Below are 57671 nucleotides of genomic sequence, written 5' to 3'. Positions count from 1 at the left end.
GTGCCACGGCGAAATCCTCGGCGAACTGCCGCCCGACCGCAGCCGTCTTGACGAGCTGGGGCTGCTCATGGCGGGCAATACGGAACAGGCGGCTGAGCAACCAGTGCTTGCCGGCTAGAGCAATTCCAGTAAAAGTTAATGGCGGTTTTCGCACAGGAGCGGCGCCGGCAACGTTTTAGGCAGACCCGGCATGTCCCAAGGAGGGCGGCTCGTCCATGAACATAACCCTGCGGCAACTCAGGGCTTTCATCGCGGTGGCCGAGCTCGGCCAATTCAATCTCGCCGCCAGAAATCTCCACATTACCCAGTCCGCGGTCAGCATCCTGATCCGCGATCTGGAATCGGAAATCGGCGTGCGCCTGTTCGATCGCCATACCCGCATGGTCTCGCTCACGCTGGTCGGCCAGGAATTCCTGCCGCAGGCCCGCAAGATCCTGAAGGACCTGGAGCTTGCGGTCGGCGATGTCAGGGACAACGCCTCCCTCAAGCGCGGACAGGTGACGATCGCGGCCGCGATCGTGCTCGCCGCGACGATCGTGCCGCCGATTATCGCCCGCTTCCTGCGCATGTATCCCGAGATCTCCGTCAGTATCCGCGACATGCCGGAAGAGCAGATCAGCCCGGCGCTGAAGCGCAACGAGGTCGATATCGCGGTCGGCACCCTTTCCGAAGACGATCCTGAGATCACCGCGACGCCGCTCCTGCGCGACAAGCTGATGTTCGTCTGCCGTGAGGACCATCGCTTCGCCAAGCGCAAATCCGTGCGCTGGGCCGAACTGAAGGACGAAACCCTCATCACGCTCGCCGCCGCCAATCCGCTGCGCAACATCGTCGAGCACAACCTCATCCGCGTCGTGCCGAGCTTCCGCCCGAAATACGATGTGCGCTTCTCGACGACGGCCATCAGCATGATCGCCGCCGGCATGGGCGTCGCCGTGCTGCCGGAAAATTCCAGCCAGCTGGCCTCCGCGGTCGGGGTGACCACCGTCGATCTCATCGAACCGCTCGTCATGCGCGACGTCTCGCTGCTGCAGCGGCGCCACCACAGCCTCTCGCCGGCGGCCGAGCACCTCAAGGCCGTCTTCATCGCCGCAGCCGCCGAACGGAACGGCTTCCCGGAGCGCGGCCCCCGGAAGTAGAAGCGACCGGCTTCCTCACCCTCTTGATGGAGCGGCACCCGCCGCTTTCGACGGGCGTATTTCCGCCGCGCATATGCTATTGGTTCAGCCGCATTCCCTGCATAAAATGGCCGTTGCATTCTTGCAGAAAAAATGTAGGAATTCCCCGCGAGACTTGCAGAAAAAATGCAAGTTATTGAACGAAGCCTCCAGATTCAGGATAGCGCCATGACCGCCACGCCTCTTACAGACCGCAAGAACGCCGCCATCTCGCGCGGCGTCGGCATGACCACGCAAATCTACGCCGACCGTGCGGAGAATGCGGAAATCTGGGACAAGGAAGGCAATCGCTATATCGATTTTGCCGCCGGCATCGCCGTCGTCAATACCGGCCACCGCCATCCGCGCGTCATCGAGGCCGTGAAGAACCAGCTCGACCGCTTCACCCACACCTGCCACCAGGTCGTGCCCTACGAGAACTATGTCGAGCTTGCCGAGCGCCTGAACACCATCACCCCCGGCAACTTCGCCAAGAAGACGATCTTCGTCACGACGGGCGCGGAAGCCGTCGAGAACGCGGTCAAGATCGCCCGCGCCGCCACCGGCCGCCAGGCCGTCATCGCCTTTTCGGGCGGCTTCCACGGCCGCACCTTCATGGGCATGGCGCTGACCGGCAAGGTCGTTCCCTATAAGGTCGGCTTCGGCGCCATGCCGGGCGACGTCTTCCACGCACCCTTCCCGGTCGAAATGCACGGCACGACGGTCGAGCAGTCGCTCGGCGTGCTGAAGAAGCTCTTTGCCGCCGACGTCGACCCGAACCGCGTTGCCGCGATCATCATCGAGCCTGTGCAGGGCGAAGGCGGCTTCTATCCGGTCCCGGTCAACTTCATGAAGGCGCTGCGCGAGATCTGCGACCAGCACGGCATCCTGCTCATCGCCGACGAGGTGCAGACTGGCTTTGCCCGCACCGGCAAGCTGTTCGCCATGGAGCACTACGGCATCGCCGCCGACCTGATGACCATGGCCAAGGGCCTTGGCGGCGGCTTCCCGATCGCAGCCGTCACCGGCCGCGCCGAGATCATGGACGCACCCGGCCCCGGCGGCCTCGGCGGCACCTATGCCGGCAGCCCGATCGGCGTTGCCGCAGCCCATGCCGTTCTCGACGTCATCAAGGACGAGGACCTGTGCAACCGTGCGGAAAGCCTCGGCGCGCGCCTCAAGCAGCGCCTCGCCTCGCTGCAGGACAAGATTCCCGAGATCGTCGACATCCGCGGCCCCGGCTTCATGAACGCCGTCGAGTTCAACGATGTCGCCACGAAGCAGCCGAGCGCCGACTTCGCCAACAGGGTGCGCCTGAAAGCCCTCGAAAAGGGCCTGATCCTGCTCACCTGCGGCGTGCACGGCAACGTCATCCGCTTCCTCGCGCCGATCACCATTCAGGACGAGGTTTTCGCCGAAGCGCTCGATATCCTCGAAGCCTCGATGATCGAAGCCCGCGCCGCCTGACCGGCGTCGCAAACGATTGAAACACATCCTCCCAAGGCAACACCCGGAGCAACGCTCCGGGTGAACGCCCTTCCATGTCCGAAGGAATGAAAGCATGGCCTTTTACGATGCTCATACGAGACACCTGACCTCGACCGAATTCCTGCGCGATGCAGGCTATGTGAACGGCAACTGGATCGGCGGCAACGGCGCCGAGACCTTCGACGTCTTCAACCCCGCGACCGGCGAAAAACTCGCGACGCTGCCGGAAATGGGCGCGAGCGAGACGGCGGCTGCCATCGACGCGGCCTACCAGGCGCAGCAGCTCTGGGCCGCCCGCCCGGCGAGAGACCGCAGCGTGCTCTTGCGCAAGTGGAACGACCTGATCGTCGCCAATGCCGACGAACTTGCCGCGATCCTCACCGCCGAAATGGGCAAGCCGCTGCCGGAAGCCCGCGGCGAAATCCTCTACGCCGCGTCCTATGTCGAGTGGTACGCGGAAGAGGCAAAGCGCATCAACGGCGAGACGATCCCTGCCCCCTCCGCCGACAAGCGCATGCTCGTCATCAAGCAGCCGGTCGGCGTCGTCGGCACGATCACGCCCTGGAACTTCCCGGCCGCGATGATCGCCCGCAAGGTCGCCCCGGCCCTCGCCGTCGGCTGCACGGTCGTCTCCAAGCCCGCCGAGCAGACCCCGCTTTCGGCCATTGCGCTCGCCGTGCTCGCCGAAAAGGCCGGCATCCCCGCCGGCGTCTTCAACGTCATCCTCGGCACCGACGGCCCGGCCATCGGCAAGGAGCTGTGCTTCAATCCGAAGGTGCGGAAGATCTCCTTCACCGGCTCGACGGAAGTCGGCCGCATCCTGATGCGCCAGTGCGCCGACCAGATCAAGAAGGTGAGCCTGGAGCTCGGCGGCAACGCGCCCTTCATCGTCTTCGACGACGCGAACCTCGATGCGGCCGTCGAAGGCGCCATGGCGTCCAAGTACCGCAATGCCGGCCAGACCTGCGTGTGCGCCAACCGGCTCTACGTGCAGTCGAACGTCTATGACGCCTTTGCCGAAAAGCTGGCGAAGAAGGTCGCGGAGCTTTCGGTCGGCAACGGCTTCGACAAGGGCACGACGATCGGCCCGTTGATCGAGGAAGCCGCCATCGAGAAGGTCGAGGCGCATATCGCCGATGCCGTCTCCAAGGGCGCGAGCGTCGTTGCCGGCGGCAATCGCGTCAAGGGCAAGGGCACCTTCTTCCAGCCGACGGTGCTGAAGAACGTTGCCCGCGGCATGACGGTCGCCAGGGAAGAAACCTTCGGGCCGGTCGCCCCGCTCTTCCGCTTCGACACGGTCGAGGACGTGATCGAGCAGGCGAACGACACCGAATTCGGCCTAGCCGCCTATTTCTTCGCCGGCGACCTGAAGAAGGTCTGGAAGGTGACGGAAGCGCTGGAATACGGCATGGTCGGCGTCAATACCGGGATCATCTCCTCCGAGGCCGCCCCCTTCGGCGGCATCAAGCAGTCCGGCCTCGGCCGCGAAGGCTCCGCCCACGGTGCGGACGACTATCTGGAGCTGAAATATGTCTGCATGGGCGACGTCGCCTGACGATCCAGGATCGCCCCGCCTCTTGCGGGGCGATGCCTATGCGGGCTCGATATCCGTCCTGGAGAAGCCATCGCCTTTGTAAAGCAGCGGCACGCCAAGCTGCCGGCATGGTATATCCTTCCCGTTCAGGAGGTATATACAGCATGTGCCAGCCCGACCTGAAAGATCAGGCCGGCTTCACCGCCTCCGGATGCGCCGCCTTGAAGGCCGGCAGCGCGAGGCAGGTTTGCGCGATGCGGCGCACACGCTCAAGACCGGCCATGTCGACGCCCCAGCGTTCGGCATTGTAGACCTGCGGCACGAGGCAGAAATCGGCCATGGTGGGCGTTTCGCCGTGGCAGAAGGTGCCGGTCGACGGGTTGTCGAGCAAGGCTTCGACGGCCGTAAGGCCCTCGCCGATGAACTTCTTCATCCAGCCGGAGCGAACCTCGTCCCCGCCTCCAGTGATTTCCAGGACATGGCCGATGACGCCGGTGTTGCAGACGGCGTGGATTTCCATGGCTATGGCGTAGGAGAGCGTGCGCACCCGCTGCCGCCCGAGAGGATCGGCGGGCAGGAAACGCGCCTCGGGACGCGTTTCCGAGAGATATTCGATGATCGCGAGGGACTGCGTCAGCATCTGCCCGTCGATCACCAGCGCCGGCACCAGCCCTTGCGGGTTGCGGGCGCGATGTTCCGGCGCGCGCTGCTCGCCCGCCAGAAGATCGACCGAAACGCGCCTATAAGTCAGGCCGAGACTTTCGAGCGCGATGCGCACGCGATAACTCGCCGAGGAGCGCCAGTAGTCGAAGAGCAGTATGTCGTCGCTCACCGCTCAATCCTTCTCGTAACGCGTCACGGTCTGCTCGATGGCGCCGAAGATCGAGTGGCCGGCCTTGTCCTTCATCTCGATGCGCACGATGTCGCCGAACTTCATGAAGGGCGTCTTCGGCGCGCCGGCGGCGATCGTCTCGATGGTGCGGACCTCGGCAATGCAGGAATAGCCGGCCCCGCCTTCCGAAACCGGCTTGCCGGGACCGCCGTCGAGCTTGTTAGAGACGGTACCCGAGCCGATGATCGAGCCGGCGACGAGCGGACGGGTTTTCGCGGCATGGGCGACGAGCTGGCCGAAATCGAAGGTCATGTCGACGCCCGCATTGGCCCTGCCGAAGGGCTTCCCGTTGAGCGAGACGAGCAGCGGAAGATGCAGCTTGCCACCCTCCCAGGCATCGCCCAGTTCATCGGGAGAAACGGCGACCGGCGAGAAGGCGGAAGACGGCTTCGACTGGAAGAAGCCGAAGCCCTTGGCAAGTTCCGCGGGGATGAGACCGCGCAGCGACACGTCGTTGACCAGCATGACGAGCTTGATGGCGGCGCGGGCCTCCTCCACGCTGGCGCCCATCGGCACGTCGTCGACGATGACGGCGATCTCGCCTTCCATGTCGATGCCCCAGGCCTCGTCGCCCGCGAGGATCGGATCGCGCGGGCCGAGGAAGCTGTCGGATCCGCCCTGGTACATCAGCGGATCGGTCCAGAAGCTCTCGGGCATCTCGGCATTGCGGGCCTTGCGCACCAGCTCGACATGGTTGACGTAGGCCGACCCGTCCGCCCACTGATAGGCGCGCGGCAACGGCGAGGCAGCGTCGTGCTCGTGGAAGCGCACGGTCGGCTGCGAGCCGGTCTCCAGCCCCTCGGCGACCCGCTCCAGCCGCGGCGCGACATGCTCCCAGTCGTCAAGCGCATCCTGGAGGGTGCGGGCGATATGGCCGACTTCCGAGCAGCGGGTCAGGTCGCGCGAGACGACCACCAGACGGCCATCGCGGGTGGAATTCTTCAGCGTCGCAAGCTTCATGCGTGTCTCTCCCGATCTTGTTTCCGGCCGCCCGATCGTGTCATCTTCCGGCCGTATCTCTCCACCCTCGTGCGCCGCTCCCACGGCGCATCGCATTTTCGAGGAAATCCCGCTTGAACCGTACGGTCCGAAATTCCCTGCTGATCGCTGCCGCCTTTACCGCGGCAACGGCCATCATCCTTTATACGATGGGTCAGCCACTCATCTGCAAGTGCGGATATGTCAAACTCTGGCATGGCGTCGTGTTTTCTTCGGAAAACTCGCAGCACCTGTCCGATTGGTACACGCCGAGCCACATCATCCACGGCATCCTGTTCTTCGGCTTCTTCACGCTGATCCTCAGGAAGGCGAGCATCAACGTCAGGCTCGCCCTTTCGCTCGTCGTGGAATGCGCGTGGGAAATCCTCGAAAACACCGACATGATCATCAACCGCTATCGCGAATCGACGATCTCGCTCGATTATTTCGGCGACAGCGTGATCAATTCCAGCGCGGATATCCTGGCGATGGTCGTCGGCTTCTTCCTCGCCGCGCGCCTGCCCGTCTGGGCAAGCGTCGCGATCATCATCGTCTTCGAGGCGACGACCATCTGGCTCATCCGGGACGGGCTGGCGCTGAACATCCTGATGCTGGTCTGGCCCATCGAAGCCGTAAAGGCCTGGCAAGGCGGCTAAAGTCACTTGATGCCCGGCGTGCCGTCGAACTTGCGCTCCAGCCCATCCCAGCATTCGAGATAGTTGTCCTGCAGGGTTTCCAGCTCGGCCGCGAATTTCGTGAGCTGCTGGGGAAAGCGGGTCTCGAACATGAAGGCCATGGTGTGGTCGAGTTTCACCGGCTTCAATTCGCTGTTCGAGGCCTTCTCGAAGCCGGTGGCATCGGGTCCGTGCGGCAGCATCATGTTGTGCAGGCTCATGCCGCCGGGCACGAAGCCCTCTTCCTTGGCATCGTACTGGCCGTGGATGAGGCCCATGAACTCGCTCATGATGTTGCGGTGATACCAGGGCGGGCGGAACGTGTGCTCGGCCACCAGCCAGCGCGGCGGGAAGATGACGAAGTCGATATTCGCCGTTCCGGCCTCCTCCGTCGGTGCCGTCAGCACCGTGAAAATCGACGGATCGGGATGGTCGAACAGGATCGCACCGACCGGCGAATAGGTGCGCAGGTCATATTTGAACGGCGTGTAGTTGCCGTGCCAGGCGACGACGTCGAGCGGCGAATGGCCGATCTCGGTGACGTAGAACTTGCCGCACCATTTGACATGGACCCGGCACGGCGTCTCCTTGTCCTCGTAGGCGGCGACCGGCGTCTTGAAATCGCGCGGATTGGCAAGGCAGTTCGCACCGATCGGCCCGCGGTCCGGCAGGGTGAATTTCGCGCCGTAGTTCTCGCAGACATAACCGCGCCAGACGTCGCCCTCGCCGATGCGCGAGACCTTGAACATCATGCCGCGCGGGATGAGGCAGATCTCCAGCGGCTCGACGTCCATGATGCCCATTTCTGTGAAGACGCGGATGGCGCCGAGCTGCGGCACGACGAGCAGTTCGCCGTCGGCATTGAAAAAGTAGTCGTCCACCATGTCGGCGTTGAACGTATAGGCGTGCGCGGCCATGCCGACCTGGGTCAGCACGTCGCCGGCCGTCGTCATGGTACGCAGGCCTTCGAGGAAGCTGAGCGTTTCCTTCGGCGCCGGCAGAGGGTTCCAGCGTAACTGGCCGAGCGGCAGGGAATGGTCGTCGAGGCAGGGCGCAGTCTTCCAGTGCGGATAGCTGGCGTTGGAGAAACGCCGGGTATGGCGCACGCTCGGGCGGATGCGGTAGAGCCAGGAGCGCTCGTTGGTGCCGCGCGGGGCGGTGAAGGGCGAGCCGGAAAGCTGCTCGGCATAGAGGCCGTATTCGCACTTCTGCGGGCTGTTCTGGCCTTGCGGCAGCGCGCCGGGAAGCGATTCCGTCTCGAAGTCGTTGCCGAAGCCCGGCATGTATTTCAGGCTGTTGGCGTTCTCCTCGTTACGATCCGGCATGGCTTGCCCTCCTCTGCAAGGCTGTCTATCAGATGGTTACAGGTGTAACTGTCCATTTTGTAACCATCAAGGCGGTCTGCCATGGACTTCAAGCTCGAAACCTTCCTGCCCTATCGCCTCAACCAGGCAGCCGAGCGGGTGAGCCAGCGTTTCGCCGCGCAGTATCGCACCCGCTACCGCATGACCCGGCCGGAATGGCGCGCGCTGGCCGCGCTCGGCTCCTACGGCCGCATGACGGCGACGGAGATCGGCGCCAATTCCAGCATGCACAAGACGAAAGTGTCCCGCGCCGTGCGGGCGCTGGAGGAAAAGCGCTGGCTGAAGCGCAGCGAGGATGCCAGCGACCGGCGGATCGAGCATCTGGAACTGACGCCGGCCGGCCGGCGCATCTATGGCGAGATGATCGCGCTGGCGCGGGCCTATGAGGAGGAAATAGCGCGGCTTCTGGCCGGCGGCCTCGCGCAGCTCGAAGCCGGCCTTGCGGCTATCGAGGCGAACTTGCCGGCAGGGACCGCAAGGCGCGGCCCCCGGGACTGACGGTCTCGGTCACATCAATCGGACTTCGACTTGTGCTCCGGCTTGCCCTTGCGCTTGGTGGAGGCCATTTCCTCCAGCTCCTTCTCCGACATGGATTTCTCCATGCCCTTCGAGGCGCCCTTGAGCTCGCTCTTCTTCATGTCGCCGCGTTTTGCGGCAAGCGCCGCACCCGCGGCCTTCTGCTGCGCTTTCGATTTTGCCGGCATGACAGCCTCCCTTGACGATATGGGCGCAAACGCATCCCTTCGCCCGATGTTCCGGAGGCCGTCATCCCCGCTCCTTGACGGTCTCCATCGCCACATTGGTCGAGGTGTTGGCGACATAGGGCAGGTTCGAGATGCGTTCGCCGAGCACCAGCCGGTATTTCTTGATGTCGCGGGTGCGGATTTTCAGGAGATAGTCGAAGCGGCCGGCGATCATGTGGCACTCCTCGACCTCCTTGATCTTCTTGACCGCCGCATTGAAACTCATCAGCGCCTCCTCCTGCGTATTGGTCAGCTTCACCTCGGCGAAGGCGATGTGATCGAGGTTCATTTTCGAAGGGTTGAGGATCGCCTTGAAGCCCTGGATGAACCCCTCCGCGATCAGCCGCTTGAAGCGGTTCTGGCACGGTGTCTTGGACAGGCCCACCTTTTCGGCGAGCTCGGCCACCGGGATGCGGCCGTTTTCCGTGAGTTCCTCGAGGATTTTGCGGTCGAACGCATCCAATGACCCATCAACTTGCGAAATATCGGGCAAATCACCCTCCAATGTTCAAAAAATAGATGCAACAAGCCTAATTGAACGCGATTTGAAGTCCATTTGTTTTTTAGCGCCGTGATATTGTCCGCGCCAGTTTCCCGGATATCATGCAAACCGCTTCTCATAGGTCCCGCCATGCAGAAACCCTTCGCCGACTTCGCCCCGCCGATCCGTCCGCAGACCGAACTGCGCCAGGCGATCACCGCCGCCTATCGCCGTCCCGAGACCGAGTGCCTGCCGCCGCTCGTCGCCGCCGCGCGCGTCACCGAGACGCAGCGCTACGACATCCGCAGCACCGCCCGCACGCTGATCGAGGCGCTGCGCGCCAAACACAAGGGTACGGGCGTCGAGGGCCTGGTGCAGGAATACTCGCTGTCGAGCCAGGAAGGCGTCGCGCTGATGTGCCTTGCCGAGGCGCTGCTGCGCATCCCGGATACCGACACGCGAGACGCGCTGATCCGCGACAAGATCGCCGAAGGCGACTGGACCTCCCATATCGGCGGCGGCAAGTCGCTCTTCGTCAACGCCGCCACCTGGGGCCTCGTCGTCACCGGCAAGCTCACTTCGACGGTCAACGACCGCGGCCTTTCCGCCGCCCTGACGCGCCTCATCGCGCGGGCCGGCGAGCCGGTCATCCGGCGCGGCGTCGACATGGCCATGCGCATGATGGGCGAGCAGTTCGTCACCGGCGAGACCATCGAGGAGGCGCTGAAGCGCTCCAAGCCGCTCGAAGCGCGCGGCTTCCGCTATTCCTACGACATGCTGGGCGAGGCCGCGACGACCGCCGCCGACGCCGAGCGCTACTACCGCGACTACGAGAAGGCGATCCACGCCATCGGCACCGCGTCCGCCGGCCGCGGCATCTATGAAGGCCCCGGCATCTCGATCAAGCTGTCCGCGCTCCACCCGCGCTACAGCCGTGCGCAGGCCGCCCGCGTCATGAGCGAGCTTCTGCCCAAGGTGACCGCGCTCGCGGCGCTCGCCAAGAAATACGACATCGGCCTCAACATCGACGCGGAGGAAGCCGACCGGCTGGAACTGTCGCTCGACCTGCTCGAAAGCCTCTGCTTCGATGCATCCTTGCAGGGCTGGAATGGCCTCGGCTTCGTGGTGCAGGCCTATGGCAAGCGCTGCCCCTTCGTGCTCGACTACATCATCGACCTCGCCCGCCGCTCCGGCCGCCGCATCATGGTGCGCCTCGTCAAAGGCGCCTATTGGGACGCCGAGATCAAGCGCGCGCAGCTCGACGGCCTGGAAGGCTTCCCGGTCTATACGCGCAAGATCTACACGGACGTCGCCTATGTCGCTTGCGCGCGAAAACTGCTCGCCGCGCCGGACGCCGTCTTCCCGCAGTTCGCCACCCACAACGCGCAGAGCCTCGCCACGATCTACCAGCTCGCCGGCCCCGATTTCGCCGTCGGCAAGTACGAGTTCCAGTGCCTGCACGGCATGGGCGAACCGCTCTATGACGAAGTGGTCGGCAAGGACAAGCTCGACCGGCCCTGCCGCATCTATGCGCCCGTAGGCACGCATGAGACGCTGCTCGCCTATCTCGTCCGGCGGCTACTTGAGAACGGCGCGAACTCCTCCTTCGTCAACCGTATTTCCGACCCCAAGGTTTCGGTGGAATCGCTGATCGCCGATCCGGTCGACATCGTCGCCGCCATGCCGGTCGTCGGCGCGCCGCACGACCAGATCGCCCTGCCGGACGCGCTCTTCGGCAAGTCGCGTGAGAACTCCAAGGGTCTCGACCTCTCCAACGAAGTCACGCTCGCCGAGCTGTCGGCTGCACTCGCTGACACCGCGGCAAGGCAGTGGCACGCCGCGCCGCTTCTCGCGGACGGCTCTGCCTCTGGCGAGACGAGCGACGTGCTCAACCCGGCCGACCACCGCGACGTCGTCGGCCGCGTCACCGAGATCAAGGCGGAAGATGCCGGGCGCATCGTCGGCCTCGCCGCCGACAGCGTCGCCGCCTGGGCCGCTGTGCCGCCGGCCGACCGCGCCGCCTGCCTCGACCGGGCGGCCGATCTCATGGAGACCCGCATCGAGCCGCTGATGGGCATCATCATGCGCGAGGCCGGCAAGTCGGCGGCGAACGCCATCGGCGAAGTGCGCGAGGCGGTCGACTTTCTGCGCTACTATGCCGACCAGGCCCGCCGCACGCTCGGCCCGGCCCACCTGCCGCTCGGCCCGATCGTCTGCATCAGCCCATGGAACTTCCCGCTCGCCATCTTCACCGGCCAGGTCGCCGCCGCCCTCGTCGCCGGCAATGCGGTGCTGGCAAAGCCCGCCGAGGAAACGCCCATCATCGCCCATGAGAGCGTGAAGATCCTGCACGAAGCCGGCGTGCCGGCCGGTGCGCTGCAGTTCGTTCCGGGTGCCGGCCGTGTCGGCGCGGCCCTCGTCGGCGCGGACAAGACGGCCGGCGTCATGTTCACCGGCTCGACGGAGGTCGCCCGCCTCATCCAGGCGCAGCTTGCCGAACGGCTTTCCGCCACCGGCAAGCCGATCCCGCTGATCGCCGAAACCGGCGGCCAGAACGGCATGATCGTCGATTCCTCCGCGCTTGCCGAGCAGGTCGTCGGCGACGTGATCGCCTCGGCTTTCGACAGCGCGGGCCAGCGCTGCTCGGCGTTGCGGGTCCTGTGCCTGCAGGACGACGTCGCGGACCGCACGCTCACCATGCTGAAGGGCGCGCTCAAGGAACTGACGCTCGGCCGCACCGACAGCCTCAACGTCGATATCGGCCCGGTCATCACGGCCGAGGCGCGCGACGGCATCACCAAGCATATCGAGCACATGCGCAGCCTCGGCAACAAGGTCGAGCAGGTGGCACTGCCGGGCAGCACGGAGAACGGCACCTTCGTTCCGCCGACGATCATCGAGCTGAAGTCGCTTTCCGACCTGAAGCGCGAGGTCTTCGGCCCGGTGCTGCACGTCATCCGCTTCCGCCGCGCCGATCTCGACAAGCTGATCGACGACATCAACGGCTCCGGCTACGGCCTCACCTTCGGCCTGCACACGCGCCTCGACGAGACGATCGCGCATGTCACCAGCCGCATCAAGGCGGGCAACCTCTACGTCAACCGCAACATCATCGGCGCGGTGGTGGGCGTGCAGCCGTTCGGCGGCCGCGGCCTTTCCGGCACCGGCCCGAAGGCCGGCGGCCCGCTCTATATCGGCCGCCTCGTGCAGAAGGCGCCGGTGCCGCCGCAGCAGGATTCGGTGCACACCGATCCGGTGCTTCGCGACTACATCACCTGGCTCGACCGCAAGGGCAAGGCGGCCGAGGGCGAGACGGCCCGCGGCTTTGCCAACCGCTCGGCGCTCGGCCTGCTGCGCGAGCTCGCCGGTCCCGTCGGCGAGCGCAACCTCTATGCCCTGCATGCGCGCGGCAAGGTGCTCCTCGTGCCGAAGACCGAAACCGGCCTGCTGCGCCAGGTCGCAGCGGCGCTCGCGACGGGCAACCAGCTCGTCGTCGACAACGTCGAGCCACTGAAATCCGTGTTGGCGGACCTGCCGTCTTCCGTCGCCGCCCGCCTCTCGTGGACGTCCGACTGGGACAAGAGCGGCCCGTTCGCCGGGGCACTGGTCGAAGGCGACGCGGAAGATGTGCGCAGCGTCAACCGGAAGATCGCAGCCCTTGCCGGCCCGCTCGTCCTGGTGCAGGCGGCGACGACCGAGGAGCTGGCCAGCGATCCGGAAGCCTATTGCCTCAACTGGCTGCTGGAGGAGGTCTCCACCTCCATCAACACCGCTGCCGCAGGCGGCAATGCCAGCCTGATGGCGATCGGCTGACGCTATTCGCGGCGCTCTGCGCCGCGACATTCTTCTGCCTGCCGGCACCAAGGCGGCGCCTGATAGACACCATTGCGCCTCCTCCGGCCTGCCGGCCACCTCCCCGCAAGCGGGGAGAAGGAGATATGCCTCACCGTTTCCTCACCCGATACCCATTCGTGTGGTACGTCCCCTTTCCGCCTCCGGGAAGGGATTAGGGTGAGGGCAGCGCCCCCTGGCCAGCCCCAGCGATTCGACAGCGAATCAGTCTGCCTACAGGCGCCTAAAAAGCACCTTCGTCACCCGCGTCGGGAGCGAAGAATACGGCACGTCTACCTTTGCGTTTCCTCAAGCTCCGATATCGCGGGCCTTCGGGCCGGCAGGACATGCTTCGCGCCAGCGTAGCCTGCCAATTAACCATTTGTTAACCATTTCACCGCTACACCGGGGCTACCGAAAATTAATCAAGATGACTGATGTGTTAACTCAACCCCGGCCGATCCGCCTCAAGGGGCGGTCCTTCCTTGCGCTAGCGCTGACACCGGAGCTTCCCTTCGAGGACTGGCTGGTGCGGCTCGACGACCTGGCCGCCCGTTCGGCCGGTTTCTTCCTTCGCCGGCCGGTAGTGCTGGACGTCGAGGGTCTGGACATCGACCGTTCGGAGCTGCGCAACCTCGTCGACCAGCTCAACGCACGCAATGTGCGGGTCATGGGCGTCGAGGGCGCGCGCTCGTCGCTGCTCGGTCCCGACATGCCGCCGGCAATGACCGACGGACGCCCGGCGGCCGATATCGAGGCGCCGGCGGCGGAAAAGACCGAAAAGACCGGAAAGGTTGATCCCGTCGAGACCGCCGAGCCCGCCGAACCCGTGGTGACGGCAGCCGTCCAGGTCACGCCGTCCCTGGTCGTCTCCCGGCCCGTTCGCTCGGGCCAGTCGATCTTTTTCCCGGAAGGCGACGTCACCATCATCGGTTCGGTCGCATCGGGCGCGGAAATCGTCGCCGGCGGGTCGATCCACGTCTACGGCCCCCTGCGCGGCCGGGCGCTGGCCGGCACGACGGGCAATGCCTCGGCGCGCATCTTCTGCCGCAAGCTCGAGGCGGAGCTCATCGCGATCGACGGCTTCTACAAGACGGCGGACGACATGGAGCCGGAACTGCGCGGCAAGCCGGTGCAGGTCTGGCTCGATGGCGAAACGATCAAGGCCGCGACACTCGGCTGACAGCAGGCGAATTCCAACTCACTGGAGAGGCATATGGGCAAGGTAATCGTTGTCACATCGGGCAAAGGCGGCGTCGGCAAGACGACGTCGTCGGCCGCACTGGGCGCCGCGCTGGCGCAGAACGGCGACAGGGTCGTGGTCGTGGATTTCGACGTCGGCCTGCGCAATCTCGACCTCGTCATGGGTGCGGAGCGGCGCGTGGTCTACGACCTCGTCAACGTCATCCAGGGCGAAGCCAAGCTGACGCAGGCGCTGATCCGCGACAAGCGCGTCGAGACGCTCTACCTGCTGCCCGCCTCGCAGACTCGCGACAAGGACAACCTGACGCCGGAAGGCGTGGAGAAGGTCATCGCGGCCCTGAAGAACGCCTTCGACTGGGTGATCTGCGACAGCCCCGCCGGCATCGAGCGCGGCGCGACGCTTGCCATGCGCCATGCCGACGTCGCCATCGTCGTGACGAACCCGGAAGTCTCCTCGGTGCGCGATTCGGACCGCATCATCGGCCTGCTCGATTCCAAGACGCTGAAGGCCGAGAACGGCGAGCGCATCGAAAAGCACCTGCTGCTGACCCGCTACGACGCGGCCCGCGCCGAGCGCGGCGACATGCTGAAGGTCGACGACGTCCTGGAAATCCTCTCGATCCCGCTGCTCGGCATCATCCCGGAAAGCATGGACGTCCTGCGCGCCTCGAATGTCGGCGCTCCGGTCACGCTGGCGGACGGCCGCTGCGCCCCGGCGCTCGCCTATTTCGAAGCGACGCGCCGCCTCAAGGGCGAAAGCCTGCCGGTCACCATCCCGGGCGACAAGCGCAGCTTCCTCGGCAAGATCTTCGGAAGGAAAGCGGCATGAACCTGTTCGGTTTCTTCTCCCGCGGCCAGTCGGCTCCGGCAGCGCGCGAGCGGCTGCAGGTGCTGCTCGCCCACGAGCGCGCCTCGACCGGCGACTCGGACCTCGTCAACAAGCTGCGCGACGAAATCCTGAAAGCGATTTCCAAGCACATGCAGATCGACGACGAAAAGGTCAGCATCAAGATGGAACGCGGCGCCCAGGTCTCGACGCTCGCCGTCGATATCGAGATCCCGTTCGACGCCGGCAAGAAAGCTGCCTGACGACGCCGCTTCGCACGCCGCGCATCCTCCCGGATGCCGGCGGTGAGACCCGACACTCTAAGGACCACATGATCACACGACCCGGCCCCTGGGGCCGAATGACGCAGCAATAACAATCGAAGGAGAATGTCATGTCCCGTTTTGCACTTCTGGAGAGGCTGAAGGCGGTCCAGCAGATGCCCAAATACCAGGGCCGTGACATCACCACGATCAGCGCGGTGCTGTCGAACCAGGCGCTTGCGCGGCATGTGGAACATTGCGAGCAGACCGCAGGCGTCACACCCTCGGCCGGCGTGCCCCAGGACGCCTGAAGGCGGGCCATTTTCGGGCCTATCCACAGCCTCGAATCTATAAAGTTGACTCTAGAACTCATGTATAATATCGCCAATCACATCCGCCCCGCGGATTGCTGAACTGGAGATATTTTATGAACATTGTTATAGGGTTAGCCGGGCCGCTCGCAGCGGTGGCCGTGGGCGTCGCGCATGCGCATGCCGCCGATATCAGAGGTTTTACGGAATTCGAGGGCCGCTGGCACAGCGAGGAATCGCTGGGCGGCCTCGGCATCATGCTGCCGTTCCAAGCCGACGCCACCCAGACGTTCTTCATCGACCTCAACGGATCGCTCGTCGAAGGCGGCGTCCGCCAGGGTTCGTTCGGCGGCGGCTACCGCCTCGCGACGCCGGGCCAATGGACCCTCGGCCTCTACGGCTATTACGACTATCTCAACTCCCCGCTCGGCAACGACTTCCATCAGCTTTCGCTCGGCGCCGAAGCGCTCGGTCCCGTCTTCGAAACCCGGGCCAACATCTATCTGCCGCTCGGCAACGGCTTTTCCGTCGAGGGCGCGGGACGCGGAGTGATCAGCGACGGCGTTCTGAAGTTCCGCGAGGGCCGCGAGCGGGCGCGGCCGGGCATCGATGCGGAGGCCGGCTTCAAGGTTCCCGGCATTTCGGAGGACGGCAAAGCCGAACTGAAGCTCTTTGCCGGCAGCTATTGGTATGGCGGCAGAAATGTCAGCGACATGTTCGGCGGAAAACTGCGCGCCGAACTCGCCTTCGCGAATGTCGGCGGGCTTCCAACGGGTTCAACCGTCTCCATCGGGGCGAGCGCCACCTACGACAATCAGGACAAGCTCGGCGGCGCCGCCATGGCCCGCCTGCGCATTCCCTTCGGCATTTCCGGCGGCGAAGCGGTCAATCCCTTCGATCCGGCGACGCAAGGCGTCCGGCGGGCCGCGACCATCAAGACCCATGTCGGCACGACGGGCGAACTTGAAAATGCCGTCTTCGACCTCACCGGACAGACGGCCGGCAATGTGGTGACGATCTCGGCGGGCAGTGGCGATGCGACCGCCATCAATGCCCTGCTGGCGTCGGCCGGAAACGGCGCGCTGGTGCTGGCCGAAGGCAATATCGGCTTCAATGGCTCGCTGGCGCTCGCGGACGGCCAGGCGCTGCTCGGCGGCGGCGGAACGCTTGCCCTGAGGGGCGCGTCGAGCGGCGGCCGCGGCACGTTCACCAATATTGGCGCCGCAACGACGCTGACGGGTTACGACCCCGCCCGGGATGTCGTCACCATGGCGTCGAACAGCCTGGTGTCCTCCCTCGCGATCACCGGCGGCTTTGCCGGCATCGGCAGCACCGGCACTTCAGGCCTTTTCATCGACAATGTCGAGGTTTCGCACACCGCGCATGACGGCATCCGCCTGACGCAGGTCGACGGCGCCGTCATCCAGGACAGCAGCATCCACGATCTCTACATCTGCGAAAGCAGCACCCTGTGCGAATTCGCCGTTGGCAACCCGAACCGCGCGCCGTATGCGGCGATCAGCGCGCACGGCACGAAGAACCTCGCCATCCGTGACACGACGATCGACAACGTCACCTACGGCGTCTTTGCCGGCAGCGCGATCGACGACAGCGGCTGGCCTCCCGTCATCACCGAGCTCGCCAGCAACATCACGCTCGACAACGTGACCATTTCCCGCTCGCGGCGCGAAGGCATTCTGCTCGTCGGCGCCGACGGGGTGAAGATGAACAAGGTGACGGTCGACAATTCCGCGCAGGACAGGGACATGGACCTCGTCGTGCTGCAGGGCACGTCGAACGTTGCGATCACCGACATGGTGTTGAAGGGCGGCATCAACGGCCTCATGCTGGTGACCGCACCCTCCCTGCCCGACGAGGCGGTGACGACGGACGTCAAGGTGGACGGCCTGACGATCGACGGCACGAGGAATGCGGGCATCTTCCTCAATCCGGTCGCCGGCATCGACTTCAAGAACGTGACGATCAGCAATGCCGGCACCTACGGCATGTTCATCTATGGCGACGAATGGGGCTTCCTCGGCGGTCCCGTGGCCGACATAAGCTTCGAGAACGTCGTCATCGACAAGGCCAGGGAAGCGGGCCTCTACTTCATGGGACCGTCGGAAGACCTTTCCGGCGACATCACGGTGCGCAATACACCGCGCGATTGCAAATCCGATCCCTCGTGGATGGGCGGCCTCAGCGGCTCGATCACCCAGTCGCCCGGCTCGGTCTTCATCGTCAACGGCCAGGAACTCGGCGCTTCGACCTTCGACGCGCGCTGCGGCTGAGCGGTAGCGATAATGGCGAGGGGCGCCGAAACGCCCCTCACCTGTTCCAATCGCCTCAGGCGACCACCCAGCATTTCGTCAGGGCGTGCCCGCCCATCAGCTCGCCGTTCGGGTCGTCCACCCAGCCGCCAGCCTTGGCGCTCGTCGCGTCGATATAGTTGTTGAACATCGGCACGATCGCACCGCCCTCGTCGCGCAGGATCATCGCGGCCTGCCGGTACATGGCCTTGCGTTTGGCCTGGTCGAGCTCGGAGCGCGCGCCGATGATCAGCTTGTCGAAATCCTCGCGGAAGAAGCGGGTATCGTTCCATTCCGCCTTGGAAAGATAGGCGATGGAATAGACCTGGTCCTGCGTCGGGCGGCCGGTCCAGTAGGACATGGAGAAGGGTTGCTTGTTCCAGACGTCCGACCAGTAGCCGTCGCCGGGCTCGCGTTTGATCTCGACGGTGATGCCGCATTTGGCGGCGCTCTGCTGGAAAAGCTGGGCGGCATCGACCGCGCCCGGGAAGGCGACGTCCGAGGTGCGCAGCAGCACCGGGCCGCTATGACCCGACTTCTTGTAGTGCTCGGCCGCCTTTTCCGGATCGAACTTGCGCTGCTCGATATCGTCGTCGAACAGCGGATAGCCCTTGATCATCGGCGTGTCGTTGCCGACCGTGCCGTAGCCGCTGAGGATCTTCAGCACCATCTCCTCGCGGTCGACCGCATATTTCAGCGCCAGCCGCAGGTCGTTATTGTCGAAGGGCGCCGTGTTGCAATGGGCGATCATCACATAATGGCCCTTGCCGGGCACGTTGCGCAGCGTCACGCCCGGCAGGCGCTTGACCAGCTCGACTATCTTCGGCTCAACCCGGTTGATCATGTCGATCCGCCCGCCCTGGAGCGCGGCCGTGCGGGCCGTTGAATCGTTGATGACGATGATCTCGACCGAATCGGCATGGCCGCGCTGGTCGCTGCCCCAGTATCCCTCGTGCTTTTCCCCGACATGGCGCACGCCGGGTTCGTTGACCGCCATCCTGTAGGGACCCGTGCCGATGCCCTCGGTCGGGTTGCCCTTGCCGCCGTTCGGCTGGATCATCAGGTGGTAGTCACTGACGACGTAGGGCAGGTCGGCGTTCGGCTCTTTCAGCGTGATCACCACATTGCCGCCGTCCGCCTTGACCGTGTCGAACTCGGCCACGAAAGCGAGGGCGGCGGATTTCGAATCTGCATCGGCGTGGCGCTCGAAGGTGGCGACGACATCCTCCGGTGTCAGCGGCTTGCCGTTGTGGAAGGTGACGTCCTTGCGGATCTTGAAGGTCCACGTCTTGGCGTCGGAGGACGCCTCGTAGGATTCGGCGAGGCGATACTCGATCTCGCCGGCGGGTGAGATCTCGAGCAGCTGCTCGCCCCAGCAGCGGCCGATCGTATAGGGCACCTGGCTGGCCCAGGTCGCGGGGTCGAGGCTGTCGGTGGCCGCGCCGCCGACAAGCCCCGCGCGCAGCACGCCACCCTTGACGGGTCCTTCCGCGCGCGCCGCGCTGGTCAGCAAGGCATTGGCCGCCGTGATCGAGAGGCCGAGCATGGCGGCCCGGCCGAGAAAGTCGCGTCGGGAAAGCCGTCCGCCGGCGACAAGCCGGCTCAGATGATCGAGTTCAGTGGTCACGCTCGCACTCCTCCTTACGGTTGACGCGTCATCCTGCATCCCGGCAAGCCCGGTTGCCAAGTGGCATTTATCGCGACGGAGGCCAGGACCGATCGACATTCGGTTCAGGCCGAGCCGAAAATGGTGCTTTTGCGTGATCCGGAGCGCAGCGTACTTTTGGTACGTGAGCACCGGAAGCGCGCAAAAGTGCCGTTTGCAGGCCGGCATGGGCTGAATGTCGATCGGTCCTAACGGGCGAACTTGCGCGCGCCGGCAACGCAAAGCACGATGGCAAGCGTCGTGACGATCATGAGCGGGCTGACCTTTTCGTGCAGCAGCCAGGCGGCCAGCAGAAGGCCGAAGAAGGGCTGGAGAAGCTGCAACTGTCCCACCGCGGCGATGCCGCCGAGCGCCAGCCCGCGATACCAGAAGACGAAGCCGATCAGCATGCTGAAGATGGAGACATAGGCAAGTCCCGCCCAGGCGCGGCCTTCGACGCCTTCCAGCGTTCCCGGCAGCGAGAACAGCATGACGACCCCCATCGCCGGCAGCGAAAGCACCAGCGCCCAGGAGATCACCTGCCAGCCGCCGAGCGTGCGCGAAAGCTTCGCGCCTTCCGCATAGCCGAGGCCGCAGACGATGACGGCGGCGACCATCAGCAAGTCTCCCACGAGCGAGATCTCGGCGCCGGAATTCAGCGCGAAGCCGACCACCGTCGCGCTGCCGATGCCGGAGAAGAGCCAGAACAGCGGTTTCGGCCGCTCCCCGCCGCGCAGGACGCCGAAGACGGCGGTCGCCAGCGGCAGCAGGCCGATGAAGACGATGGAATGGGCCGAGGTGATGTATTGCAGCGCCAGCGCCGTCAGCAGCGGAAAGCCGACGACGACCCCGAGCGCGATGATGACCAGCGAGGCAAGATCGCCGCGCGACGGCCTTGGCTGGCGCAGCGCGAACAACAGCGCCGCCCCCAGAAGCGCCGCGATGACCGCCCGCGCGGAGGTCAGGAACATCGGCGAGAAATCCGCCACCGCGATGCGGGTCGCCGGCAGCGAACCGCTGAAAATGATGACCCCGAGCAGCCCGCTGCCCCAACCGTCCATGGATGTTCTCATCGTCCCTCGCATTCCCCTTCTCGATACAGGCAAGGGCTTGGCAAAGGCAGGAACAAAGCAATACAATTACGGCAAACTGTACTGGCCCATGGACCCATACAATAGGAGCGGAGATGGCAGGCGACCTTGCGGGAAGCAGAACGTCCGACGTCATGACGGCGATCCGCGGCCGCATCGCCGGCCGCGCGCTTGCGCCCGGCGACAGGCTTCCCTCGATCCGCCGCTTCGCGGCGACGATGAACGTTTCCCCCTCGACGGTGGTGGAGGCCTATGACCGCCTCGCGGCGGAAGGGTTGATCCGGGCGCAGCGGGGCTCGGGCTTCTACGTCTCGAATGCCGCCCTGCCGCCGCTTAAACTTGCGGCGGAGACACCGAAGGCACGGGCGGTCGATCCGTTCTGGATATCGCGGCAGGCGCTCGACGCCGACGACGCGGTGCTCAAACCCGGCTGCGGCTGGCTGCCGGCGGACTGGATGCCGAACGAGGCGCTGCGCCGCGCCATCCGCAGCCTCGCGCGCAGCGAAAGCGACCTCCTCGCCTATTACGGCAGCACGCACGGTTCGCCGGCGCTGCGGCGCCTGCTGCTGGGGCGGCTTGCCGAGGAGGGCATCGGGGCCGGCCCTGATCACCTGATGCTGACCAATACGGGCACGCAGGCCCTCGACCTCGTCTGCCGCTTCCTGTTGCGGCCGGGCGACACCGTGATCGTCGACGATCCCGGCTATTTCAACTTCCAGGCGCTGCTGAAGGCGCACCAGGTGAAGATCATCGGCGTGCCCTATGGGCCGTCGGGACCCGATATCGGCGCCTTCGAGGCGATCCTCGCCGCCGGGCGGCCCAAGCTCTACATCACCAATTCGGCGATCCACAACCCGACCGGGGCGACGGTCTCGCCGCAGGTCGCGCACCGGCTGCTGAACGCGGCGGCCGGCAGTGACATGACGATCGTCGAGGACGACATCTTCGCCGATTTCGAGCCGGAGCCCTCCACGCGGCTTGCCGCGCTCGACGGCCTTTCCCGCGTCATCCGCATCGGCAGCTTCTCGAAAACCCTCTCGGCCTCCGCGCGCTGCGGCTATATCGCGGCGCGGCCGGACTGGATCGAGGGGCTGGTGGACCTGCAGATCGCCACCAATTTCGGCGGACCGAACCCGATTTCCAGCGAGATCATCGCCCATATGCTCGCCGGCGGCGGCTACCGCAAGCATATGGAGGAACTGCGGCGCAAACTCGTGCGCGTGCGGCGCGAGACGGCCGATCGCCTGCGCCGTCTCGGCATCGAGCCCGTCATCCTGCCGCGCGGCGGCTTCAACCTCTGGTGCCGCCTGCCGGACGGGCTCGATTCCGCGCTGGTGGCACAGGCCGCCGTCGCCGGTGGCGTCGTCCTCGCTCCCGGCAACGTCTTCAGCGTGTCGCAGGGCGCCGCCGGCTTCATGCGCTTCAACGTCGCCCACATGCTGGAGCCCCGCGTCTACGAGGTTCTCGCGGCAGCGATGAAAACTGCGTCCTAGGACCGAACGACATTCAGTTCAGGGCGAGCCGAAAATGGTGCTTTTCCGCGACCCGGAGCGCAGCGTACTTCGGTACGTGAGCACCGGAAGCGCGGGAAAGCGCCATTTGCAGGCCGGCATGGGCTGAATGGCGTTCGATCCTAAAGCTGGTGCAGCACGAAAGGCTTGCCCTCGATGCGCTCGACCCGCATGCGGAATCCGAAGACGGCTTCGAGCGTGTCGGGCGTCAGGATGTCGGCCGGCGCGCCGTCCGCCACGATGCGGCCATCCTTCATCGCGACGATCCGGTCCGCATGGGCGCTCGCCTGGTTGATGTCGTGCAGCACGATGACGACCGTCGTGCCGTTTTCGTCGGCGACGGTGCGCAGCGAGCGCATGAGCGCGCGGGCATAGTACATGTCGAGATTGTTCAGCGGCTCGTCGAGCAGCAGATAGTCCGTGCCCTGCGCGAAGGCCATGGCGACGAGCGCGCGCTGGCGTTGACCGCCGGAAAGCGTCTCGATGAACCGGTCGGCAAGGTCGGTGAGGTCGAACTGGGCGAGCGCCGCGTCGATGATCGCGTGGTCATCCCCGGCAAGGCGTCCGCGGCCGTGCGGGAACCGGCCGAAGCCGACGAGTTCGCGCACGCGCAGGCGGCTGGCCACAGTGGTATCCTGCCGCAGGATGGCGATCACCCTGGCGAGGTCCCGGCCGGGCGTCGTGTTCACCGGCAGGCCGTCGATCTCGATGACGCCGGCCTGGAGCGGCTGCAGGCGCGCGACGAGCGAGAGCAGCGAGGATTTTCCCGCGCCGTTCGGGCCGATCAGCGCCACGACGCCGCCCTTCGGGATATCGAGGCTGACATCGGTGAGGATCGGCGTCACCCGGTGCTTGAAGGAGACGTTTTCTATCCGGATCATTTGCGGCTCCCAAGGACCAGCAGCAGGAGGAACACGAGCCCGCCGACGAATTCGATGACGACGCCGAGCGCCGTGACGCTACCCAGCGCATGCTGGAAGAGCGTCTGTCCGCCGACGAGCACGACGATGCCGGCAAGGGCGGCGGCCGGCAGCAGAACGCCATGACGGCGGGTCGCGACGATGCGCTCGGCAAGGGCCGCCACCAAGAGGCCGAAGAAGGCGACCGGGCCGACCAGCGCGGTGGAGACCGCAACGAGCGCCGAGACGAGGAGAAGCAGGCCGGTCACCGTGCCGGCCCAGCCGATACCCAGCCCCGTCGCCGTATCCGGCCCCAGCGAGATGACATCCAGCACGTGGCGCGCGCGCCAGGCGACGATTACGGCGATCGCCGTCACGATGGCGGCGAACACGAGGAGATCGGTGCGCACCGCATTGAAGTTGGCAAAGCTCGCCGTCTGCGCCACGGCGAATTCGTTGGGATCGATCAGGCGCGCGAGCAGCGAATAGAGGCTGCGGAACAGCACGCCGAAAACGACGCCGGCAAGCAGCATCAAGCCCATGTCGAGCCGGCTCTTCAGCATGGGCAGCAGCAGCCCGCAGGCAAGCAGCATCAGCAGCAGGACTTCTAGCCCGAACTTCAGTTGCGGATCGAAGGTCACATAACCGACGCCGCCGAGCAGGAAGACCATCAGCATCTGGCCGAAGAGATAGAGCGCATCGAGGCCCATGACCGACGGCGTCAGGATGCGGTTGCCGGTGACGGTCTGGAAGATCACGGTGGAAATGGCGATCGCGACGCCGACCTGCACAAGGGCCGCCAGTTTCAGGAGGCGCAGTTCCAGCACGAAGGCGATGTTGCCCTTGAGGCCGATCGCCAGGAACGCCACGGCGGAAACGAGCGCGGCCGCGGCAAGGGCGAGAAGACGGCGGTCAGCCATGGGCGCCGCGCCGGAAGAGCAGCCAGAGGAAAACCGCGCCGCCGACAACGCCCATCACGGTGCCGACGGGGATTTCATAGGGGTAGCGGATCAGGCGTCCGGCGATGTCGCAGGCAAGCACCAGCCCTGCCCCGCCGGCCGCCACCCAGCCGAGCGTGCCGCGCACATTGTCGCCCATCAGCCGCGAGACGATGTTCGGCACGGCAAGGCCGACGAAGGGGATCATGCCGACGACGACGACGCAAAGCGCGGTGATGACGGAGACGATGACCAGGCCGATCTGCATTATGCGGGCATAATCGATGCCAAGCCCGATGCTCGCCTCGCGCCCGAGCGCCATGATGGTCAGCCGGTCGGCGACGAACCAGGCGAAAGCGACCATCAGCGCGGCGATCCAGAGCATTTCGTAGCGCCCGCGCAGCACGCCGGAAAAGTCACCGTTGGTCCAGACGGCGAGATATTGCAGCAGGTCCGCCTGCCAGGCCGCATAGGTCGCCGCCGCGCCGATGACGCCGCCATAGACGATGCCGAAGAGCGGCACGAGGAAAGGCTGGGCCGGCGGCAGGCGCTGCGCCGTCGCAAGGAAGATCGACGTGCCGAGAAGGGCCGCGCCGCCGGCAATGAGGGTCTTCAGCGGCAGCGCGGCGGCCGGGAAGAGCAGCGTGACGAGGAGGATACCGAGTTCGGCACTCTGCGCCGTGCCGGCCGTCGCGGGCTCGACGAAGCGGTTGCGCGAGAGCGTCTGCATGATCAGGCCGGCAATCGCGAGGCCCGCGCCGCAGAGAATGGCGGCAAGCGTGCGCGGCAGGCGGCTGATGACGAGAAGCTGCAGGGCGTCGGGGTCGCTCAGGACCCTGCCGAGCGGCAGCGGGCTGACGCCGACGACAAGGCTCAGCACGAAGAGGAACGCGAGCCCGAGGCCCGCAATCCAGGTCATGCGCAGGGAAGGTCTTGAAACGGCGGCGGTCATGTCACGGCGTTCGGGCTGCCTCGTCCTGCCGCCAGTCGAGTGCCTGGAGGTTTTCCCGGAAGGCGAAGCGTACGAGATGGGATTCTATGACCGATTGGGTTTCGGCAAGGCCCTGCGCATCGTCCGACGTCGCGACCATGCGCAGGCCCTTGTCATCCGCTTCCAGAATGGCCGTGCCGCAGACGAAGCGGCATTCGCCCTGGGTCTCGGTATAGGAGACCTCGATCTTGTGGGCGAAATGCTTGCAGAGCTGCGCCAGATATTTCCGGCCGTTCTCCGTCTCCAGATAGGCTGCCGCTTCGAGCATGACGTTCCCCTTCCCACCGGACGGCATCGGCCACCCGTCAAAACATACCGTCCATACTCATGTTTTCACGGCAAGGAAAGCCGGCCCGGGCATGGCGTCTTTATCTTTTCCTTACATCGGCCGCGCGCCTTCCCAATCGAAACCTGACCTGCGGCGGGCCTAGTCTCACCCATGCACAACAGGAGAACGGACATGTCCGATTTCATCTTTCTTGCGCTCGGCTGCGGCACGTTCATCGTCTTTGCCGCTTATGCCCGCGCACTCGACCGGCTCTGAGGAGGCGACCATGCTCGAACCCCTTTTCGGCCTTTTCGTCGCGCTCGCCCTTGGCGCCTATCTCGTGGTCACGCTGCTGCGACCCGAACGCTTCTGAACCTCCAGGAGAAACTCCATGACCATGATCGGGTGGCTACAGATCGCCTTCTTCTTCCTCGCGGTTCTCGTCACCATCAAGCCGCTCGGCCTCTATATGGCCCGCGTCTTTGCCGGCGAGCGCACCGCGCTGTCGCCGGTTCTCGGGCGTCTTGAGGCAGATCTCTACCGCATTTCCGGGGTGTCGCCGACCAAGGAACAGGGCTGGCTTGCCTATACGGTCGCGATGCTCGTCTTCTCGCTTGCCGGTTTTGCCGCGCTCTACGCGATCCTCCGGCTCCAGGCCATTCTGCCGCTCAATCCGCAGGGATTTGCCGGCATGGCGCCGGACCTTGCCTTCAACACGGCCGTCTCCTTCGTCACCAACACCAACTGGCAGAACTACGGCGGCGAAACGACGCTCAGCCATTTCAGCCAGATGGCCGGCCTGACGGTGCAGAACTTCCTTTCGGCCGCGACCGGCACGGCGCTCGCCGTGGCTTTGACGCGGGCGCTCGTGCGCTCCAAGGTCTCGACGCTCGGCAACTTCTGGGTCGACATGACGCGGGCGACGCTCTACGTGCTGCTGCCGATGGCCTTCGTCGTCGCCCTCGTCTTCGTCGCCATGGGCCTGCCGCAGACACTGGACGCCGCCGTCACCGCGACCACGCTCGAAGGCGCAAGCCAGACGCTCTCGCTCGGCCCGGTCGCCTCGCAGGAAGCGATCAAGCAGCTCGGCACGAACGGCGGCGGCTTCTTCAACGTCAATGCCGCCCATCCCTTCGAGAACCCGACGACGTTCTCCAATTATCTCAACATCTTCGCCATGCTGTCGATCTCGGCGGCGCTGGTCTACGCGTTCGGTGAACTCGTCGGCAATCGCCGCCAGGGCTGGGCGATCATCAGCGCCATGGCGATCCTGCTGATCTCGGGCGTCGCCGTCGTCTACTGGGCCGAGGCCCAGGGCAACCCGATCCTGACGGCGCTCGGCGTCGATGCCGCCGCCGGCAACATGGAAGGCAAGGAGGTCCGTTTCGGACAGGCGATGACTGCGCTCTACGCCGCCGTCACTACCGGCCTTTCGGACGGTGGCGTCAACGGCATGCACGGCTCGTTCACCGGGCTCGGCGGCCTCGTGCCGATGTTCCTGATGCAGCTCGGCGAAGTCTTGCCGGGCGGCGTCGGCTCCGGCCTCTACGGCATGCTCGTATTCGCGCTGCTCTCCGTCTTCGTATCCGGCCTCATGGTCGGGCGCACGCCGGAATTCCTCGGCAAGAAGATCGAAGGCCGCGAGATGAAGTATGCCATGCTCGCCGTGCTCGTCCTGCCGCTCGCCATCCTCGGCTTCACCGCGGTCTCCGCCATGCTGCCCTTCGCCGTCGCAAGCATCGGCACGCCCGGCCCGCACGGGCTTTCGGAAATCCTCTATGCCTATACTTCGGCGGCCGGCAACAACGGCTCGGCCTTCGGCGGCCTGACGGGCAACACCGTCTGGTACAATACGACGCTCGGCATCGCGATGCTGCTCGGCCGCTTCGCCTATGTCGTGCCGGTCATGGCGATCGCCGGCTCGCTCGCCGCCAAGGTCAAGGTCCCGCCGTCCGCCGGCACCTTCCCGACGGACGGGCCGCTCTTCGTCGGCCTACTTATCGGCATCATCCTCATCCTCGGCGGCCTGCAATTCTTCCCCGCGCTCGCCCTCGGCCCCATCGTCGAACATCTCGCGATGCTCGCCGGCCAGACTTTCTAAGGAAAGAGCCATGTCCAAGGACCATCACGCTCAAAGCCTTCTCGATCCCGCAATCCTGCTGCCGGCCGCGCGCGACGCCTTCGTCAAGCTCGACCCGCGCCAGCTCGTCCGCAATCCCGTGATCTTCGTCACCGAAGCCGTCGCGGCCGTCGTCACCGTGCTCTTCCTACGCGATCTCTTCACCGGCAGCACGCAGGCAGGCTTCTCCGGCCAGATCGCCGCCTGGCTCTGGTTCACCGTGCTCTTCGCTACCTTCGCGGAAGCCGTCGCCGAAGGGCGCGGCCGGGCGCAGGCCGATAGCCTCAAGCGCACGAAATCCGAACTCGTCGCCCGGCGGCTCACGGCCGCCGGCACGACCGAAACGGTCCCGGCCACCGGCCTTGCGGTCGGCGATGTCGTGCTCGTTGCGGCCGGCGAGCTGATCCCGGGTGACGGCGAGGTGATCGAAGGCGTCGCCTCGGTCAACGAGAGCGCCATCACCGGCGAATCCGCGCCCGTCATCCGCGAATCCGGCGGCGACCGCTCGGCCGTCACCGGCGGCACGCAGGTCCTTTCGGACGAGATCCGGGTGAGGATCACCGTCGCGCCCGGGTCCTCCTTCGTCGACCGCATGATCGCGCTCATCGAGGGTGCGCAGCGGCAGAAGACGCCGAACGAGATCGCCCTGTCGATCCTGCTCTCCGGCCTCACGCTCATCTTCCTCTTCGTCTGCGTCGCCATATGGGGGCTTGCCGGCTATTCCGGCACGGTGCTGACCGTCACGGTGCTCGCCGCCCTCCTCGTCACGCTGATCCCGACGACGATCGGCGGCCTGCTCTCGGCCATCGGCATTGCCGGCATGGACCGCCTCGTACGCTTCAACGTCATCGCCACCTCCGGCCGCGCGGTGGAGGCTGCCGGCGACGTGGATACGCTGCTGCTCGACAAGACCGGCACCGTCACCTTCGGCAACCGCATGGCGAGCGACTTCCTGCCGGCGCCGGGCGTCTCGTCCTCCGAGCTTGCGCAAGCGGCGCTGATCGCCAGTCTTTCCGACGAAACGCCCGAGGGACGCTCGGTGGTGGCGCTCGCCACCGGCGAATTCGGCATAGCCATGCCGGAAGCGCGCTTCGACGCCGTCATCGGCTTCACCGCCGAAACCCGCCTGTCCGGCGTGGATACCGGCTCGCGCCGACTGCGCAAGGGTGCGGTCGACGCTGTGCTCCGCTTCGCCGGCCTTGCGGAAAACGAAGCGCCCGACGACTTCCGTCGCGCCGTCGAGACGATCGCCCGTAGCGGCGGCACGCCGCTTGCCGTTGCCGACGGTTCCCGCCTCCTTGGCGTCATCCACCTCAAGGACGTGGTCAAGCCCGGCATCAAGGAACGTTTCGCGGCGCTGCGCGCCATGGGTATCCGCACGGTCATGGTGACCGGCGACAACCCGGTCACCGCTGCCGCCATCGCCTCGGAGGCCGGCGTCGACGACTTCCTCGCCGAGGCCACGCCGGAGGACAAGCTCGCCTATATCCGCCGCGAGCAGCAGGGCGGCCGCCTCATCGCCATGTGCGGCGACGGCACCAACGACGCCCCGGCGCTCGCCCAGGCGGATGTGGGCGTCGCCATGCAGACCGGCACGCAGGCGGCCCGGGAGGCAGCCAACATGGTGGACCTCGATTCCAGCCCCACCAAACTCATCGAGATCGTCGAGATCGGCAAGCAGCTCCTCATGACCCGAGGCTCGCTCACGACCTTCTCCATCGCCAACGACGTCGCGAAATACTTCGCGATCATTCCGGCGCTGTTCGTCGCGACCTATCCGGCGCTCGACGCGCTCAACATCATGAACCTCGCCTCGCCGCAATCGGCCATCCTCTCGGCCGTCATCTTCAACGCGCTGATCATCGTGGCCCTCATTCCGCTGGCGCTGCGCGGCGTCGCCTATCGCCCGGCGGGCGCGGCCGCCCTGCTGCGCCGCAACCTCCTCGTCTACGGCCTCGGCGGCCTCGTCCTGCCCTTTGCCGGCATCAAGGCTATCGACCTTGCCGTCAGCGCCCTACATCTGGTGTAATCATGCTGAACCATCTTCGCCCGGCCATCACCCTCGTCCTCGCCCTGACCGCCCTTCTCGGCCTTGCTTATCCGCTTGCTGTGACGGGTGTCGCGCAGGTCGTCATGCCCTCGGCCGCCAACGGCTCGCTCATCGAAAGGAACGGAGCCGTCGTCGGCTCCGCCCTGATCGGCCAGGCCTTCGCCACGGACCGGTATTTCTGGCCGCGTCCCTCCGCGACGGGCCCCGACGCCTATAACGCGGCCGCCTCCTCCGGCTCGAACCTCGGCACGACGTCGGCCAAGCTCAAGGAGCGCGTCGAGGCCGATATCGCCCGACTGGAGACGGCAGGCATCGCGACCCCCGTCCCGGCGGACGCGGTGACGACTTCCGGCTCCGGGCTCGACCCGCACATTTCCCCCGCCTTCGCCCGAGCGCAGGTCGCGCGGGTGGCAAAGGCCCGGGGACTTTCGGAAACGGACGTGGCGAACCTCGTCGAAAACCGTATAGAAGGTCGGCTTTTCGGGAGCATCGGCGAACCCCGGGTGAACGTGCTACAGCTCAACCTGGCGCTCGACGCGCACGGAACATGAGAGTGAGAATGACGGACAACGACCGCGACGACAGTCGCAGACCGGATCCCGATGCATTGCTTGCCCTGGCGGAGAAAGACCGCCGGGGCAAGTTGACCGTTTTCCTGGGCGCAGCGCCGGGCGTCGGCAAGACCTACGCCATGCTGGCGCGCGCCGGGCGCCTCAAGGCCGAAGGCGTGGATATCGTCGTCGGCCTCGTGGAAACCCACGGGCGCGGCGAGACGGCCGCCCTCATCGACGGCCTTGACGTGTTGCCGCGCCTGCGCGCCGCCCATCGCGGCAAGGAGCTCGAGGAGTTCGACCTCGACGGCGCGCTCGCCCGCCGCCCGCGCATCGTGCTCGTCGATGAGCTTGCCCATTCCAACCCGGAAGGAAGCCGGCATCCGAAGCGCTACCAGGATATCGAGGAACTGATTGCCGCCGGCATCGATGTGTGGACCGCCCTCAACATCCAGCATCTCGAAAGCCTCGCCGACCTCGTGGCGCAGATCACCGGCGTGACGGTGCGCGAGCGCGTGCCCGACACCGTCCTGAAGAAGGCCGACGAGGTCGTGCTGGTCGACCTGCCGCCGACGGAGCTGATCGAGCGGCTGAAGGAGGGCAAGGTCTACCTGCCGGAAAGCGCAAGCCGCGCCGTCGACCGCTTCTTCCGCCTCGGCAACCTGACGGCGCTGCGCGAACTTGCCCTTCGCCGCACGGCCGACCGGGTGGACGACCAGATGGTCGACTACCTCAAGCAGAACGCCATCGAAGGCCCCTGGGCGGCCGGCGAACGGCTGCTCGTCTGCGTCGGACCGGACGAGCTTTCGGAAAAGGTCGTGCGCGTGGCAAGCCGCCTCGCCTCCGGCCTCAACGCGCCGTGGATCGTCGTCTCCATCGACCGGGCCGACCGCGAGGTGGAAACGACCGAGCGGCTGCAGCGCATGGAAGCGCTCTTCCGGCTCGCCGAACAGCTCGGCGCCGAGACGCGCCGGGTGGTGGGAAACGACTTCGTCGAGGAGATCCTGAAGCTCGCCCGCCGCGAGCACGCGACGCAGATCGTGATCGGTGCGAAACGCCATCGCGGCTGGACGCGTTGGCTCTCGCCGTCGCTGCCCGACGCGCTTTCGCGCCGCGCCGCCGGGCTGGGTGTCTATTTCGTGACGCCGGAGAAGACCGAAAAGCCTGCGCCGCCGCCAGTGCGCCTTCCGCTCCTCAACATCGCGTCCCTGCGCCAGTCCGCCCTGATCGCCGCCGGCCTCACGGCCGCCACCGCCGTCGTGGGCAAGCTGGTCTATATCTTTGCGGAACTGCCGAACATCTCGCTGCTTTTCCTGCTCGCCGTTCTCGGCGCCGCGGTGCTGGGCGGCTATGCATCCGCCTTCATCGCCGCGCTCCTGTCGGCGCTCGCCTATAATTTTCTGTTCATCGATCCGCTGCACACCTTCACGATCACCGCGCCGCACGAAGTCTTCGCGCTGATCGTCTTCCTGTGCGTCGCGATCATCGCCGGCGGGTTCGCCTCACGCATCAAGGAGCAGGCGGAGGTCGCCCGCGTGCGCGCCACCGCGCTGCAGTCGCTCTACGATTTCTCGCGCAAGCTCTCGACCACCGCCAAGGCGGACGACGCGATCTGGGTGGCGGTCTCGCATCTCCAGGCAAGCCTCAAGCGCAACATCGTTCTCCTCTTGCCCGACAAGGGCGACCTCAAGGTCGCCGCCATCTGGCCGCCGGATACCGAACTCGACGTCACGGATTTCACCGCCGCGCGCTGGACGCGCGACAAGCAGGAGACCGCCGGATTCGGCACCGGCACCCTGCCGAACAGCCGCTTCGAATTCCGCCCCCTGATGGGGCCGCACGGGCTGGTCGGCGTTTGCGGCATCCAGCAGGTGGTCGATGAACAGCTCGATCTCAACGCCGAACGCGCCCTCTCCGCCATCCTCGACCAGACGGCCATCGCGCTCGATCGCGCGCGGCTTTCGGAAGAAAGCGTCGAGCAAGCAGCGAAACTCGAGGGCGAGCGATACCGCGAGGCGCTGCTGTCCTCGATCTCGCACGACCTGCGCACGCCGCTCGCCACCATCATGGGCGCCGTCACGAGCCTGCGCCAGCTTGGCGACAAGATGAGCGCCGAGAGCCGCACGGACCTGCTCCAGTCCATCGAGGAGGAGGGCAGCCGCATGAGCCGGTTCGTCTCCAACCTGCTCGACATGACGCGCATCGAATCCGGCACGCTGAAGCCGAAAACGGATTGGGTGGACGTCGCCGACGTCGTGCAGTCCGCCATCGAGCGGGCGCGAAAATACTTCCCCGGCAAGCCGATCGAGACCGGCATCGCGCCGGACCTGCCACTTGTCGAGGGCGACAGCGTGCTGCTCGGCCAGGTCCTGTTCAACCTGCTCGACAATGCCGTGAAATATGGCGGCGACGAACCGGTCAACGTCTATGCCCGCCGCGACGGGCAGGATGTGCTGATCTCCGTGACCGATCTGGGCAAGGGCATCCCGCCCTCTGAGATCGACCGCGTCTTCGAGAAATTCTATCGTCGCGGCAAACCGGACGGCCGCGCGCCCGGTACGGGCCTCGGCCTTTCCATCGCCCGCGGCTTCGTCGAGGCGATGGGCGGCAAGATCCATGCGGAAAGCCCGGCGGTGAAGAAGAAGGGCACGCGCATCGTCATCCGCTTCCCGGTGAGCGACAAGACGAAGGCTGACAAGGCGAAATGACGAACGAGCGCATCCTCGTGGTGGACGACGAGCCGCAGATCCAGCGGTTCCTCAAGCCTGCCCTCAAGGCGGCGGGCTATGACGTGGTCGAGGCCGCGACGGGCGGCGAGGCGCTGAAGGCTGTGGCGACCGCCGCGCCGGACCTCGTCATCCTCGATCTCGGCCTTCCCGACATGGACGGCAAGGATGTCGTCACGAACCTGCGCGGCTGGACGACCATTCCGATCATTATCCTTTCCGCGCGCGAACGGGAAAGCGAGAAGATCGCCGCCCTCGATCTCGGCGCCGACGACTATATCGAAAAGCCCTTCGGCATAGGCGAGCTCACCGCCCGCATCCGCACGGCCCTGCGCCACCGCGAGCGCGCCGCGGCCCCGCCGGCCACCCTGTCCACCGACGGCCTCGTCATCGACACGGTGCGGCGGATCGTCTCCCGCAGCGACGAGGCGATCCGGCTGACGCCGAAGGAATACGACCTCCTGACCCTGCTTGCCCGTCATGCGGGCCGGGTCGTCACGCACAAGACGCTGCTCACCTCTGTCTGGGGACCGGCGCACGGCGAGGATCTCCATTACCTGCGCGTCTTCATCGGCCAGCTTCGCCAGAAGATCGAGCGCGACCCGACGAGCCCCACCATCGTGCGCACGGAACCCGGCGTCGGATATCGGCTGGTGGTGGACCAGGAATCCTGACACCGCGATCGTCGGCGGGCTTATAACAGCAGCACCTTAAACTTGACTATGCAAATCATGTTAAGCTATTCCTGTCCGGAATTCTGCGCGGGGTGATTGCCGCGCCTATTGAAGGAAGAGGGATGGCGGCCGCATTCGGCAATGCCGGAAGGACGATCGGCGACGGCTGCGGGAACGGTTCCCCGCGCCGGGAAGGCATGGCGCCGTGAAGGAGGTAGATGCAACCTCGCTGCTCTACGCCGCCCATCGCCCTGCCCTCGTGCGCTATGCCGCGCGCATCGTCGGCTCGCGCGAGGCGGCGGAGGATATCGTCCAGGACGCCTTCATCCGCTTCTCGCCGGCACGGACCCACGGCACGTCCGCCAGCCAGACGCTCGCCTATCTCTACCGGATCGTGCGCAATCTCTGCTTCGACCTCATCAAGCGGCAGAAGATCGAAATGAGGGAGCGCGACACCGAGCCGCCCTTCTGGTCCGTGCCGCAGCCCGTCGATACGCCGGAGGAAACCGTTCTTGCCTCGGACGAGGTCCGCATCGTGCAGGAGGTTCTGGACAGCCTGCCGCAGGACGTGCGCATCGCGGTCGAAATGCACCGGTTCGGCGGCCACACGCTGGAGGAGGTCGCCGCCCATCTCGGCATCTCGGTTGCCACCGCATACCGGCATGTGCGGGCCGCGCTGGTGCAGATCGCGCTGCGGCTCGACAGTTCCGCATCATAATCGGCCGGTCCCGTGAAAAATTCCTGCCCGCAAATCGTCCCTACGCTCGGAATGGATATTCGGCTAGAACCCGGTGCGCGGCACGGGAAGCCGGGACACGGATAGCATCTTGGCTGAGGACGACAACGACAAGCGCCACGCACTGGAGGAGGCCATGGACTGGCTGCTGCGGCTCAAGGACGAGCCGCGGTGTCGGCAGACGGCCAAGGACCTGGAGGCGTGGCTGGACCGCTCGGAGCGTAACCGGGCCGCCTGGCAGAGTGCGCTCAAAACCTGGGCGCTGCTCGGCGAGGCCGAACCGCGCCATGCGCATCTGTGGCGGGGCGAGAGCGCCGGGATCGTGCCCTTGCCGCGCCGCCGGCGCTGGGTCGCCGCTACGGCGCTCGCCCTTGCGGCAAGCCTCATGCTTTTCCTCGCCGCCCCGGCCTTCATGATCTGGCTGCAGGCCGATTTCAGCACCGGAACCGGCGAAAGCCGGATCGTGACGCTGGCCGACGGCAGCGCGGTCAACCTTTCCGCCGGTAGCGCGATCGATGTCGAACTGACGCCGGAAGGACGCCATGTGCGCCTGCTGGCGGGCGAAGCGTTCTTCGACGTCGCGCATGATGCCGCGCGGCCCTTCACCGTCGATGCCGGCAAGGCGAAGGTGGTCGTGCTCGGCACGGCCTTCGACGTGGCGCTCGACGACGCGACGGCCACCGTGCAGCTCGCGCGTGGCGTGGTCGGCATTTCCGGCGACGGCGCGGGCCGCCCGGTCGCCGAGATGGCGCCCGGCGACATGGCGACCGTGGACGGGAAGACGGGTGCCATCACGCACGCCACCGTGCCGCTTGAAGAGATCGGCGCCTGGCGCAGCGGCTTGCTCTTCGTCAACGACGTGACGATCGACAGCGTGATCGCCCGCCTGCAGCGCTATCATCCGGCGTGGATCAGCGTGCCGGACCGCACGCTCGGCCGCCAGCGCGTCACCGGCCTCTACGACCTGCGCGATCCTGACCGGGCCCTGAGAGCGCTGGTAACGCCGCATGGCGGCAAGGTGCGTTCCGTCTCTGCCTATGCCCGCGTCGTCTCGCGCTATTGAGTCTTCGGAAAAGTTTTCGGAAAAAATCAGGAAATTTGTATCGACCGTGAAAAATCCTGCCGAGGTGGTCGTCTCTGCACCGGGAATGCGCGCCGGGGGCAGCGCATGCCAGGGTATGACACCGGGGGTAAAATGCGTTCGCATAACGATCGACCGAACATCACGCGCGCCGCGACGCGCGTGCGCACCGTCTTCATCACCAGGCTGATGGTTTCGACCGCGGCGGCACTCGTCCTGAGCCTGCCGCAGGCCGCCCTCCAGCCGGCGGCCGCGCAACAGAAGACCGCACGCGTCGGCGCCATGCCGTTCGACATTCCGGCACAGTCGCTGGCAAGCGCGCTCAACGCCTTCGGCCGCCAGTCCGGCCTGCAGGTATCGCTCGCCGCCGCCACCTCGCGCGGCGCGACCTCGAAGGCGCTGAAGGGCCGTTTCACGCCGCAGGAGGCGCTCGCCCGGCTTCTCGAAGGCACCGACACCCAGCACTCCATCACCCTGGACGGCACCGCGATCGTCACGGCAAGACACCTTTCGCCGCTCGTCACCGGTTCCGTGGAGGATGGCGCGACGGCGCTCGAACGCATCACCGTGGATGGCGAACAGACGGGCGACGGGGATGTCGCCGAAGTCAACATTTCCGCCAAGGACCTGGAGCGCAAGAACCCGGCGACCATCCAGGACGTCTTCCGCAACGAGCCGAGCATCAAGGTGGGCAGTTCCCTGCCCATGTCGCAGAAGGTCTATGTCCACGGCATCGAGGAGACGAACCTCGCCGTCTCGATCGACGGCAGCCGCCAGAACAACAAGGTCTTCCACCACAATGCGACGACCCTCATCGACCCATCGCTGCTGAAGGCCGTCAGCGTCGACGAGGGCGTGGCACCGGCCGATGCGGGCCCCGGCGCGCTCGCCGGCTCCATCGAATACGAGACGAAGGACGTTTCCGACTTCCTCGACGGCAACGGCTACGGCGGCTTCTTCAATTCCAGCTACAACAGCAACGGCAACGTCTTCACCAACGGCTTTGCCGGCTATGGCAAGCAGGACGGCCTTGAATTCCTCGGCTACTTCAACCTCGGCCGCGGCAACGAATTCTCCGCAGGCAACGGCGACAAGGTTCCGGGAACCAGCACGCATTTCGTGAGCGGCATCGGCAAGGCCGCCTATGAGTTCGAAAGCGGCGACCGGATCGAGATCAGCCATGAATCGATCAACGACGAGGCGCCGCGCCCCTTCCGCGCCAACATGACCGGCACGACGAATGCAAAGCCGTGGGAACCGTTGATCCGCGACTATAACCTGACGCGGCGCAACACGGTGTTCACCTATACGGACACCACACCCGAGGGATGGTGGGATCCCAAGCTGGTGCTCGCCTATGGCGATACCGAGGTCGGCACGACGGTCTGGCAGAATCCCCGTTTCACGCCGCTGACCTATCCCGTCTTCGGAAACACGACCACCTTCAACGGCAAGTTCGAGAACCGCTTCAACTTCGATATCGGCACGGTGACGGCCGGTATCGACTTCTACAACGACAAGGCGGAACTCATAGACCTCTACGACTCCGGCAGCGAAAAGGCGCGCAATGTCGGCGCCTACGTCCAGGCACGCCTGCAGCCGTTCGAACATGCCCGCCTGTCCTTCGGCGGCCGCGCGGACCGGCAGTGGTTCACCGGCACCGGCGAGCAGGAATGGGATAATACGGGCCTCAGCGGCAACATCTCGGCCGAATACGACCTCATTCCGGAATTCCTGACGGCAAAGGCCGGCTATTCTCATGTCTGGGCCGGCATTCCGCTGGCCGAGAACTTCATCCTGAACCCCGGCTGGACCTACCTGCCGGAACCGATCCCGACGACCTCGGACAACTACACGGTGGGTCTCGTCGCGAAATACGAGGGCTTTTCCGTGGAAGGATCGGTCTTCCGCACGGACATGGATAATGCCCGCGAAGCGCGCTACGGCTATGCCTACAAGACGCGGCAGGTGGATTCGGAAGGCTATTCGATCGGCGCCGGCTACGACTGGGCCGACGGCTATGTCCGTTTGAAATATGTCGATATCGACACGCGGATCGACGGTACGCCGGCCGATTCCGACACCGGCAACTATCTGGTGACGCCCGTCGGCAAGATCATCACCGTTTCGGCGGCCCATACCTTCGCCGACTGGGGCCTGACGGTCGGCGGCGACGTGGAGATCGCGCCGAAATACGAGAGCTTCAAGGCCTATGAGGTCGTCAACACCTTCCTCGAATACAAGCCGCCGAACCACCAGAACCTGACGCTGCGCGCCGACGTGAAGAACATCTTCGACGAGACCTATTCCGACCGCGCAACCTATGGCCAGGACCAGGGCGTCGTGACACCGCTCTACCAGCCCGGGCGCTCCTTCGTCCTGAGCCTGCGCGCCACGTTCTGATGAAACGGATCCCGGCGGGCTTGAGGCTCGCCGGGATCGACCCACCTGGAGATGACGATGAAACGCGCCGTAAAATCCCTCGTCCTGCTGGCCGCTCTCCTTGCAGGCAGCGCCTTTGCCGAAGAGCTCAGGATCGACACGGCGGCTGGGGCGAAGACGGTGACGACGCCGGTCGAAACCGTCGCGGTCTTCGACATCGCAGCCGTCGATACGCTCGACAAGCTCGGCGTCAGGCCGGCGGGCCTGCCGGCCAATCTTTACCTGAAGGAACTCTCGCACCTGACGGACGGGGCGAGCGTGGTCGGCGATATCTTCGAGCCAGACCTCGAGGCGCTAAGCGCGCTGGCGCCCGATCTCATCATCCTCGGCGGCCGCTCCTCGGCCAAGGTGGACGCGACCACGCAGGTCGCCCCCACCATCGACATGACCATGGACGGCGACGACCTCCTCGAACAGGCCCGCGAGCGCCTCGCCACCTATGGCCGCCTCTTCGACAAGCAGGCCGAGGCCGAGGCGGCCCGCAAGGAGCTGGACGCCGCCGTTGAGAAGGCCCGCGCCGCCGTCGCCGGCAAGGGCAAGGCGCTGATCGTCATGACCAATGGTCCGAAGGTGACCGCCTACGGTCCCGGCTCCCGCTTCGGCTGGCTGCACCGCTCGCTCTACCTGCCGGCAGCCATCGAAAACGTCGAGGCGGCAACCCACGGCGAAGCGGTTTCGTTCGAATTCATCCGCGAGGCAAACCCCGATTGGCTGATCGTGCTCGACCGCGCCGCCGCCATCGGCTCCAACGAGCAGAACGCCAGGATCACCCTCGACAACGAACTCGTCGCGCAGACGACGGCGTGGAAGAAGGAGCAGGTCGTCTATCTTCCCTCCGGCGACTTCTACATCGCGGCCGGCGGCGTGCAGGCGATGACCCGCGTCTATGCGGCCATCGGCGCGGCGTTCGGGGCGGCCCGCTGACGTTCAGGCGATCAAAATGGCCGGATGTGCAGTTTATTTACCCAACCGTACCGGAATCGCCGAATCAGACCTTCCCTGCGGGCGGGCGAAACCCTAGTTGGAAAGCACTCGCGCAACCCGCGAGCTTCCCCGCGTCATTGGGAGCCAAACCGTGGCGCTCGCTGCCCCGCTTCGTGCGGGGCTTCTTTTTTTCAGCGTTCAGAATGTATTCGGGAAGGCCTGGCGCAGCAGGGCCATGGCGGTCTTGTGCAGGGCGTCGGAGCGCGCCATGTCCGGGTTGAACGTATCCCAGTACCAGGCGCCCTGAACGAGATAGTTCAGCCCTTCCGCCAGCGTATCCGTGTCCACGCCCGCATAGCCGCCATCGCGGGCCACTTCGGCAAGAAGGGCGCGCGACTGGGCGAGATAGGCCTGGTCGCTCGGCAGGCTGATCATGCGGTCGAGCTGCATGGTCTGCCGGTCGCTGCCGAACAATACCCAGACCGAGACCCAATCGGGATGCTGGTTGCGGAAATGCCGGGCGCAATCGATGGAGGCGACGACCCGCTCGGCGGCTGAGAGGCCCGGCTTATTGACCGTTTCCTCCCAGAGGCGGGCGAACTGGTCGTTGAGATGTTCCAGCACGGCGCGGAAGAGCTTTTCCTTCGAGCCGAAATGAAAGACGACCAGCGCATTGGACGAGCCGATCTCGCCGGCGATGCGCTGCATGGTGACGCCCGCGATCCCCTCCTCGGCGATGAGGCGGATGGTGGTGTCGATGATCCGCTGCGCGCTCGCCTGCCCGCGCAGATGCCGGCGGTCCTGCCGGCCGGTCTTGGTCATCGGGGTCGAAGCGTCCGGCTCCCGGTCTGGCGGCATCGTGGCTTTCGGTGTCTTCAACGCATCGTTTCCGGATCGGGGTGGCCCGCCGCCCTTATCGGACGGCGGGCCGGACTGGTCAACGGCACTTAGAGGGCCGGACGATGCGCCGCATCGCCGTACCAGGCACCGGTCGCCTCCTCGAAGGCAAGGCCGGCGCGGAAAACATCGGCGTCGCGATAGGTGCGGCCGACGATCTGCAGCCCGGTCGGCACACCGTTGCCGGCGCGGCCGGTGGGTACGGAGAGAACGGGGCAGCGGCTCATCATGTTGAACGGCGTCGTCATGACCCAGCCGAGCGACGGATTGACCACCTTGCCGTTGATCTCGACCGTGCCGGTCGTATGGTCGAAATCGGCGGGCACGGCAGGCAGCGCGTTGGTCGGGCAGACGAGCACGTCGTAGCGGTCGAGGATCGGGCCGAGCGTGCGGTACATCTCACCGATGACTTCGAGGCTTCCGACGAAATCCGTCGATTTCGAGGCCCGGCCCTTCTGCGCGAAATCGCGGGCATAGGTCGTCATCTCATCGCCGTGCTCGTCGAGCAGCGTGGAGAGATAGCCGCCGAAGAGGTGTTCGAGGTAGCCCATGCCGGCATCGAGGATATGCGGCGGCCAGCCGAGATCGACCTCCTCCACCGTCGCACCCAGCGAGCGGAAGACCTCCAGCGCCGCAAGCGTGTTCCTCTGCACCTCCGGATCCACCTCGAATACGCCGAGATCCATGGAAAAGGCGATCTTCCAGCCCTTGATCGGCTTGTATTCCAGCGGCAGGCGCAGTTTCGGCCGGAGCGAGGCGATGTCCTCGGCGCTCGGGCCACACATCACGTTCTGCAGGAGGATCGCATCCTTCACCGTTCGGGCCATCGGGCCGGTATGGCAGAAGAAATCGAGGTTGAAGGGCGTGTCGTCAGGGTTGCGGCCATAGGGCGGCTTGTAGCCGACGACACCGCAGGCCGAGGCCGGAATGCGGATCGAGCCGCCGATGTCCGAGCCCGTCGCCAGCGTCGAGGTGCCGGAGGCGAGCGAGGCGCCCGCGCCGCCCGAGGAGCCGCCGCAGGTGAAGTCCGGGTTCCACGGATTGCGGGTGACGCCCCACAGCCGCGACCAGGTGGTGCCGGCGCAGCAGAATTCCGGCGTCGCCGTTCGGGCATGCACGATGCCGCCCGCCGCCATGACGCGGGCGTTCATCGTCGAGGTGCGGTCGGCAATGTAGTCTTTCTGGATCAGCGAACCGATGGAGGTCGGCTTACCGGCGATGTCGCTCTCGTCCTTGATGCCGACCGGCAGGCCCTCCAGCACACCGGTCCGCGCGCCCCTGGCATATTTCGCTTCCGCCTTGCGGGCACGATCCATGGCCTCGTCGAAATGGGTATAGGTCAGCGCGTTGACCGGACCCTTCAGGGCCTCCGCCCGGCGGATCGTCGCCTCCATCAGTTCGACGGGGGAGAGCTTCCGGCTTTTAAAGAGGCTCAGCGCCTCATGGGCGGAAAGATAACAAAGGTCGAGGTCGCTCATGGCGGGCTCCGCGGGAGAGGTCTTGTCGGCCGGACGCATCACTTCAGCACCTCGGTCCAGATCTTGGTGTAGAGGTCGTTCACAGCCTGCGGGCAGGCCGGCGAGAACCGGCCGTGAGCGAGATGCTCCTCCGGCACCATGATCTCGGGCGCGGTGCGCATGTCCTCCGGCAGGTATTTTTCCGAACCCTTGATGCCGTTGGCATAGCGGGCGTGGGCGGAAATCAGCGCGGCATTCTCCGGGTCCATGATGAAGTTCATGAACAGCTTCGCGGTCTCGACATGGGGCGCGGTCTTCAGGATCGCGACATTGTCCATCCAGATCGGGTAGCCTTCCTTCGGGTAGCCATAGACGAAACGGTCGCTCTTGAGGCGCACACGCATCGCCGCCCCGCCCCAGGTGACGCCCGCCGCATAGTCGCCGGCGGTGTATTTCTCGATGTTCGGGTAGTCGAGCGCGATCCATTTGTCGCGCGCGGCGGCCAGCCGGTCGCGCACCTTGCGCAGGATATCCTTGTCGTCCGTGCAGACCTCACCGCCCTCATAGGAGACGGCGAGCGACAGCACGTCGCCCATTTCCGGCAGCACGTTCACCTTGCCGACGAGCTCCGGCGGCGGATCGAGAAAGATCGAGGATGTATTGGGATCGCCGGAATAGACGGACTTATCGACGATGACGCCGGTCGTTCCCCATTGCCAGGGCACGGTGTAGCGGCGGCCCGGATCGAAATCGACATCGACCCAGCGCGGGTCCATGTGCTTGAAATTCTCCATCTGGTCGGGGCGGGCTTCGAGCAGCAGCCCCTCGTCCACCCAGATCTTCACGAAGGTCGAAGACGGCACGACGATATCGAAATCGTTGCCGCCCTGCCGGGCCTTGGCGATCGCCGTATCGTTGGAATCGAAGTCCGTCACCGTCACCTTGACGTCATAGGCGGCCTCGAATTTCTTGATCAGTTCGGGGCTCGTATATTCCCCCCAATTGTAGATGTTCAGCACGCCTTCCGCCTGCGCCTGCCCTGAGGGCAGAAGCGCGGCGATCGACATGGCGGCAGTCACAAGCATGCGCATGAAGAACTCCCTTGATTGGCCAGGCTGGCGAGGCGCTTCGATGCGCGAACGCATGATTGCAGCGGATTGGCCGAGCCCCCTCCCCGGGCCTCGTTCCCGTCCTCTCCGGGTGCCTCGCAACCAGAAGAAAACAAACTGAACGTTTAGTCAAATAGATTTTAAGTCCGCCGAAAGCCACGCCCGGTTATGAATATCAAGCCAAGCGGCTGCGACGGACGAAATAGGCCGCGGCGGCGCTCATGGCCGCCAGCGCATACCAGGTGAGGGCATAGACGAGGTGGGTGTTGCGGAAGGCGACGACCGTCAGGCCGCCGATCGGCAATCCGCCCGGATTGGGCGTCGCATCGGCGTCGATGAAATAGGGAGCGACATCCGCAATTCCTTTCGCCGCGGCGATCGCAGCGACGTCGCGGGAGAACCAGCGATCGCCGGCCGGGTCATTGGAACGCAGGAACGCACCGCCCGGCTCGCTGATCCTGAGCAGGCCGGTGACCGCGACGGGACCGGCGGCGAGTTCGCTCGCCACCCGCGCCGCAGGATCGCGCCTGTCGGCGGGCACGAAACCACGGTTGACGATAACCGCCGTATCGTCGGCAAGGATGAGCGGGGTCAGCACCCAGAAGCCCGCCCCGCGCTCCGTCACGGCCTGCACCAGCACCGTCTTGTCGTGCAGGAAGAGCCCGGTCACGCCGACACGGCGATACTCGTCCTTTTCCGCGCTCACGGTATTCCACTCGGCGCGGGATGGCGCGGGCACGGGGTCGGCGTGGATCCGTGCCTCCACCCGCTCGATGAGGTCGAGCTTCCAGAACAGCCGCTGCACCTGCCAGGTACCGAGGGTAAGGAAGACGGCGGCAAGGAACAGCAGGAAGCCGGGAAAGATGTATCGGGCGCGAGAAGATGGCTCGGGCATGGTGCGCTATTGCACCCCCCTCTGCCCTGCCGTGCCGCCCCCGTTGCTCCCACCCGCCGACCGACCGGCACCCATCAAGGCATGTTCTTCATCATCTCGTGGGTCATCGGCATCATGTTCGTGTTGAGATGATGCATGACCCAGAGGGAACCGGCAATCGCGATGCCGACGATGATCAGCGTGAAGATCAGCGCCATCATCGTCCAGCCGCCTTCCGAGCGCGTGTTCATGTGCAGGAAGTAGACCATGTGCACGACGATCTGCACGACGCCGATGCCCATGACGAGCACGGCCGTGAAGAGCTTGCTGTCCAGCACGCCCCCCATGACCAGCCAGAAGGGAATGGCCGTCAGGATGACCGACAGGACGAAGCCGATCATGTAGCCCTTGAAGGAACCATGGCCGGCCCCATGACCGTGGCTGTGCGCATGATGAGCGTCAGACGCGCTTTCGTGGGTGGGGTGCGCGCTCATCCGAGAACTCCCAGCAAATAGACGAAGGAGAAGACGCCGATCCAGATGACGTCGAGGAAATGCCAGAACATCGACAGGCACATCAACCGGCGGCGGTTTTCAGGGGTGAGACCGCGCTTCTTGACCTGCACCATCAGCGTGATCAGCCAGATGGTGCCGAAGGTGACGTGCAGGCCGTGCGTGCCGACCAGCGTGAAGAAGGACGACAGGAACGCCGAGCGCGTCGGGCCGGCGCCTTCGTGGATCAGGTGGTAGAATTCGTAAAGTTCCAGCCCGAGGAAGGCCGCGCCGAAGACGCCGGTGATGCCGAGCCAGACGAGCGTCTCCATCTTGGCGTTGCGCTCCATCTGGAGCATGGCAAAGCCGTAGGTGATGGAGGAGAGGAGCAGCATCGCCGTGTTGATGGCGACGAGGTTGAGGTCGAAAAGGTCGGCCGGCGACGGGCCGGCGGCATAGTTGCGGCCAAGCACGCCGTGCGTCGCGAAGAGCACGGCGAAGATCAGGCAGTCGCTCATCAGGTAGAGCCAGAAACCCAGCATGGTGCTGTTTTCCGGATGATGCTCTTCCGTCAGGTAGAAGGTCGGTTTTTCGTCGGTCTGGACTTGGGTCGCGCTCATGGGCTCAGGTCCGTTCTGCGAGCAGTTGCGTGCGCGCCTCTTCCGTCGCCGTCACGGTCTCGACGGGGATGAAGAAGTCGCGGTCGTAGTTGAAGGTATGGGCGATCGACACCGCGACGATGGCGATGAAGGAGACCGCCGCCAGCCACCAGATGTACCAGATCAGCGCGAAGGCGAGCACGACGCTGATGCCGGCGAGGATGACGCCCGTACCGGTGTTCTTCGGCATGTGGATCGGCTTGAAGCCGCCGAGCGGGCGCTCGTAGCCGCGGTTCTTCATGTCGTACCAGCCGTCATGGTCGTGCACGACGGGCGTGAAGGCGAAGTTGTAGTCCGGCGGCGGCGAGGAGGTCGACCATTCGAGCGTTCGGCCGTCCCAGGCGTCGCCCGACGTCTCGCGCAACTGGTCGCGCCGCAGGAAGCTGACGACGAGCTGGATGATGAACGAGGCGATGCCGAGCGCGATCAGGCCGGCGCCAAAGGCCGCGATGATGAACCAGATCTGCAGCGACGGGTCCTCGAACTGGCTGACACGCCGGGTGACGCCCATCAGGCCGAGCACGTAGAGCGGCATGAAGGCGAAGAAGAAGCCGATCTGCCAGAACCAGAAACTCATCTTGCCCCAGAAGGGATCGAGCTTGTAGCCGAAGGCCTTCGGCCACCAGTAGACGAGGCCCGCCATCAGCCCGAACAACACGCCGCCGATGATGACGTTGTGGAAGTGGGCGATGAGGAACAGCGAGTTGTGCAGCACGAAGTCGGCCGGCGGGATTGCCAGCATCACGCCCGTCATGCCGCCGATGACGAAGGTAATCATGAAGCCGATGGTCCACAGCATCGGCAGCTCGTAGCGGATGCGGCCGCGATACATGGTGAAGAGCCAGTTGAACATCTTCGCACCCGTCGGGATCGAGATGATCATCGTGGTGATGCCGAAGAAGGCGTTGACCGAGGCGCCCGAGCCCATCGTGAAGAAGTGGTGCAGCCACACGAGGTAGGACAGGATCATGATGACGCAGGTCGCATAGACCATCGAGGCATAGCCGAACAGGCGCTTGCCGCAGAAGGTCGCGACAACCTCGGAGAAGATGCCGAAGGCCGGCAGGACGAGGATGTAGACCTCCGGATGGCCCCAGATCCAGATGAGGTTGATATACATCATCGGGTTGCCGCCGAGGTCGTTCGTGAAGAAGTTCGTGCCGACATAGCGGTCGAGCGACAAGAGCGCGAGCGTGGCGGTCAGGATCGGGAAGGTCGCGACGATCAGGATGTTGGTGCAGAGCGACGTCCAGGTGAAGATCGGCATCTTCATGAAGGTCATGCCCGGCGCGCGCATCTTCACGATGGTGGTGATCAGGTTGATGCCCGACAGCGTCGTGCCGACGCCCGCCACCTGCAGGCCCCAGATGTAATAGTCAACGCCGACGCCGGGACTGTAATCCGCGCCAGAAAGCGGCGGATAGGCCAGCCAGCCGGTGCGCGCGAATTCGCCGACGAAGAGCGACATCATGATGATGATCGCGCCGGCCGTCGTCATCCAGAAGGAGAAATTGTTGAGGAACGGGAAGGAAACGTCACGCGCGCCGATCTGCAGCGGCACCACATAGTTCATGAAGCCGGTGACGAAGGGCATGGCCACGAAGAAGATCATGATCACGCCATGGGCGGTGAAAATCTGGTCGTAGTGATGCGGGTTGAGGTAGCCCTCGCTGCCGTTGAAGGCGATCGCCTGCTGGATGCGCATCATGATCGCATCGGCAAAGCCGCGCAGCAGCATGATGATCGCCAGGATGATGTACATGATGCCGATCTTCTTGTGATCGACGCTGGTGAACCATTCGTTCCAGAGATAGCCCCAGAGCTTGAACTTCGTGACGAGCGCAAGGAGCGCGATGCCGCCGAGCGCGACGACGACGAAGGTCACGACGAGGATCGGCTCGTGATAGGGGATCGCTTCGAGGGTAAGCCGTCCGAAGAGGAATTTTGTGAGGCTGATGTCACCGAACATGGGGCTGTCCAATATCGTTTCGAATGCGGCCGGAAGGGTTCCAAGGCCTTGCGCATCCGCCACGAGCGGCGGATGCGATGAAGCTAATGCGCCTGATGCGCGTCGTGGTTCATCGTGGCGGGCTCGTCGATGCCTTCGGCCGGCTCCTCGCTGCGCGCAGGATTGCCGGTTTCCGGGAAGGTGGCGCCGGGCGCCTCTTCTTCCGCGTGGCGGTTGTCGTGTTGGAGCCTGGCCTTGTTTTCATGGCTTTCCGTGCCGGCGCCGCCCATCATGTCGATGTGCATCATCTCCTTCATGCACATCTGGCCTTCGCGCACGCACATGTTGAGCACGGCCTCGTAGAGCCCGTCGTCGACGGTTGCGTAATAGCGGACCGGCTCCTTCGCACTCGGCTTTTCGAGTTTCAGGTAGGCGTCGCGGTTGAGCGCCGTGCCGTTCTGCTTCACGCGGGCGACCCACTGGTCGAAGCCGGCCTGGTCCACGCCGTGGAACTTGAAGCGCATGTGGGAGAATCCGTCGCCGCTGTAGTTCGACGAAAGGCCCTCGTATTCGCCGGGTTTGTTGATCACGGCGTGCAGCTTCGTCTCCATGCCCGGCATCGTGTAGATCATGCCGGCAAGGGCGGGAATGTAGAAGGAGTTCATCACCGAGGAGGCGGTGAGCTTGAAATTGATCGGCACGTCGACCGGGGCGGCCATCTCGTTGACCGTCGCGATCCCGTAGTCCGGGTAGAAGAACAGCCACTTCCAGTCGAGCGCCACGACCTCGACGGTAATCGGCTTCGTCTCCTGCGAAACGGGCCGCGCCGCATCGATCCGGTCGAGCGGGCGGTAGGGGTCGAGCTTGTGGGTACTGACCCAGGTGATCGCACCGAGCGCGATGATGATGGCGAGCGGCGCCGACCAGATGATGACTTCGAGGCCCGTGGAATGGTGCCATTCCGGATCATACTTGGCCGCCGTGTTCGATTGGCGATAGCGCCAGGCGAAAAACAGCGTCAGGAAAATCACCGGCACGATGATGATCAGCATCAGGATCGTCGAGATGACGATCAGGTCTCTTTGCTGCGCTGCAATATCGCCGGATGGCGACATGACGACCATATTGCAGCCCGAAAGGGTGGCGAGCATCAGGGCTAACGGTATGGTGCGTCGGGCTAAACTGAATTGCTTCGGCATTTCGGCCTCAACTTGCGTTCTGTCTAGTCGGCAATAATCCGGCACGCTCGCGCTTGAAAATGAGGTCCATCGTCGCAGCGCAGCATTCTGTCGCACCACGGTAGCCAATGAGGGGCTATCTGTCGATGCGGGTTTGTACTAGCCCAATGGAAATGCATGTTGTCAATTTCGGTGGCATTATCGGCAGGCGTCACTTGTCCTTGATATCCGGCGCGGATTGATCAACATTCCAGTGACATGACGCAAATCCGCGTGGAGGAGTTCATGAGTTCGGCCATCAATCCCACATCGTCCGGTCTGGAGCGGGATGCCCGCCGCATGCACGAGGACGACAAGCCGCTCTCCCCGGGCAGCGTCGCCATCGGCGTGGTGATCGGCCGCACCTCGGAATTCTTCGACTTCTTCGTCTACGGCCTCGGCTCCATCCTCGTCTTCCCCAAGCTGATCTTCCCCTTCGCGGGAAGCGCGGTGGCGGCGACGCTGATGTCCTTCGCGCTGTTTCCCCTTGCCTTCCTCGCCCGTCCGGTCGGCTCCTTCGTCTTCATGTGGATCGACCGCAACTACGGCCGCGGCACGAAGCTGACGGTCGCGCTGGTGATCCTCGGCGGCTCGACCGCGTCGATCGCCTTCCTGCCGGGCTATGACACGATCGGCTACTGGGCGGTGGCGCTGCTCGCGCTCTTCCGGCTCGGCCAGGGCTTTGCGCTCGGCGGAGCCTGGGACGGGCTCGCCTCGCTGCTGAACCTCAGCGCACCGGCGAACCATCGCGGCTGGTACGCAATGATCCCGCAGCTCGGCGCGCCGATCGGCTTTGCGCTGGCGAGCATCCTCTTCGGCTATTTCGTCAGCAGCCTTTCGGAGGCCGACTTCCTCGCCTGGGGCTGGCGCTATCCGTTCTTCGTCGCTTTCGCGATCAACGTCGTGGCGCTCTTCGCGCGCCTGCGCATCGTCGCCAGCAAGGAGTTCGGCGCTGCCATGGAAGCACAGGAGCTGCAGCCCCGCCCCGTCTTCGAGATGCTGAGCAAGCACGCCATGGACGTCGTGCTCGGCGCCTTCGTGCCGCTGGCGAGCTTTGCCATGTTCCACCTCGTCACCATCTTCCCCTTGAGCTGGATCACCCTCTACGGCGGCCAGTCCGCGGCGGAATTCCTCTGGGTGCAGGTGGCCGGCGCGGCGGTCGGCGCAGTCGGCATCGTGCTGTCAGGCGTCATTGCCGACCGGATCGGCCGGCGCAACCAGCTTATGGCGGGCGCGATACTTATCGCCATCTTCTCCTTCTCCGCGCCGTTCCTGCTGGATTCCGGCGGCAAAGGGCAGGATGCCTATATCCTGATCGGCTTCTTCATCCTCGGCCTCACCTTCGGCCAGTCCTCCGGTGCCGTCTCCTCGCGCTTCACGCAGTATTACCGCTATACAGGCGCGGCGCTGACCTCGGACCTCGCCTGGCTGGTGGGGGCGGGCTTCGCGCCGCTCGTCGCGCTCGGCCTTGCCTCGAGCTTCGGCATCATCTTCATCGGCGGCTACCTGATCTCCGGCGCGATCTGCACCATTGCGGCCCTGACGCTGACACGCGCGCTCGACCAGCATTAGGCCGGGGGGCGCCCTCCCCGCCAAACGGCCTTGACCCGCATGAAGCAATCGGGCGAAACCATGCGGGCGTCCGGCGCCGAACAGGAGGGCTTCCTTGGATTATCTCGTCAACCTCTCGCTCCTCCATCCGGATCCTGCCCTCGACGCGCGCATCGCCAAGGCCGGCGTGACGATCCGCCGGGCGCTCGCGCCCGAGGCGCGGCTGGTCGCCGATTGGGTGGAGAAAACCTTCGAGAGGGGCTGGGCGAGCGAGGCGGCCGTCGCGATGACGCGCCAGCCGCCGACCTGCTTCATCGCCACGCGCGAAGGCCGGCTCGTCGGCTTTTCCTGCCATGAGACGATCGCCCGCGGCTTCTTCGGCCCGACCGGCGTGGAGAAAGCCTCGCGCGGGCTCGGCATCGGCCATGCGCTGCTGCTCGCCAGCCTCTTCGACCTGAAGACGATGGGCTATGCCTATGCCATCATCGGCGATGTCGGCCCCTCGGCCTTCTACGAGAAGACGGTCGGCGCCATGCCGATCCCCAATTCCGCGCCCGGCATCTATGCCGGCATGCTCGCCGTCTGACGCCGCCATGCACGCGCTTTCCCTCGAACTCGAAACCACCTGGATTCCGGCGAACGGCGACACGGCGATGGCCTACAGCCTCAGCCTGAAGAACCGGTCGGCGGCCACCCTTCGCGATTTCCGGCTCTGCATCAGCGGTCCCTGCCAGATCGACCTGGCTGCCACCGCCGAAGGCGGCAGCGTCGGCAAACGGCTCTCCACCTTCACGGAACTTCTGCCGCCGGATGGATATGCGCTCGATCCCGGCGCGACCTGGACCATCACCATTCATGGCCTGAGCTGGGCCTTCCAGCACTGGACGGACGGCGCACGCGGCGCCTATCTGGCCTTCGTCGACGGCAGTACGGTATCCGTCGCCACCTCCCCGACCAGGCGGGTCGGCGGCAATGCATCCCCGAAACGCGGCGTCGAGTCCTATCCCGTACCCGAAACGCCGCCCGCGCCGATCTCGGTTATTCCTTGGCCCAATGCCGTCTCCGTGGCGAACCTCAAGACCGCGCCAGCCGGGCTGGCCCTGGCCGCCGAGGGCGATGAGGCCAAAGCGGCCGCAATAGCCTTTACCGCCCTGACCGAGGCTCTCTTTTCCGTTGAGGGCATCGTGCGGCCCGCCGAGGAGGGCGGCCTGCCGGTATATCTTCGCCTGAAGGACGGGCCGGCCGCGGAAGCCTATGAGCTCGCGTTCTCGCCCGCCTCGGTCACCGTCGCGGCCTCGGGGCGCACCGGCTTTCTCTACGGTCTCGTCACGCTCGGCCAGATCTGGCGCGGCGCGCACCATTTTCCGGGTGCTTACGGTTTTCCCACCGAAGGCACCATCGCGGACGAACCGTCCATGGGATGGCGCGGGCTGCATCTCGACGTGGCGCGCCAGTTCTACGGCACCGCCGAGATCGGGAAGCTGCTCGCCGTGCTCGCCTGGAACAAGCTCAACCGCTTCCACTGGCACCTTTCCGACGACGAGGCCTGGCGGGTGGAGATCGACGCCTATCCGGCCCTCACCGAAATCGGCGCCTGGCGCGGCCACGGCCTTGCCATCCCGCCGCTGCTCGGCAGCCCGCCGGAAAGAAGCGGCGGCTACTACAGCAAGGCTGCCATTCGCGAGATCGTCGCCCATGCAAAAACCCTCGGCATCGAGATCGTGCCGGAGATCGACGTGCCGGGTCACAGCCACGCGCTGCAGCAGGCCATTCCGGACCTGCGCGACCCGGCAGAGAAGGGCAGCTATCATTCCGTCCAGGGCTTTCCGGACAATTGCCTCAACCCGGCGCGCGAAAAGACCTACGAGGTGCTGGAGACGATCTTCCGCGAACTCATCGAACTCTTCCCGTTTCGGACCATCCATGTCGGCGCCGACGAAGTGCCGCTCGGCGCCTGGTCGGGCTCGCCGGAAGCGCTCGCCAAACTGCGTGCCATCGGCGGTGAGGCGATGGCCGAGGCGCATGCCCACCGGCTGAACGTGAGCAGCCATTCACCCCTTGCCGAGGCCATCGACGGCTCCAGCGCGGCCGTGTTGCAGGCGCTCTTCCTGGAGCGGCTGCAAAAATTCCTCGCGTCGCAAGGCTGCGTGATGGGCGGCTGGGAAGAAGCGGCCCACGGCAACGTCATCGACCGGCAAAGGACCTATCTCTGCGGCTGGCGCGATATGAAAATCTCCGCCGCCCTTGCCGGCGAAGGTTACAGGATGGTCGTCTGCCCCGGCCAGGCCTATTATCTCGACATGGCGGCAAGCCCCGACTGGGACGAACCCGGCGCAAGCTGGGCGGGCGCCTCGACGCCGGAGGCGACCTACGCCTTCGATCCCGTCGCCGGCTGGAGCGCGGCGCAGAGGGAACGGCTCCTCGGCGTGCAGGCCTGCATCTGGTCCGAGCCGATGCAGGACCGCGCGGTCTTCGACCGCCTCGTCTTCCCGCGCCTTTCGGCCGTCGCCGAAACCGGCTGGACGAGGCCGGAACGAAAGTCCTGGGACCGCTTCAGGGCGTCCGCCGGTCTCATGCCGGTGCTCTACGGCTACCCCTGATACGCAAAGGGCGCCCGTTCCGGGCGCCCTTCGTTTCAGTTTCCGGGCCCTTACTTCGCGGTGGCCTCTATCGCGCCGTTGACCGGCAAGTCCTTCTTCGCGTTCATCTTCCTGTACAGGAAGAAGTAGAGCTTGATGTACTGGCCGACGAGGATCGCATTGAGGATCGTCCCCTCGCGGATGAACTTGATCTCCGCCAGGAAAGCGAGGCCGATCAACGCGGAGACGACAAGCAGCGTGCAGTCGAAGCCGGTCTTGATGTTGCCCCACTTCCAGCCGGTGCGCTTGAAGATCGTGTTGACGAACATGTCGATCGGCATGAGCACGAGATTGGCGCGGATCATCAGGAAAAGGCCGAAGGCAAGCGCCGCATCGGCGAAGACCAGCAGCGCGACGCGATAATAATAGTCCTCCAGCACCACGAACTCGGTGAGCTTGAGGTTGAGATCGAGGAACACGGCCAGGACGAACGCCGGGATCAGCGAGGCGAAGTTCTTGAGCTTGAAGTCCTTCGGCAGGACCAGATAGGTCAGGAAGAGCATGATCAGCTCAAGGATGAAGTTGTACGTGCCCTGGCTGAGCGGCGTATAGACGAGCGTCATGGTGCGCGTCAGGCTGCTCTGCGGCGAGATGCCGACACCCGCCCGGATGGCGAGGCTGACGCCGAAGGTCAGGATGTAGATCCCGAGAATATAGATGATCCAGCGCCGGGTCAGGCTGCCGGTATCGACGATTTCGGCTTCCGCCGCATTGTGCGCCATGGTTCCCTCCCAGAAGGCTCAAGGTAGGCCTCGTCGTGCTCTCTCCCAACCGGCCGCGCCCCGAAAAATTCGTTTCGTGGATGTCCGGGAACTCCGTCTTCCCGTCAATCCGCAATTTTCCGGTCCGGCGCGCTCGACCATGCATGCGCCTGCACAGGCGTCCACTTCCTGATCCACAAGCAGTGTCTTTCCCGCGCCCAGTACGCTTTTCGAGATGGGCAAAGGGAAACCGGAGAGAAAAAAGCGCTTCAAGCAATTTCACGGTTGCTAATCCGCGCGCCACTTAATATGTTGTTAAGTGAGGAGTGACCCATGGACGACTTCGTGGCTGCGATAGCGAAAGAAGGGGCCGTCGGCGAGAAGGTGAAGACCTTCCGCACAGCGCGCCGCATGTCGCTTCGCGCCCTCGGCGATGCCACCGGCACGACGGCGAGTTTCCTCAGCCAGCTCGAGCGCGGCCTTACCGGCGTCAACATCAGCACGCTGATGCGCATTGCCGAAGCGCTCGGCATCAGCCTCACCGATCTTTTCGACGATGCCTCGCCGCCGGTCGGCCGCGTCCTGCGCAAGGCCGAACGCCCGGCCCTGCCGCCGGCCGAGGGTTATCGCAAGATGCTCCTGTCGCGCCGTCCGATCCGCGACATGGAAGTCTATATCGGCGAGTTCGATCCGGGCGGCTCGACGGGCGAAAAGCCCTACAGCCATGGCGATTCGCACGAACTGTTCTTCGTCATCCGGGGCAAGGTGGAACTCACCCTCGGCGACGAACGCCATGTGCTGTCGGCCGGCGACAGCATCGAATATCCAAGCTCGGTTCCGCACAAGACCGAAAATATCGGCACGGAACCGGCCGAAGTCGTCTGGATGATCGCGCCGCCCACCAGCGTGGCGGCCGACCTTGACCAATACCTGCCGCGGCCGGGCTCGTAACCGCGGCGGGAACAACTGAGGCGAGCGCTACTGGGAGTAACAAGGATGAAGAAATTTGCGAGGGCTTTCGCCCTGACGATGACGTGCGCCCTGGCATTGCCGGCGCTTGCACAGGAAAAGCCGGTGGCCGGCGCGGTGGCGGAAGGCTCGCTCAAGGGCAAGACGCTGACCTTCGTTTCCTACGGCGGCATCTACCAGGACGGCCAGGTCGCCGCCCTTCAGGAATTCGTCGAGAAGTCCGGCGTGACGCTGCTCAATGACGGGCCGACGGAAATCGCCAAGCTGAAGGCGCAGGTCGACGCCGGCAACGTCACCTGGGACGTCGTCGATACCGCCGACCTGCCGCCATACGTGCATTGCGGCACGCTGTTCCAGAAGCTCGACTTCTCCAAGCTCGACGTCTCGAAGATCCCGCCGAACCAGGTCGGCGAATGCTCGGTCCCGGCGATGAACTACGGCGTCGTGCTGATGTACAAGAACGAGACCTACAAGGACAATCCGCCGAAGAACTGGGTGGACTTCTTCGACACCGAGAAGTTCCCGGGCAGCCGCGCCATCGACGGCAGCGGCGATCCGACCGGCGGCCTGATCGAGCAGGCCTTCAAGGCATCCGGCGGCGACCCCAAGGCGATGACGCCCGATGATATCGAGAAGGGCATCCAGAAGCTGCGCGATCTCGGCCCGGACACGATCTACTGGAAGACCGGCGCGGAAAGCCAGCAGCTCGCCGAATCCGGCGAAGCGGACATGATCATGATGTGGACCGGCCGCGCCATGACCGCCGTGAAGAACGGCGCCGACTACACGCCCGTCTGGCAGGACTGGCTGGTCGTCATGGATCAGATGACCATTCCGGTCGGTGTCAAGGATACCGATGCGGCCTATGCGCTGCTCAACGCCTATCTCGGCCAGCGCTCGCAGGAGATCCTCACCGAGAAGACCTCCTACACGCCGATCAATCTCGATGCCAAGCCGAAGGTCGACGAAACCACCGCAGCTTTCCTCACCTCGACGCCCGAGCGTATCGCCCAGGGCTACCAGCAGAACATTCCGTTCTGGGTGAAGAACTTCGACCTGGCCGCCGAGAAGTGGAACGCGCTTCTCTCGGGCAACTAAGCCCCTCGCCGTCCGCAAGCCCGGTTACGGCCGGGCTTGCCTGAAACACGGGAGACGACCTTGAACGCCACGACCGACCACAGCGCGCGCGCCGATCTTGCCACCGGCTCCGAACGACCCGCCCTTCTTTCGCGATTTCGCCCCCGCGGCGCGGCGTGGCTTGCGGCACCGGCCGTGCTGGTGCTCATCCTCGCGCTCGCCTATCCGCTGGCGATCGTCGTGTTCCGCAGTTTCACCGATCCCGCCGTCGGCATCGACAACTATGTCTGGTTCTTCCAGTCCGCGGTGAACCGGACGGTACTGCAACGCACCTTCGTCGTCGCCGCCTGGGTGACGCTCGTCTGCCTCATCTGCGCCTATCCCTACGCCTATGCGATGACCATCGTCGGCAAGAACGTCCGCCTCGCCCTCATCCTGTGCGTGCTCGTGCCCTTCTGGCTGAGCGGCGTGGTGCGCACGCTCGCCTGGGTCATCCTCCTGCAGGATTCCGGCGTCATCAACTCTTTCCTGCGCGGCCTCGGGCTGCCGCCCGTCAAACTGATCCGCACGCTGCCCGGTGTCGTCATCGGCATGACGCAGGTGCTGCTGCCCTTCATGATCCTGCCGATCTATTCGGTGATGAGGGGCATCGACACCCGCCTGTTGCAGGCCGCCCGCAGCCTCGGCGCAAAGCCCTGGCGCGCCTTCCTGCAGATCTACGTGCCGCTGTCGCTGCCCGGCGTCTATGCCGGCGCGATCATCGTCTTCATCCTGTCGCTCGGCTTCTACATCACGCCGGCTTTGCTCGGCGGCCCGCGCAGCATCCTGCTCTCCTCGCTGGTGCAGAACCAGGTGCTGAGCCTGCTCAACTGGGGCCGCGGCGGCGCCATGGGCGTCGTGCTCCTCGTCGCGACCTTCGTGCTGCTCGCCATCGCCGCGCCGCTGATGCGCCAGAAGCACGCCAGCTCGCGCAGGGAGGCCTGAACCGATGCCCTCTTTCTCCCGCGTCCTTCTCGGCCTCTTCTGCCTGCTCGTCGCCGTGCTGCTGCTCGCCCCGACGCTGGTCGTCATTCCCATGTCGTTCAACGGCAACAAGTCGCTGGCCTTCCCGCCGGTCGGCTTCTCCTGGCAATGGTACGACAACTTCTTCACCAATCCGGACTGGACGACGAGCTTCACCAATTCGCTGATCATCGCGCTCATCGTGGCGGTGGTGGCGACCGTGATCGGCACGCTCGCCGCCTTCGGCGTCAGCCGCGCGGCGGCGCGCACCGGCGGACTGCTGCGCGCCCTCCTGATCACGCCGATGGTCGTGCCGGGCGTGGTGCTCGCCATCGGCATCTATGCGGTCTACCTCGACACGCATCTCGTCGGCACCGTCACCGGCTTCGTCCTGGCGCACACGATGCTCGCCATCCCCTTCGTGCTGATCGCGGTGCAGGCGAGCCTCGAAGTCTTCGACCGCCGGCTCGAAACCGCGGCGTCCAGCCTCGGCGCCGGCCGGCTGACGGTGTTCCGCACGGTGACGCTGCCGCTGATCCTGCCGGGCGTGCTGTCGGGCGCGCTCTTCGCCTTCATCACCTCGTTCGACGAAATCATCGTCGCGCTGTTCATCACCAGCCCCTATCTCAAGACGCTGCCGGTGCAGATCTATTCGTCGATCACGCGCGACGCCGACCCGACCGTCGCGGCCGTCGGAACGCTCCTGTTCCTCGCAACGTCGCTCATCATCATTGCCGGCCTGCTCTTCGGCATGCGCCGCGGAAGGACATGACCATGAACGCACCCCACCGATCCGCCGGCGCCGCAATCGAGATCCGCAAGGCTTCCAAGCGCTACGGCGCCTTCACCGCCCTCAAGGACATCGACCTTCACATCCGCCCCGGCGAGTTCATGACGCTGCTCGGCCCTTCGGGCTCCGGCAAGACGACGACGCTCAACCTCATCGCCGGCTTCACCGATATCAGCGCCGGCACGCTGGAGATCGGCGGCAAGAGCGTCACGGGCCTACCCTCGCACAAGCGCAATATCGGCGTCGTCTTCCAGCACTACGCCCTGTTTCCGCACATGACGGTCGGCAGGAACGTCGCCTATCCGCTCGCCTTGCGCGGCATCAAGGGCGAGGACCGCGAAAAGAGGGTCAAACGTGCCCTCGACATGGTCAGGATGGCCGATTTTGCCCACCGCTACCCGGCCGAACTCTCCGGCGGCCAGCAGCAGCGCGTGGCGCTCGCCCGCGCCCTCGTCTTCGATCCGCCGCTGCTCCTGATGGACGAACCGCTCGGTGCGCTCGACAAGAAGCTGCGCGAATGGCTGCAGCTCGAAATCAAGCGCATCCACCGCGAGCTTGGCACCACCTTCGTCTACGTCACGCACGACCAGGAAGAAGCGCTCGTCCTTTCCGACCGCATCGCCGTCTTCAATGGCGGGCGCATCGAGCAGATCGGCACCGGCCGCGAACTCTACGACAAGCCGGCCACGCTCTTCGTCGGCCGCTTCATCGGCGAATCCACGGTGCTGCGCGGCACCGCCGAGATATCGGGCAACGACACGGTGATGACCATCGGCGGCCAGAGGGTGATCGCGCATGGCCGGCTTCCCGGCGACGCCCGCCCTGTCATCCTGCTCAGGCCCGAGCGCGTGGCGCTGAAACAGCCCGGCACCGTGGCTGCTGCCGGGGAAAACCGGCTTTCCGGTACCATCGCGGAAGCGATCTATCTTGGATCCGGCTCGAAATACGAGGTGCGGCTTTCCGACGGCACCGTCGCCGTCGTGCGCAGCCCGCTCGGCGCTGTGGACTTTGCCATCGGCGATGCCGTGGACATCGCCTTCACCGCCGCCGATCTCATCCTTCTCCCAGACGATGCCAGCGCCGACGTGACGCTGACCTGAACCGAAAGCACTCCCATGGACGTCAAGACCAACGGCAACATTTCCTTCTGGTATGCCGATATCGGCGGCATTCCGCAAAAGCGCCCGGCCCTTCCCGGCGACCGCGACGCCGATGTCTGCATCATCGGCGCCGGTTACACCGGACTGTGGACGGCCTATTACCTGAAGAAAGCCAATCCGGGCCTCGACATCGTCATCGTCGAGCGCGAATTCGCCGGCTTCGGCGCCTCCGGGCGCAATGGCGGCTGGCTGTCGGGCGGCTTCGGCTGGTCGCGGGACAAATACCTCAAGACCTCCACGCGCGGCGCGGTCATCGACATGCAGCGCGCCATGGCCGGCACGGTGGACGAGGTGATCCGCGTCACCGAGGCCGAGGGCATCGACGCCGATATCATCCGCACCGACAACCTCACCGTCGCCACCAATGCGCCGCAGCTCGCGCGGGCCCGCGAGGAGTACCAGTTCTATCTCGACTGGCAGATGCCGGCCG

At 65.3% G+C, this 57671-nt stretch carries 52 protein-coding genes (2 of these 52 cut by a window edge); 32 read left to right on the top strand and 20 right to left on the bottom strand.

The window, feature by feature from the left end; translation table 11 throughout:
• From Q9316_RS22175 to Q9316_RS22160, 4 genes are all read left to right on the top strand, one after another.
• Positions 1 to 118: the 3' portion of an ABC transporter ATP-binding protein gene (locus Q9316_RS22175; RefSeq protein ID WP_306035483.1), read on the top strand. The gene continues 1427 nt to the left of window position 1, outside the view; 118 of the gene's 1545 nt are visible here — the last part of the coding sequence; the start codon falls outside the window, past its left edge; it ends in the stop codon at positions 116 to 118.
• A gap of 97 nt (positions 119 to 215) precedes the next feature.
• A complete protein-coding gene (locus Q9316_RS22170) occupies positions 216 to 1139 on the top strand; it encodes a LysR family transcriptional regulator (RefSeq protein ID WP_306035482.1) in 924 nt (307 codons plus the stop codon).
• A gap of 207 nt (positions 1140 to 1346) precedes the next feature.
• On the top strand, positions 1347 to 2624 hold the full coding sequence (locus Q9316_RS22165; RefSeq protein ID WP_306035481.1) for a 4-aminobutyrate--2-oxoglutarate transaminase: 1278 nt from the start codon (positions 1347 to 1349) through the stop codon (positions 2622 to 2624).
• A gap of 94 nt (positions 2625 to 2718) precedes the next feature.
• Positions 2719 to 4200 carry an NAD-dependent succinate-semialdehyde dehydrogenase gene (locus tag Q9316_RS22160; protein ID WP_306035480.1) on the top strand — a complete coding sequence of 494 codons (1482 nt, stop codon included), beginning with the start codon at positions 2719 to 2721 and terminating at the stop codon, positions 4198 to 4200.
• Between the two features lie 166 nt (positions 4201 to 4366).
• On the opposite strand, the gene maiA is transcribed toward Q9316_RS22160, so the two are convergent.
• Together maiA and Q9316_RS22150 are read right to left on the bottom strand one after the other, a co-directional pair.
• Positions 4367 to 5011 carry a maleylacetoacetate isomerase gene (gene maiA, locus Q9316_RS22155; protein WP_306035479.1) on the bottom strand — a complete coding sequence of 215 codons (645 nt, stop codon included), beginning with the start codon at positions 5009 to 5011 and terminating at the stop codon, positions 4367 to 4369.
• 3 nt (positions 5012 to 5014) lie between these two features.
• A complete protein-coding gene (locus Q9316_RS22150) occupies positions 5015 to 6031 on the bottom strand; it encodes a fumarylacetoacetate hydrolase family protein (protein WP_306035478.1) in 1017 nt (338 codons plus the stop codon).
• 89 nt (positions 6032 to 6120) lie between these two features.
• Here Q9316_RS22150 and Q9316_RS22145 point away from each other — a divergent pair, with 89 nt between their 5' ends.
• On the top strand, positions 6121 to 6705 hold the full coding sequence (locus tag Q9316_RS22145) for a DUF2585 domain-containing protein (RefSeq protein WP_371878048.1): 585 nt from the start codon (positions 6121 to 6123) through the stop codon (positions 6703 to 6705).
• A 2-nt stretch (positions 6706 to 6707) separates the two neighbouring features.
• Here Q9316_RS22145 and hmgA read toward each other — a convergent pair whose 3' ends face one another.
• Positions 6708 to 8048, bottom strand: coding sequence for a homogentisate 1,2-dioxygenase (gene hmgA, locus Q9316_RS22140; protein WP_306035476.1), 1341 nt, complete (start codon positions 8046 to 8048; stop codon positions 6708 to 6710).
• A gap of 81 nt (positions 8049 to 8129) precedes the next feature.
• Here hmgA and Q9316_RS22135 point away from each other — a divergent pair, with 81 nt between their 5' ends.
• The gene (locus tag Q9316_RS22135) at positions 8130 to 8585 is read left to right on the top strand and encodes a MarR family winged helix-turn-helix transcriptional regulator (RefSeq protein ID WP_306035474.1); all 456 of its coding nucleotides are present in this window, start codon (positions 8130 to 8132) and stop codon (positions 8583 to 8585) included.
• Positions 8586 to 8599: 14 nt separating this feature from the next.
• Here the strand turns inward: Q9316_RS22135 and Q9316_RS22130 are convergent, their stop codons facing one another.
• Positions 8600 to 8791: a DUF3008 family protein gene (locus Q9316_RS22130; RefSeq protein WP_119255569.1), complete on the bottom strand. Its 192-nt coding sequence runs from the start codon at positions 8789 to 8791 to the stop codon at positions 8600 to 8602.
• Positions 8792 to 8852: 61 nt separating this feature from the next.
• Positions 8853 to 9293 (bottom strand): Lrp/AsnC family transcriptional regulator, encoded by a 441-nt coding sequence (locus Q9316_RS22125; protein ID WP_371878030.1) that lies wholly within the window; start codon positions 9291 to 9293, stop codon positions 8853 to 8855.
• 168 nt (positions 9294 to 9461) lie between these two features.
• Here Q9316_RS22125 and putA point away from each other — a divergent pair, with 168 nt between their 5' ends.
• The 6 genes from putA to Q9316_RS22095 all read left to right on the top strand — a co-directional run bounded on the left by putA (position 9462) and on the right by Q9316_RS22095 (position 18036).
• On the top strand, positions 9462 to 13124 hold the full coding sequence (putA, locus tag Q9316_RS22120) for a trifunctional transcriptional regulator/proline dehydrogenase/L-glutamate gamma-semialdehyde dehydrogenase (protein ID WP_306035471.1): 3663 nt from the start codon (positions 9462 to 9464) through the stop codon (positions 13122 to 13124).
• A gap of 448 nt (positions 13125 to 13572) precedes the next feature.
• On the top strand, positions 13573 to 14325 hold the full coding sequence (minC, locus tag Q9316_RS22115; RefSeq protein WP_306035470.1) for a septum site-determining protein MinC: 753 nt from the start codon (positions 13573 to 13575) through the stop codon (positions 14323 to 14325).
• A gap of 33 nt (positions 14326 to 14358) precedes the next feature.
• Positions 14359 to 15174, top strand: a complete 816-nt coding sequence (gene minD / locus Q9316_RS22110) for a septum site-determining protein MinD (RefSeq protein WP_306035469.1) — start codon at positions 14359 to 14361, stop codon at positions 15172 to 15174.
• Positions 15171 to 15434, top strand: a complete 264-nt coding sequence (gene minE / locus Q9316_RS22105; RefSeq protein WP_306035468.1) for a cell division topological specificity factor MinE — start codon at positions 15171 to 15173, stop codon at positions 15432 to 15434. Before minD ends, minE begins: the two co-directional genes overlap by 4 nt.
• 131 nt (positions 15435 to 15565) lie before the next feature.
• On the top strand, positions 15566 to 15745 hold the full coding sequence (locus Q9316_RS22100) for a hypothetical protein (protein WP_306035467.1): 180 nt from the start codon (positions 15566 to 15568) through the stop codon (positions 15743 to 15745).
• A gap of 116 nt (positions 15746 to 15861) precedes the next feature.
• The gene (locus Q9316_RS22095) at positions 15862 to 18036 is read left to right on the top strand and encodes a right-handed parallel beta-helix repeat-containing protein (RefSeq protein WP_306035466.1); all 2175 of its coding nucleotides are present in this window, start codon (positions 15862 to 15864) and stop codon (positions 18034 to 18036) included.
• A 55-nt stretch (positions 18037 to 18091) separates the two neighbouring features.
• Here Q9316_RS22095 and Q9316_RS22090 read toward each other — a convergent pair whose 3' ends face one another.
• Both Q9316_RS22090 and Q9316_RS22085 read right to left on the bottom strand, forming a co-directional pair.
• On the bottom strand, positions 18092 to 19720 hold the full coding sequence (locus Q9316_RS22090; protein ID WP_371878029.1) for an ABC transporter substrate-binding protein: 1629 nt from the start codon (positions 19718 to 19720) through the stop codon (positions 18092 to 18094).
• A 188-nt stretch (positions 19721 to 19908) separates the two neighbouring features.
• Positions 19909 to 20772, bottom strand: coding sequence for a DMT family transporter (locus tag Q9316_RS22085; RefSeq protein WP_306035464.1), 864 nt, complete (start codon positions 20770 to 20772; stop codon positions 19909 to 19911).
• A gap of 113 nt (positions 20773 to 20885) precedes the next feature.
• Between Q9316_RS22085 and Q9316_RS22080 the strand changes: the two genes are divergently transcribed.
• The gene (locus Q9316_RS22080) at positions 20886 to 22283 is read left to right on the top strand and encodes an aminotransferase-like domain-containing protein (RefSeq protein ID WP_306035463.1); all 1398 of its coding nucleotides are present in this window, start codon (positions 20886 to 20888) and stop codon (positions 22281 to 22283) included.
• Positions 22284 to 22423: 140 nt separating this feature from the next.
• Here Q9316_RS22080 and Q9316_RS22075 read toward each other — a convergent pair whose 3' ends face one another.
• Genes Q9316_RS22075 through Q9316_RS22060 form a run of 4 tightly spaced genes read right to left on the bottom strand, consistent with a single transcriptional unit; the run spans position 22424 to position 25397 of the window.
• Entirely contained in the window at positions 22424 to 23182 is a 759-nt protein-coding gene (locus Q9316_RS22075; RefSeq protein WP_306035462.1) for an iron ABC transporter ATP-binding protein, read from the bottom strand.
• Positions 23179 to 24120 (bottom strand): iron chelate uptake ABC transporter family permease subunit, encoded by a 942-nt coding sequence (locus Q9316_RS22070; RefSeq protein WP_306035461.1) that lies wholly within the window; start codon positions 24118 to 24120, stop codon positions 23179 to 23181. The genes Q9316_RS22075 and Q9316_RS22070 overlap by 4 nt, the downstream gene beginning before the upstream one ends.
• On the bottom strand, positions 24113 to 25057 hold the full coding sequence (locus tag Q9316_RS22065; protein ID WP_306035460.1) for an ABC transporter permease: 945 nt from the start codon (positions 25055 to 25057) through the stop codon (positions 24113 to 24115). The genes Q9316_RS22070 and Q9316_RS22065 overlap by 8 nt, the downstream gene beginning before the upstream one ends.
• A gap of 34 nt (positions 25058 to 25091) precedes the next feature.
• Entirely contained in the window at positions 25092 to 25397 is a 306-nt protein-coding gene (locus Q9316_RS22060) for a DUF2218 domain-containing protein (RefSeq protein WP_306035459.1), read from the bottom strand.
• A gap of 250 nt (positions 25398 to 25647) precedes the next feature.
• Here Q9316_RS22060 and kdpF point away from each other — a divergent pair, with 250 nt between their 5' ends.
• The 10 genes from kdpF (at position 25648) to Q9316_RS22015 (ending at position 38700) form a co-directional block, all read left to right on the top strand.
• Complete coding sequence (gene kdpF, locus Q9316_RS25725) at positions 25648 to 25770, top strand: K(+)-transporting ATPase subunit F (protein WP_371878047.1); 123 nt, start codon at positions 25648 to 25650, stop codon at positions 25768 to 25770.
• 18 nt (positions 25771 to 25788) lie between these two features.
• Positions 25789 to 27498, top strand: coding sequence for a potassium-transporting ATPase subunit KdpA (gene kdpA, locus Q9316_RS22055; protein WP_306035458.1), 1710 nt, complete (start codon positions 25789 to 25791; stop codon positions 27496 to 27498).
• A 10-nt stretch (positions 27499 to 27508) separates the two neighbouring features.
• Positions 27509 to 29545 carry a potassium-transporting ATPase subunit KdpB gene (gene kdpB, locus Q9316_RS22050; RefSeq protein WP_306035457.1) on the top strand — a complete coding sequence of 679 codons (2037 nt, stop codon included), beginning with the start codon at positions 27509 to 27511 and terminating at the stop codon, positions 29543 to 29545.
• Positions 29546 to 29547: 2 nt separating this feature from the next.
• Positions 29548 to 30117, top strand: a complete 570-nt coding sequence (gene kdpC / locus Q9316_RS22045) for a potassium-transporting ATPase subunit KdpC (RefSeq protein WP_306035456.1) — start codon at positions 29548 to 29550, stop codon at positions 30115 to 30117.
• Positions 30118 to 30125: 8 nt separating this feature from the next.
• Complete coding sequence (locus Q9316_RS22040; protein ID WP_306035455.1) at positions 30126 to 32825, top strand: sensor histidine kinase; 2700 nt, start codon at positions 30126 to 30128, stop codon at positions 32823 to 32825.
• On the top strand, positions 32822 to 33517 hold the full coding sequence (locus Q9316_RS22035; protein WP_306035454.1) for a response regulator: 696 nt from the start codon (positions 32822 to 32824) through the stop codon (positions 33515 to 33517). The genes Q9316_RS22040 and Q9316_RS22035 overlap by 4 nt, the downstream gene beginning before the upstream one ends.
• A gap of 205 nt (positions 33518 to 33722) precedes the next feature.
• Positions 33723 to 34235 (top strand): RNA polymerase sigma factor, encoded by a 513-nt coding sequence (locus Q9316_RS22030; RefSeq protein WP_306035453.1) that lies wholly within the window; start codon positions 33723 to 33725, stop codon positions 34233 to 34235.
• A 109-nt stretch (positions 34236 to 34344) separates the two neighbouring features.
• A complete protein-coding gene (locus Q9316_RS22025) occupies positions 34345 to 35316 on the top strand; it encodes a FecR family protein (RefSeq protein ID WP_306035452.1) in 972 nt (323 codons plus the stop codon).
• A gap of 132 nt (positions 35317 to 35448) precedes the next feature.
• Positions 35449 to 37737 (top strand): TonB-dependent receptor, encoded by a 2289-nt coding sequence (locus Q9316_RS22020; RefSeq protein WP_306035451.1) that lies wholly within the window; start codon positions 35449 to 35451, stop codon positions 37735 to 37737.
• 57 nt (positions 37738 to 37794) lie between these two features.
• Complete coding sequence (locus tag Q9316_RS22015) at positions 37795 to 38700, top strand: siderophore ABC transporter substrate-binding protein (protein ID WP_371878028.1); 906 nt, start codon at positions 37795 to 37797, stop codon at positions 38698 to 38700.
• Between the two features lie 198 nt (positions 38701 to 38898).
• On the opposite strand, the gene Q9316_RS22010 is transcribed toward Q9316_RS22015, so the two are convergent.
• The 8 genes from Q9316_RS22010 to cyoA form a co-directional block, all read right to left on the bottom strand.
• Entirely contained in the window at positions 38899 to 39579 is a 681-nt protein-coding gene (locus Q9316_RS22010; protein WP_306035449.1) for a TetR/AcrR family transcriptional regulator, read from the bottom strand.
• A gap of 68 nt (positions 39580 to 39647) precedes the next feature.
• Positions 39648 to 41075, bottom strand: coding sequence for an amidase (locus Q9316_RS22005; protein WP_306035448.1), 1428 nt, complete (start codon positions 41073 to 41075; stop codon positions 39648 to 39650).
• 38 nt (positions 41076 to 41113) lie between these two features.
• Positions 41114 to 42145, bottom strand: coding sequence for an extracellular solute-binding protein (locus tag Q9316_RS22000; RefSeq protein ID WP_306035447.1), 1032 nt, complete (start codon positions 42143 to 42145; stop codon positions 41114 to 41116).
• A gap of 193 nt (positions 42146 to 42338) precedes the next feature.
• Positions 42339 to 43058 (bottom strand): SURF1 family protein, encoded by a 720-nt coding sequence (locus tag Q9316_RS21995; protein ID WP_306035446.1) that lies wholly within the window; start codon positions 43056 to 43058, stop codon positions 42339 to 42341.
• 74 nt (positions 43059 to 43132) lie between these two features.
• A complete protein-coding gene (gene cyoD, locus Q9316_RS21990) occupies positions 43133 to 43531 on the bottom strand; it encodes a cytochrome o ubiquinol oxidase subunit IV (protein WP_306035445.1) in 399 nt (132 codons plus the stop codon).
• Entirely contained in the window at positions 43528 to 44148 is a 621-nt protein-coding gene (gene cyoC / locus Q9316_RS21985; protein WP_306035444.1) for a cytochrome o ubiquinol oxidase subunit III, read from the bottom strand. The genes cyoD and cyoC overlap by 4 nt, the downstream gene beginning before the upstream one ends.
• 4 nt (positions 44149 to 44152) lie before the next feature.
• Complete coding sequence (gene cyoB / locus Q9316_RS21980) at positions 44153 to 46156, bottom strand: cytochrome o ubiquinol oxidase subunit I (RefSeq protein WP_306035443.1); 2004 nt, start codon at positions 46154 to 46156, stop codon at positions 44153 to 44155.
• 83 nt (positions 46157 to 46239) lie between these two features.
• On the bottom strand, positions 46240 to 47334 hold the full coding sequence (cyoA, locus tag Q9316_RS21975) for a ubiquinol oxidase subunit II (protein ID WP_371878027.1): 1095 nt from the start codon (positions 47332 to 47334) through the stop codon (positions 46240 to 46242).
• A gap of 264 nt (positions 47335 to 47598) precedes the next feature.
• On the opposite strand from cyoA, the gene Q9316_RS21970 reads away from it, so the two are divergent.
• From Q9316_RS21970 to Q9316_RS21960, 3 genes are all read left to right on the top strand, one after another.
• Complete coding sequence (locus Q9316_RS21970) at positions 47599 to 48924, top strand: MFS transporter (protein ID WP_306035441.1); 1326 nt, start codon at positions 47599 to 47601, stop codon at positions 48922 to 48924.
• 94 nt (positions 48925 to 49018) lie between these two features.
• The gene (locus tag Q9316_RS21965) at positions 49019 to 49489 is read left to right on the top strand and encodes a GNAT family N-acetyltransferase (protein WP_306035440.1); all 471 of its coding nucleotides are present in this window, start codon (positions 49019 to 49021) and stop codon (positions 49487 to 49489) included.
• Between the two features lie 7 nt (positions 49490 to 49496).
• On the top strand, positions 49497 to 51503 hold the full coding sequence (locus Q9316_RS21960; protein WP_371878026.1) for a beta-N-acetylhexosaminidase: 2007 nt from the start codon (positions 49497 to 49499) through the stop codon (positions 51501 to 51503).
• Positions 51504 to 51553: 50 nt separating this feature from the next.
• Here Q9316_RS21960 and Q9316_RS21955 read toward each other — a convergent pair whose 3' ends face one another.
• Positions 51554 to 52264 (bottom strand): YczE/YyaS/YitT family protein, encoded by a 711-nt coding sequence (locus tag Q9316_RS21955; protein WP_306035439.1) that lies wholly within the window; start codon positions 52262 to 52264, stop codon positions 51554 to 51556.
• A gap of 312 nt (positions 52265 to 52576) precedes the next feature.
• Here Q9316_RS21955 and Q9316_RS21950 point away from each other — a divergent pair, with 312 nt between their 5' ends.
• The 6 genes from Q9316_RS21950 to Q9316_RS21925 form a co-directional block, all read left to right on the top strand.
• Positions 52577 to 53194 (top strand): helix-turn-helix domain-containing protein, encoded by a 618-nt coding sequence (locus Q9316_RS21950; protein WP_306035438.1) that lies wholly within the window; start codon positions 52577 to 52579, stop codon positions 53192 to 53194.
• A 45-nt stretch (positions 53195 to 53239) separates the two neighbouring features.
• Positions 53240 to 54310 (top strand): extracellular solute-binding protein, encoded by a 1071-nt coding sequence (locus Q9316_RS21945; protein WP_306035437.1) that lies wholly within the window; start codon positions 53240 to 53242, stop codon positions 54308 to 54310.
• Positions 54311 to 54484: 174 nt separating this feature from the next.
• Positions 54485 to 55273 carry an ABC transporter permease gene (locus Q9316_RS21940; RefSeq protein WP_306035823.1) on the top strand — a complete coding sequence of 263 codons (789 nt, stop codon included), beginning with the start codon at positions 54485 to 54487 and terminating at the stop codon, positions 55271 to 55273.
• A 4-nt stretch (positions 55274 to 55277) separates the two neighbouring features.
• Positions 55278 to 56063, top strand: coding sequence for an ABC transporter permease (locus Q9316_RS21935; protein WP_306035436.1), 786 nt, complete (start codon positions 55278 to 55280; stop codon positions 56061 to 56063).
• 2 nt (positions 56064 to 56065) lie between these two features.
• Positions 56066 to 57181: an ABC transporter ATP-binding protein gene (locus Q9316_RS21930; protein WP_306035435.1), complete on the top strand. Its 1116-nt coding sequence runs from the start codon at positions 56066 to 56068 to the stop codon at positions 57179 to 57181.
• A gap of 15 nt (positions 57182 to 57196) precedes the next feature.
• Positions 57197 to 57671, top strand: partial view of an NAD(P)/FAD-dependent oxidoreductase gene (locus tag Q9316_RS21925; RefSeq protein ID WP_306035434.1) — the start only. Its footprint extends 911 nt past the window's final position; only the first 475 of its 1386 coding nucleotides appear in the window; the start codon lies at positions 57197 to 57199; its stop codon lies beyond the right edge, outside the window.

It is taken from the genome of Shinella zoogloeoides (assembly GCF_030733845.1).
GTDB classification, from domain to species: Bacteria; Pseudomonadota; Alphaproteobacteria; order Rhizobiales; family Rhizobiaceae; genus Shinella; species Shinella zoogloeoides_C.
This window is presented reverse-complemented; position numbering and strand designations above follow the sequence as displayed.

Coding starts and splice junctions, on each gene's coding strand:
- cyoA (WP_371878027.1), bottom strand. CDS start 47,334: ATGCCGAAGCAATTCAGTTTAGCCCGACGCACCATACCGTTAGCCCTG.
- Q9316_RS22170 (WP_306035482.1), top strand. CDS start 216: ATGAACATAACCCTGCGGCAACTCAGGGCTTTCATCGCGGTGGCCGAG.
- Q9316_RS22100 (WP_306035467.1), top strand. CDS start 15,566: ATGTCCCGTTTTGCACTTCTGGAGAGGCTGAAGGCGGTCCAGCAGATG.
- kdpF (WP_371878047.1), top strand. CDS start 25,648: ATGCCCGCGCACTCGACCGGCTCTGAGGAGGCGACCATGCTCGAACCC.
- Q9316_RS21955 (WP_306035439.1), bottom strand. CDS start 52,264: ATGGCGCACAATGCGGCGGAAGCCGAAATCGTCGATACCGGCAGCCTG.
- cyoB (WP_306035443.1), bottom strand. CDS start 46,156: ATGTTCGGTGACATCAGCCTCACAAAATTCCTCTTCGGACGGCTTACC.
- cyoD (WP_306035445.1), bottom strand. CDS start 43,531: ATGAGCGCGCACCCCACCCACGAAAGCGCGTCTGACGCTCATCATGCG.
- kdpC (WP_306035456.1), top strand. CDS start 29,548: ATGCTGAACCATCTTCGCCCGGCCATCACCCTCGTCCTCGCCCTGACC.
- putA (WP_306035471.1), top strand. CDS start 9,462: ATGCAGAAACCCTTCGCCGACTTCGCCCCGCCGATCCGTCCGCAGACC.
- Q9316_RS22035 (WP_306035454.1), top strand. CDS start 32,822: ATGACGAACGAGCGCATCCTCGTGGTGGACGACGAGCCGCAGATCCAG.
- Q9316_RS22165 (WP_306035481.1), top strand. CDS start 1,347: ATGACCGCCACGCCTCTTACAGACCGCAAGAACGCCGCCATCTCGCGC.
- Q9316_RS21935 (WP_306035436.1), top strand. CDS start 55,278: ATGCCCTCTTTCTCCCGCGTCCTTCTCGGCCTCTTCTGCCTGCTCGTC.
- cyoC (WP_306035444.1), bottom strand. CDS start 44,148: ATGAGCGCGACCCAAGTCCAGACCGACGAAAAACCGACCTTCTACCTG.
- kdpB (WP_306035457.1), top strand. CDS start 27,509: ATGTCCAAGGACCATCACGCTCAAAGCCTTCTCGATCCCGCAATCCTG.
- Q9316_RS21960 (WP_371878026.1), top strand. CDS start 49,497: ATGCACGCGCTTTCCCTCGAACTCGAAACCACCTGGATTCCGGCGAAC.
- kdpA (WP_306035458.1), top strand. CDS start 25,789: ATGACCATGATCGGGTGGCTACAGATCGCCTTCTTCTTCCTCGCGGTT.
- hmgA (WP_306035476.1), bottom strand. CDS start 8,048: ATGCCGGATCGTAACGAGGAGAACGCCAACAGCCTGAAATACATGCCG.
- Q9316_RS22150 (WP_306035478.1), bottom strand. CDS start 6,031: ATGAAGCTTGCGACGCTGAAGAATTCCACCCGCGATGGCCGTCTGGTG.
- Q9316_RS22130 (WP_119255569.1), bottom strand. CDS start 8,791: ATGCCGGCAAAATCGAAAGCGCAGCAGAAGGCCGCGGGTGCGGCGCTT.
- Q9316_RS22000 (WP_306035447.1), bottom strand. CDS start 42,145: ATGCGCATGCTTGTGACTGCCGCCATGTCGATCGCCGCGCTTCTGCCC.
- minD (WP_306035469.1), top strand. CDS start 14,359: ATGGGCAAGGTAATCGTTGTCACATCGGGCAAAGGCGGCGTCGGCAAG.
- Q9316_RS22005 (WP_306035448.1), bottom strand. CDS start 41,075: ATGAGCGACCTCGACCTTTGTTATCTTTCCGCCCATGAGGCGCTGAGC.
- Q9316_RS22040 (WP_306035455.1), top strand. CDS start 30,126: ATGACGGACAACGACCGCGACGACAGTCGCAGACCGGATCCCGATGCA.
- Q9316_RS22090 (WP_371878029.1), bottom strand. CDS start 19,720: ATGCAGGATGACGCGTCAACCGTAAGGAGGAGTGCGAGCGTGACCACT.
- Q9316_RS22135 (WP_306035474.1), top strand. CDS start 8,130: ATGGACTTCAAGCTCGAAACCTTCCTGCCCTATCGCCTCAACCAGGCA.
- Q9316_RS22070 (WP_306035461.1), bottom strand. CDS start 24,120: ATGGCTGACCGCCGTCTTCTCGCCCTTGCCGCGGCCGCGCTCGTTTCC.
- Q9316_RS22095 (WP_306035466.1), top strand. CDS start 15,862: ATGAACATTGTTATAGGGTTAGCCGGGCCGCTCGCAGCGGTGGCCGTG.
- Q9316_RS21995 (WP_306035446.1), bottom strand. CDS start 43,058: ATGCCCGAGCCATCTTCTCGCGCCCGATACATCTTTCCCGGCTTCCTG.
- Q9316_RS22160 (WP_306035480.1), top strand. CDS start 2,719: ATGGCCTTTTACGATGCTCATACGAGACACCTGACCTCGACCGAATTC.
- Q9316_RS22085 (WP_306035464.1), bottom strand. CDS start 20,772: ATGAGAACATCCATGGACGGTTGGGGCAGCGGGCTGCTCGGGGTCATC.
- Q9316_RS21930 (WP_306035435.1), top strand. CDS start 56,066: ATGAACGCACCCCACCGATCCGCCGGCGCCGCAATCGAGATCCGCAAG.
- Q9316_RS22015 (WP_371878028.1), top strand. CDS start 37,795: ATGAAACGCGCCGTAAAATCCCTCGTCCTGCTGGCCGCTCTCCTTGCA.
- Q9316_RS21945 (WP_306035437.1), top strand. CDS start 53,240: ATGAAGAAATTTGCGAGGGCTTTCGCCCTGACGATGACGTGCGCCCTG.
- Q9316_RS22080 (WP_306035463.1), top strand. CDS start 20,886: ATGGCAGGCGACCTTGCGGGAAGCAGAACGTCCGACGTCATGACGGCG.
- Q9316_RS22065 (WP_306035460.1), bottom strand. CDS start 25,057: ATGACCTGGATTGCGGGCCTCGGGCTCGCGTTCCTCTTCGTGCTGAGC.
- Q9316_RS22020 (WP_306035451.1), top strand. CDS start 35,449: ATGCGTTCGCATAACGATCGACCGAACATCACGCGCGCCGCGACGCGC.
- Q9316_RS21950 (WP_306035438.1), top strand. CDS start 52,577: ATGGACGACTTCGTGGCTGCGATAGCGAAAGAAGGGGCCGTCGGCGAG.
- minC (WP_306035470.1), top strand. CDS start 13,573: ATGACTGATGTGTTAACTCAACCCCGGCCGATCCGCCTCAAGGGGCGG.
- Q9316_RS21970 (WP_306035441.1), top strand. CDS start 47,599: ATGAGTTCGGCCATCAATCCCACATCGTCCGGTCTGGAGCGGGATGCC.
- Q9316_RS22060 (WP_306035459.1), bottom strand. CDS start 25,397: ATGCTCGAAGCGGCAGCCTATCTGGAGACGGAGAACGGCCGGAAATAT.
- minE (WP_306035468.1), top strand. CDS start 15,171: ATGAACCTGTTCGGTTTCTTCTCCCGCGGCCAGTCGGCTCCGGCAGCG.
- Q9316_RS22075 (WP_306035462.1), bottom strand. CDS start 23,182: ATGATCCGGATAGAAAACGTCTCCTTCAAGCACCGGGTGACGCCGATC.